Origin of the sequence: Aureimonas endophytica (assembly GCF_014642635.1) — a bacterium.
Taxonomy (GTDB): Bacteria; Pseudomonadota; Alphaproteobacteria; order Rhizobiales; family Rhizobiaceae; genus Plantimonas; species Plantimonas endophytica.
In genome coordinates, this window is the sequence record NZ_BMIQ01000010.1 from 55,540 (window position 1) to 110,942 (window position 55,403).

At 69.0% G+C, this 55,403-nt stretch carries 54 protein-coding genes and 2 pseudogenes (1 of these 56 running past the window's edge); 35 read left to right on the forward strand and 21 right to left on the reverse strand.

The window, feature by feature from the left end; translation table 11 throughout:
- Positions 1–7: 7 nt before the first annotated feature.
- The 19 genes from IEY14_RS23195 to IEY14_RS23285 all read left to right on the forward strand — a co-directional run bounded on the left by IEY14_RS23195 (position 8) and on the right by IEY14_RS23285 (position 21,280).
- The gene (locus IEY14_RS23195) at positions 8–535 is read left to right on the forward strand and encodes a GNAT family N-acetyltransferase (RefSeq protein WP_188912814.1); all 528 of its coding nucleotides are present in this window, start codon (positions 8–10) and stop codon (positions 533–535) included.
- Positions 536–605: 70 nt separating this feature from the next.
- The gene (gene olsA, locus IEY14_RS23200) at positions 606–1,508 is read left to right on the forward strand and encodes a lyso-ornithine lipid O-acyltransferase (protein WP_373289041.1); all 903 of its coding nucleotides are present in this window, start codon (positions 606–608) and stop codon (positions 1,506–1,508) included.
- A 14-nt stretch (positions 1,509–1,522) separates the two neighbouring features.
- On the forward strand, positions 1,523–2,968 hold the full coding sequence (gene miaB / locus IEY14_RS23205) for a tRNA (N6-isopentenyl adenosine(37)-C2)-methylthiotransferase MiaB (protein WP_188912929.1): 1,446 nt from the start codon (positions 1,523–1,525) through the stop codon (positions 2,966–2,968).
- Between the two features lie 44 nt (positions 2,969–3,012).
- Positions 3,013–4,014: a PhoH family protein gene (locus IEY14_RS23210; protein WP_188912931.1), complete on the forward strand. Its 1,002-nt coding sequence runs from the start codon at positions 3,013–3,015 to the stop codon at positions 4,012–4,014.
- Between the two features lie 4 nt (positions 4,015–4,018).
- On the forward strand, positions 4,019–4,561 hold the full coding sequence (gene ybeY / locus IEY14_RS23215; RefSeq protein ID WP_188912816.1) for an rRNA maturation RNase YbeY: 543 nt from the start codon (positions 4,019–4,021) through the stop codon (positions 4,559–4,561).
- A gap of 18 nt (positions 4,562–4,579) precedes the next feature.
- Positions 4,580–5,629 (forward strand): hemolysin family protein, encoded by a 1,050-nt coding sequence (locus IEY14_RS23220; protein ID WP_188912818.1) that lies wholly within the window; start codon positions 4,580–4,582, stop codon positions 5,627–5,629.
- Positions 5,630–5,731: 102 nt separating this feature from the next.
- Entirely contained in the window at positions 5,732–7,348 is a 1,617-nt protein-coding gene (lnt, locus tag IEY14_RS23225; RefSeq protein WP_188912820.1) for an apolipoprotein N-acyltransferase, read from the forward strand.
- Positions 7,349–7,454: 106 nt separating this feature from the next.
- Entirely contained in the window at positions 7,455–7,889 is a 435-nt protein-coding gene (locus IEY14_RS23230) for a helix-turn-helix domain-containing protein (RefSeq protein ID WP_188912822.1), read from the forward strand.
- 123 nt (positions 7,890–8,012) lie between these two features.
- Positions 8,013–9,218, forward strand: a complete 1,206-nt coding sequence (gene metK, locus IEY14_RS23235) for a methionine adenosyltransferase (RefSeq protein WP_210318562.1) — start codon at positions 8,013–8,015, stop codon at positions 9,216–9,218.
- 21 nt (positions 9,219–9,239) lie between these two features.
- Positions 9,240–9,950, forward strand: coding sequence for a tRNA (guanine(46)-N(7))-methyltransferase TrmB (gene trmB, locus IEY14_RS23240; RefSeq protein WP_188912825.1), 711 nt, complete (start codon positions 9,240–9,242; stop codon positions 9,948–9,950).
- A 26-nt stretch (positions 9,951–9,976) separates the two neighbouring features.
- Complete coding sequence (locus IEY14_RS23245; RefSeq protein WP_188912827.1) at positions 9,977–10,276, forward strand: putative quinol monooxygenase; 300 nt, start codon at positions 9,977–9,979, stop codon at positions 10,274–10,276.
- Between the two features lie 227 nt (positions 10,277–10,503).
- Positions 10,504–11,133, forward strand: coding sequence for a ribosome maturation factor RimP (rimP, locus tag IEY14_RS23250; protein ID WP_244639647.1), 630 nt, complete (start codon positions 10,504–10,506; stop codon positions 11,131–11,133).
- A 42-nt stretch (positions 11,134–11,175) separates the two neighbouring features.
- The gene (nusA, locus tag IEY14_RS23255; RefSeq protein WP_188912830.1) at positions 11,176–12,780 is read left to right on the forward strand and encodes a transcription termination factor NusA; all 1,605 of its coding nucleotides are present in this window, start codon (positions 11,176–11,178) and stop codon (positions 12,778–12,780) included.
- A gap of 37 nt (positions 12,781–12,817) precedes the next feature.
- Positions 12,818–13,546: an RNA-binding protein gene (locus tag IEY14_RS23260; protein ID WP_244639652.1), complete on the forward strand. Its 729-nt coding sequence runs from the start codon at positions 12,818–12,820 to the stop codon at positions 13,544–13,546.
- Positions 13,547–16,957, forward strand: coding sequence for a translation initiation factor IF-2 (gene infB / locus IEY14_RS23265; protein ID WP_188912832.1), 3,411 nt, complete (start codon positions 13,547–13,549; stop codon positions 16,955–16,957).
- A 132-nt stretch (positions 16,958–17,089) separates the two neighbouring features.
- Entirely contained in the window at positions 17,090–17,512 is a 423-nt protein-coding gene (rbfA, locus tag IEY14_RS23270; protein ID WP_188912833.1) for a 30S ribosome-binding factor RbfA, read from the forward strand.
- A complete protein-coding gene (truB, locus tag IEY14_RS23275) occupies positions 17,512–18,495 on the forward strand; it encodes a tRNA pseudouridine(55) synthase TruB (protein ID WP_188912834.1) in 984 nt (327 codons plus the stop codon). Before rbfA ends, truB begins: the two co-directional genes overlap by 1 nt.
- A gap of 156 nt (positions 18,496–18,651) precedes the next feature.
- Positions 18,652–19,485, forward strand: a complete 834-nt coding sequence (locus IEY14_RS23280) for a PhzF family phenazine biosynthesis protein (protein WP_188912835.1) — start codon at positions 18,652–18,654, stop codon at positions 19,483–19,485.
- A 391-nt stretch (positions 19,486–19,876) separates the two neighbouring features.
- A complete protein-coding gene (locus IEY14_RS23285) occupies positions 19,877–21,280 on the forward strand; it encodes a protoporphyrinogen/coproporphyrinogen oxidase (protein ID WP_188912836.1) in 1,404 nt (467 codons plus the stop codon).
- Between the two features lie 12 nt (positions 21,281–21,292).
- Here the strand turns inward: IEY14_RS23285 and maiA are convergent, their stop codons facing one another.
- Positions 21,293–21,967: a maleylacetoacetate isomerase gene (maiA, locus tag IEY14_RS23290; protein WP_188912837.1), complete on the reverse strand. Its 675-nt coding sequence runs from the start codon at positions 21,965–21,967 to the stop codon at positions 21,293–21,295.
- A gap of 194 nt (positions 21,968–22,161) precedes the next feature.
- Here maiA and rpsO point away from each other — a divergent pair, with 194 nt between their 5' ends.
- On the forward strand, positions 22,162–22,431 hold the full coding sequence (rpsO, locus tag IEY14_RS23295; protein WP_188912838.1) for a 30S ribosomal protein S15: 270 nt from the start codon (positions 22,162–22,164) through the stop codon (positions 22,429–22,431).
- Between the two features lie 317 nt (positions 22,432–22,748).
- Positions 22,749–24,890 (forward strand): polyribonucleotide nucleotidyltransferase, encoded by a 2,142-nt coding sequence (pnp, locus tag IEY14_RS23300; protein WP_188912839.1) that lies wholly within the window; start codon positions 22,749–22,751, stop codon positions 24,888–24,890.
- A gap of 207 nt (positions 24,891–25,097) precedes the next feature.
- Here pnp and IEY14_RS23305 read toward each other — a convergent pair whose 3' ends face one another.
- A complete protein-coding gene (locus IEY14_RS23305; RefSeq protein ID WP_188912841.1) occupies positions 25,098–26,945 on the reverse strand; it encodes a flavin-containing monooxygenase in 1,848 nt (615 codons plus the stop codon).
- Positions 26,946–27,313: 368 nt separating this feature from the next.
- Here IEY14_RS23305 and IEY14_RS23310 point away from each other — a divergent pair, with 368 nt between their 5' ends.
- Positions 27,314–27,799, forward strand: a complete 486-nt coding sequence (locus IEY14_RS23310; protein ID WP_373289046.1) for an SH3 domain-containing protein — start codon at positions 27,314–27,316, stop codon at positions 27,797–27,799.
- Between the two features lie 98 nt (positions 27,800–27,897).
- Complete coding sequence (locus IEY14_RS23315; RefSeq protein WP_188912845.1) at positions 27,898–28,431, forward strand: AAA family ATPase; 534 nt, start codon at positions 27,898–27,900, stop codon at positions 28,429–28,431.
- Between the two features lie 56 nt (positions 28,432–28,487).
- Here IEY14_RS23315 and irrA read toward each other — a convergent pair whose 3' ends face one another.
- Positions 28,488–28,934, reverse strand: a complete 447-nt coding sequence (irrA, locus tag IEY14_RS23320) for an iron response transcriptional regulator IrrA (protein ID WP_188912937.1) — start codon at positions 28,932–28,934, stop codon at positions 28,488–28,490.
- A gap of 127 nt (positions 28,935–29,061) precedes the next feature.
- Positions 29,062–29,508 (reverse strand): hypothetical protein, encoded by a 447-nt coding sequence (locus tag IEY14_RS23325; RefSeq protein ID WP_188912847.1) that lies wholly within the window; start codon positions 29,506–29,508, stop codon positions 29,062–29,064.
- A 130-nt stretch (positions 29,509–29,638) separates the two neighbouring features.
- Here IEY14_RS23325 and fabA point away from each other — a divergent pair, with 130 nt between their 5' ends.
- The 3 genes from fabA to fabI are packed head-to-tail and all read left to right on the forward strand — an operon-like array spanning position 29,639 to position 32,350.
- Positions 29,639–30,166 (forward strand): 3-hydroxyacyl-[acyl-carrier-protein] dehydratase FabA, encoded by a 528-nt coding sequence (fabA, locus tag IEY14_RS23330; RefSeq protein WP_188912849.1) that lies wholly within the window; start codon positions 29,639–29,641, stop codon positions 30,164–30,166.
- A gap of 48 nt (positions 30,167–30,214) precedes the next feature.
- Entirely contained in the window at positions 30,215–31,438 is a 1,224-nt protein-coding gene (fabB, locus tag IEY14_RS23335) for a beta-ketoacyl-ACP synthase I (RefSeq protein ID WP_188912851.1), read from the forward strand.
- 60 nt (positions 31,439–31,498) lie between these two features.
- Positions 31,499–32,350, forward strand: a complete 852-nt coding sequence (gene fabI / locus IEY14_RS23340; protein WP_188912854.1) for an enoyl-ACP reductase FabI — start codon at positions 31,499–31,501, stop codon at positions 32,348–32,350.
- Here the strand turns inward: fabI and IEY14_RS23345 are convergent.
- The 10 genes from IEY14_RS23345 to mutM form a co-directional block, all read right to left on the reverse strand.
- A complete protein-coding gene (locus tag IEY14_RS23345; RefSeq protein WP_188912856.1) occupies positions 32,343–32,837 on the reverse strand; it encodes a DUF2937 family protein in 495 nt (164 codons plus the stop codon). The genes fabI and IEY14_RS23345 overlap by 8 nt on opposite strands.
- Positions 32,838–32,840: 3 nt before the next feature.
- A complete protein-coding gene (locus tag IEY14_RS23350) occupies positions 32,841–33,527 on the reverse strand; it encodes an alpha/beta fold hydrolase (protein ID WP_188912858.1) in 687 nt (228 codons plus the stop codon).
- A 4-nt stretch (positions 33,528–33,531) separates the two neighbouring features.
- Positions 33,532–33,828 carry a putative quinol monooxygenase gene (locus tag IEY14_RS23355; RefSeq protein WP_188912860.1) on the reverse strand — a complete coding sequence of 99 codons (297 nt, stop codon included), beginning with the start codon at positions 33,826–33,828 and terminating at the stop codon, positions 33,532–33,534.
- A 12-nt stretch (positions 33,829–33,840) separates the two neighbouring features.
- Positions 33,841–34,581 carry a molybdopterin-synthase adenylyltransferase MoeB gene (gene moeB / locus IEY14_RS23360; RefSeq protein WP_188912861.1) on the reverse strand — a complete coding sequence of 247 codons (741 nt, stop codon included), beginning with the start codon at positions 34,579–34,581 and terminating at the stop codon, positions 33,841–33,843.
- Positions 34,578–35,759, reverse strand: coding sequence for a DNA replication/repair protein RecF (gene recF, locus IEY14_RS23365; protein ID WP_188912939.1), 1,182 nt, complete (start codon positions 35,757–35,759; stop codon positions 34,578–34,580). Before recF ends, moeB begins: the two co-directional genes overlap by 4 nt.
- A 25-nt stretch (positions 35,760–35,784) precedes the next feature.
- The gene (gene dnaN / locus IEY14_RS23370) at positions 35,785–36,903 is read right to left on the reverse strand and encodes a DNA polymerase III subunit beta (RefSeq protein ID WP_188912863.1); all 1,119 of its coding nucleotides are present in this window, start codon (positions 36,901–36,903) and stop codon (positions 35,785–35,787) included.
- Between the two features lie 130 nt (positions 36,904–37,033).
- The gene (dnaA, locus tag IEY14_RS23375; RefSeq protein WP_244639648.1) at positions 37,034–38,500 is read right to left on the reverse strand and encodes a chromosomal replication initiator protein DnaA; all 1,467 of its coding nucleotides are present in this window, start codon (positions 38,498–38,500) and stop codon (positions 37,034–37,036) included.
- A gap of 92 nt (positions 38,501–38,592) precedes the next feature.
- Complete coding sequence (locus IEY14_RS23380) at positions 38,593–39,027, reverse strand: rhodanese-like domain-containing protein (protein ID WP_188912865.1); 435 nt, start codon at positions 39,025–39,027, stop codon at positions 38,593–38,595.
- A gap of 643 nt (positions 39,028–39,670) precedes the next feature.
- On the reverse strand, positions 39,671–39,943 hold the full coding sequence (rpsT, locus tag IEY14_RS23385; RefSeq protein ID WP_188912866.1) for a 30S ribosomal protein S20: 273 nt from the start codon (positions 39,941–39,943) through the stop codon (positions 39,671–39,673).
- 177 nt (positions 39,944–40,120) lie between these two features.
- A complete protein-coding gene (mutM, locus tag IEY14_RS23390; RefSeq protein WP_188912867.1) occupies positions 40,121–41,041 on the reverse strand; it encodes a bifunctional DNA-formamidopyrimidine glycosylase/DNA-(apurinic or apyrimidinic site) lyase in 921 nt (306 codons plus the stop codon).
- A gap of 120 nt (positions 41,042–41,161) precedes the next feature.
- Here mutM and ubiE point away from each other — a divergent pair, with 120 nt between their 5' ends.
- The 6 genes from ubiE to dut are packed head-to-tail and all read left to right on the forward strand — an operon-like array spanning position 41,162 to position 45,932.
- Positions 41,162–41,941: a bifunctional demethylmenaquinone methyltransferase/2-methoxy-6-polyprenyl-1,4-benzoquinol methylase UbiE gene (ubiE, locus tag IEY14_RS23395; RefSeq protein ID WP_188912868.1), complete on the forward strand. Its 780-nt coding sequence runs from the start codon at positions 41,162–41,164 to the stop codon at positions 41,939–41,941.
- Between the two features lie 3 nt (positions 41,942–41,944).
- A complete protein-coding gene (ubiB, locus tag IEY14_RS23400; RefSeq protein WP_188912869.1) occupies positions 41,945–43,531 on the forward strand; it encodes a 2-polyprenylphenol 6-hydroxylase in 1,587 nt (528 codons plus the stop codon).
- Between the two features lie 52 nt (positions 43,532–43,583).
- The gene (locus IEY14_RS23405; protein WP_188912870.1) at positions 43,584–43,847 is read left to right on the forward strand and encodes a FitA-like ribbon-helix-helix domain-containing protein; all 264 of its coding nucleotides are present in this window, start codon (positions 43,584–43,586) and stop codon (positions 43,845–43,847) included.
- Positions 43,844–44,266 carry a type II toxin-antitoxin system VapC family toxin gene (locus tag IEY14_RS23410; protein WP_188912871.1) on the forward strand — a complete coding sequence of 141 codons (423 nt, stop codon included), beginning with the start codon at positions 43,844–43,846 and terminating at the stop codon, positions 44,264–44,266. The genes IEY14_RS23405 and IEY14_RS23410 overlap by 4 nt, the downstream gene beginning before the upstream one ends.
- The gene (gene coaBC, locus IEY14_RS23415) at positions 44,263–45,486 is read left to right on the forward strand and encodes a bifunctional phosphopantothenoylcysteine decarboxylase/phosphopantothenate--cysteine ligase CoaBC (RefSeq protein ID WP_188912872.1); all 1,224 of its coding nucleotides are present in this window, start codon (positions 44,263–44,265) and stop codon (positions 45,484–45,486) included. Before IEY14_RS23410 ends, coaBC begins: the two co-directional genes overlap by 4 nt.
- Positions 45,483–45,932: a dUTP diphosphatase gene (dut, locus tag IEY14_RS23420; RefSeq protein ID WP_188912873.1), complete on the forward strand. Its 450-nt coding sequence runs from the start codon at positions 45,483–45,485 to the stop codon at positions 45,930–45,932. Before coaBC ends, dut begins: the two co-directional genes overlap by 4 nt.
- On the opposite strand, the gene IEY14_RS23425 is transcribed toward dut, so the two are convergent.
- Entirely contained in the window at positions 45,848–46,771 is a 924-nt protein-coding gene (locus tag IEY14_RS23425) for a GGDEF domain-containing protein (protein ID WP_188912874.1), read from the reverse strand. The two genes, dut and IEY14_RS23425, sit on opposite strands and share 85 nt — an antisense overlap.
- 236 nt (positions 46,772–47,007) lie before the next feature.
- On the opposite strand from IEY14_RS23425, the gene cysK reads away from it, so the two are divergent.
- Entirely contained in the window at positions 47,008–48,048 is a 1,041-nt protein-coding gene (cysK, locus tag IEY14_RS23430; RefSeq protein ID WP_188912875.1) for a cysteine synthase A, read from the forward strand.
- A gap of 149 nt (positions 48,049–48,197) precedes the next feature.
- Positions 48,198–49,061: a mechanosensitive ion channel family protein gene (locus tag IEY14_RS23435; protein ID WP_188912876.1), complete on the forward strand. Its 864-nt coding sequence runs from the start codon at positions 48,198–48,200 to the stop codon at positions 49,059–49,061.
- Between the two features lie 15 nt (positions 49,062–49,076).
- Here the strand turns inward: IEY14_RS23435 and IEY14_RS23440 are convergent, their stop codons facing one another.
- The gene (locus IEY14_RS23440; RefSeq protein WP_188912877.1) at positions 49,077–49,367 is read right to left on the reverse strand and encodes a hypothetical protein; all 291 of its coding nucleotides are present in this window, start codon (positions 49,365–49,367) and stop codon (positions 49,077–49,079) included.
- Between the two features lie 196 nt (positions 49,368–49,563).
- Here IEY14_RS23440 and gyrB point away from each other — a divergent pair, with 196 nt between their 5' ends.
- Positions 49,564–51,999: a DNA topoisomerase (ATP-hydrolyzing) subunit B gene (gyrB, locus tag IEY14_RS23445; protein ID WP_188912878.1), complete on the forward strand. Its 2,436-nt coding sequence runs from the start codon at positions 49,564–49,566 to the stop codon at positions 51,997–51,999.
- Between the two features lie 13 nt (positions 52,000–52,012).
- Here the strand turns inward: gyrB and IEY14_RS26040 are convergent.
- From IEY14_RS26040 to IEY14_RS23470, 5 genes and pseudogenes are all read right to left on the reverse strand, one after another.
- Positions 52,013–52,663 (reverse strand): annotated as a pseudogene (locus IEY14_RS26040) (oxidoreductase C-terminal domain-containing protein); the annotation flags it as partial.
- A gap of 30 nt (positions 52,664–52,693) precedes the next feature.
- Positions 52,694–53,581: pseudogene (locus tag IEY14_RS23455) on the reverse strand (NAD(P)/FAD-dependent oxidoreductase); the annotation flags it as partial.
- The gene (locus IEY14_RS23460) at positions 53,578–53,892 is read right to left on the reverse strand and encodes a MocE family 2Fe-2S type ferredoxin (RefSeq protein ID WP_188912881.1); all 315 of its coding nucleotides are present in this window, start codon (positions 53,890–53,892) and stop codon (positions 53,578–53,580) included. The gene IEY14_RS23460 and the pseudogene IEY14_RS23455, both read right to left, overlap by 4 nt.
- A 166-nt stretch (positions 53,893–54,058) precedes the next feature.
- Positions 54,059–54,484 (reverse strand): SRPBCC domain-containing protein, encoded by a 426-nt coding sequence (locus tag IEY14_RS23465; RefSeq protein ID WP_188912882.1) that lies wholly within the window; start codon positions 54,482–54,484, stop codon positions 54,059–54,061.
- A gap of 351 nt (positions 54,485–54,835) precedes the next feature.
- Positions 54,836–55,403, reverse strand: partial view of a LysR family transcriptional regulator gene (locus IEY14_RS23470; protein ID WP_188912883.1) — the 3' portion only. The gene runs 329 nt beyond the window's last position; only the last 568 of its 897 coding nucleotides appear in the window; the start codon falls outside the window, past its right edge — the gene reads right to left on this strand; it ends in the stop codon at positions 54,836–54,838.

Sequence of the window (55,403 nt, forward strand, 5' to 3'; positions counted from 1 at the left end):
GCGCGCGATGTACTGGTATCTGCCCTGGGTCTGGACCATGTCGTTCTGGGACAGTCTCGTGGGAGCCGGCGACCCGGCGGTGGCGACCGAGCTGGAAATGGACGACGTGGACTTCGCGGCGGAGCTTCATTCCGAAGCCTTCGACCGGCCGTGGTCGGGCGACGAGTTCGCCTCGCTGCTCGCGACGCCCGGCACCTTCGGCTTTCTCGCCCGGCGCGTCGGCAGTCCCGGCGCGGCGCCGGTCGGGGTCGTGCTGGTCCGGGCCGCCGCCGACGAGGCGGAGATCCTCACCATCGCCGTGTCGAAGCGGGCGCGCGGCCAGGGCATCGGCCGCATGCTGATGGACCAGGTGCTGCAACGCCTGCATGCCGACCGGATCGCCAGCCTGTTCCTCGAAGTGGACGAGGAGAACGCCCCGGCGCTCGCGCTCTATGGCCGGCTGCGCTTTGCGGAGGTCGGGCGCCGTCCGGCCTATTACGCCGATGCCAACGGCCGGCGCACCAGCGCGCTTGTTCTGAAGCGCACCCTTCGCTAGACCCCGCGCCAGATCGGTTCGGATCGGCGGCGCGGAAGGCGGCGGGCATGGCTTGGGAGACGGCAGTCCGGTGATCGCGCGGCTTCGAATCGCCTTCGTGGCCTTCGTGCTGGTCGCGATGACGCTGCTGCTCATGCCGCTGCAATATGTCGCCATGCGGCGCGGCTGGCGCGTGGCGCGCCGCCTGCCGCTGCTCTGGCACCGCGTCGCGGCGCCGGTCGCCGGCATCGACGTCCGCGTCGTCGGCGCGCCGGCGCGCGAGCGCCCGCTGCTCCTCGTCTCGAACCATCAGTCCTGGGCCGACATCATCGTGCTCGGCAGCATCATGGAGCTCTGCTTCATCGCCAAGGCGGAGGTGCGGAGCTGGCCGGGCTTCGGCCTGCTCGCCCGGCTTCAGCGCACCGTCTTCGTCGCCCGCGAGGAGCGGCGCCGCACGGGGGAGCAGGCGGATGCCATCGCCGAACGGCTGGTCTCCGGCGACGCTATGGTGCTCTTCGCCGAAGGCACGACCTCCGACGGCAACGAGGTCCTGCCCTTCCGCACGGCGCTGTTCGGCGCGGCCGAGGCGGCGCTGCGCCGCTCCGGCCGGTCCGACATGCTGGTGCAGCCCGTCGCCGTCGCCTTCGTCGGATCGCATGGCCTGCCGCTCGGCCGGTTCGGCCGGCCGCTCGCCGCCTGGCCGGGCAGCGTGCCGCTCGTGCCGCATCTGCCGCGCTTCCTCGCCGAAGGCTCGGTCCAGGCCGTGGTCGCCTTCGGCGCGCCGATCCGCTTTCCGGCCGGCGGCGACCGCAAGGCGCTGGCGCGGGCCTGCGAGGCCGCCGTCCGCCGCCTGCTGCTCGATGCCCTGCGCCACCACCATCCGGCCGCCTGGACGGGCGCCCGCGCCCCCGCCGGCGAAAGGGAGCTTGCGTCCGGCGGGCGCGAGGCCGATACTGCGACCTTGGCGGACGGAATTGTTCAGAAAGGCGTATGACGCTGCGAGAAGAGATGTCGAGCCCGGTCGAGGCCAGGGACGCGCGGGCATTTCCGCCCGATGACGCGGCGACGAAGAAGGTCTTCATCAAGACCTACGGCTGCCAGATGAACGTCTACGACTCGCAGCGCATGGGCGACGCCCTCGCGAGCGAAGGCTTCGCGCCGACCGAAACCATGGAGGAGGCGGATCTCGTTCTCCTCAACACCTGCCATATCCGCGAGAAGGCGGCGGAGAAGATCTATTCCGAGCTCGGGCGCATCCGGCTCCTGAAGGCCCGGCGCGAAAGCGAGGGCAAGGGGCTGAACGTCGCCGTCGCCGGCTGCGTCGCCCAGGCCGAGGGCGCCGAGATCATCGCCCGCGCCTCCGTGGTCGATCTCGTGATCGGGCCGCAGACCTATCACCGCCTGCCGCAGGCGCTGCGCCGCGTCGCCGCGGGCGAGCGCGTCGTCGACACCGACTATGCGGTGGAGGACAAGTTCGACCATCTGCCGGCGGCCGAGGCCCAGGCCATCCGTCGGCGCGGCGTCGCCGCCTTCCTCACCGTGCAGGAAGGCTGCGACAAGTTCTGCACCTTCTGCGTCGTGCCCTATACGCGGGGCTCGGAAGTCTCGCGGCCGGCCGAGGCCATTCTCGCCGAGGCTCATCGGCTGGCGGCGGCGGGCGTGCGCGAGGTGACGCTGCTCGGCCAGAACGTCAATGCCTGGGAAGGCGAGCACCAGGGCCGCCGGATCGGCCTCGGCGAGCTGCTGCATCGCCTGGCCGAGGTGCCGGGCCTCGCGCGGCTGCGCTACACGACGTCGCATCCCCGCGACATGGACGACGCGCTGATCGCCGCGCATCGCGACCTCGACATCCTGATGCCCTATCTGCATCTGCCGGTGCAGTCGGGATCGGATCGGATTCTCAAGGCCATGAACCGGCGACACAAGGCGGAGGACTATCTGCGGCTGGTCGAGCGCATCCGCGCTGCGCGGCCCGGCATCGCCATGTCCGGCGATTTCATCGTCGGCTTCCCCGGCGAGACGGAGGCGGATTTCGCGGCGACTCTCGACCTTGTCGGCGCGGTCGGCTACGCCTCGGCCTTCTCCTTCAAGTATTCGCCGCGTCCGGGCACGCCTGCCGCCGATCTCGGCGACCAGGTGCCGGAGGCGGTCGCGACCGAGCGGCTCGACCGGCTCCAGGCGCTGATCCGCGCGCAGGCTTCCGCCTTCATGGAAAGCCTCGTCGGCACCGAGATGCCGGTGCTGGTCGAGAAGGCCGGCCGCTATGCCCATCAGCGGATCGGCCGCTCGCCCTATCTCCAGCCGGTCGTCCTTTCCGCCACGGCGGGCGAGATCGGCGATCTCGTCACGTCGCGGATCGTGCGCAGCGGCCCGAACGCGCTGATCGCGGCGGGCGGCGAGCCCGAGGCCGCCGGCGCCGCGCCGCGGCCCGCCGCTTTGAGGAAGATCGCGTGAGGGCCGAACGTCCCGCCGTCCCGCCGCGCCCCGGCGCCTCCGACATGGCGCATATCGCCCTGACCTACGAGGACAACCGCCTCGTCGGGGCGCTGTTCGGCCAGTTCGACCAGCATCTGGCGCTGATCGAGCAGCGGCTGCATATCGATGCGCGGGCGCGCGGCAACCATGTCGAGCTGCGCGGCGATCCGGTCGCCTGCGAACAGGCCCGACGGGCGCTCGACATGCTCTACGAGCGCCTTCAGGGCGGCGCCGAGATCCAGGCCTCGGATGTCGAGGGCGCGATCCGCATGGCCATCGCCCAGGACGACCAGCTGGTTCTGCCGACATTGGAGAAGAAGGGGCGCATGTCGCTCGCCCAGATCTCGACGCGTAAGCGCACCATCCATGCTCGCAATCCGGCGCAGGACGCCTATATGCGCGCGCTGGAGCGCGCCGAGCTCGTCTTCGGCATCGGCCCCGCCGGCACGGGCAAGACCTATCTCGCCGTCGCCCATGCCGCCCAGCTCCTGGAGCGCGGGCAGGTGGACCGCATCGTCCTGTCGCGGCCGGCGGTCGAGGCGGGGGAGCGGCTCGGCTTCCTGCCCGGCGACCTGAAGGAGAAGGTCGATCCCTATCTCCGGCCGCTCTACGACGCGCTCTACGACATGATCCCGGCCGACAAGGTGGAACGCTCGCTGGCGGCGGGCGCGATCGAGGTGGCGCCGCTCGCCTTCATGCGCGGCCGCACGCTCGCCAATTGCTGCGTCATCCTGGACGAGGCGCAGAACACGACCTCGATGCAGATGAAGATGTTCCTGACCCGCCTCGGCGAGAATGCCCGCATGGTGGTGACGGGCGATCCGAGCCAGGTCGATCTGCCGCCCGGCCAGAAGTCGGGCCTCGTGGAGGCGCTGCGTGTCCTCGGCGACGTGCCGAACATCGTGACGGTGCGCTTCGAGGCGAAGGACGTGGTGCGCCATCCGCTCGTCGCCGCGATCGTCGAGGCCTATGATTCCGACGCCGCGCGAAGCCGCGTGCCGGGCCTGCCCGGCGAGCGGGCCTGACGAGATGAGCGCGCCGCGCGCCGCGAACGATCCTGGCGCGGCGGAGCCCGGCTTCGCCGGTCTTGCCTTGCGTCTTTCGGTGGAGGACGCGGGCTGGGACGCGGCGGGGCTCGGCGATCTCGAAACGCTCGTGTGGCGCGCCGTCGCGGCGGCGGCGGCGGGGGCGGGGCTGCCGGCGACCGTCGGGACCGAGCTCGGCGTTACGCTGGCCGACGACGCGGCGGTGCAGGCGCTGAACGCCGAATGGCGCGGCAAGGACAAGCCGACCAACGTCCTTTCCTTTCCGATCGAGGATCTGATGCCGGGCGAAGGGCCGGGGCCGATGCTGGGCGACCTGATCCTCGCCCGCGAAACGGTGTTCCGCGAGGCCGCTCTCGAAAACAAGTCGCCGGCCGACCATTTCTGTCATCTCGTCGTGCATGGCATGTTACATTGTCTCGGCTACGACCATGAGGACGAGGACGAGGCCGAGGCGATGGAAGCGCTGGAAGTGCGCATTCTCGCCGATCTCGGCATCGCCGATCCCTATGCAGCCATCGAAGTCTGAACAGGAGCCCATCGGGGCATGAATATCCGCAGCATGAACGAAGCGCAGGCCGAGGCAGGCGCCGAACGGGAGGGCCCGAGCGAACGGGTCCGCGAGGAGGACCGAAGTCCCGCAGCGGCGGAAGCCGCTGCCGAAACGACTTGGCCGGGCTTTCTCGCCGGCATGGTCCAGTTCCTCCGCCCCAGAGCGTCGAGCTCGCGCCAGGATCTGGCCGAGGCCCTGTTGAAGGGAACCGGCGACGGCACCTTCTCCTCGGAGGAGCGCGCCATGCTCGCCAATATCCTGGCGCTGCGCGAGGTGCGCGCCTCCGACGTCATGGTGCCGCGCGCCGAGATCCGCGCCATCGAAAGCTCGGCGACGCTCGGCGAGGTGATGCTGGAATTCCAGGAAAGCGGCCATTCCCGCATGCCGGTCTATGGCGAGGATCTCGACGATCCGAAGGGCATGGTGCATTTCCGCGACGTGCTGCTGCATGTCGTGGAGACGGCGCGCGTCCCGTCCGATTCGCGCGGCGAGCGGCTGGACCTCGGGCGGATCACGCTCGACACGCCGATGGAAGCGCTCGGCATCCTGCGCAAGGTGCTCTTCGTGCCGCCGTCGATGCTCGCCTCCGATCTCATGGCGCGCATGCGCTCGACCCGCACGCAGATGGCCCTCGTCATCGACGAATATGGCGGGACCGACGGGCTGGTGACGCTCGAGGACATCATCGAGACCGTCGTCGGCGAGATCGAGGACGAGCATGACGACGAGGAGATGCTGGTCGCCGAGCGCGGCGACGGCGTGTTCGACGTCGATGCGCGGGCCGATCTCGCGGATGTCCGGCGCGTCGTCGGCGCCGATTTCGACGTCGCGCCCTACGAGGACGAGGCCGATACGCTGGGCGGCATGGTCTTCGCCGAGCTCGGCCGGGTGCCGCAGGTCGGCGAGACGCTGGAAATGCTGCCGGGCTTCGTCTTCGAGGTGCTGGAGGCCGATCCCCGCCGGCTGCGCCAGATCCGCATCCGGCGCCGGATGGGCGAGGCGCGGGCGCGCGGCGACGGCGGCGACCACCTGCATCTTTCCTGACGCGGGCCGGCGCCGGGGCGAGCTTCGCGAAAGCCCCGGCGGCCAATCCTTTGTCCGGCGGCCGGGTCGCCGGGACCGGGCCGCGAGCGAAAAAGGGCGCCGATGCTGGAACGACTGGTGGCGGGGATCATCCTCGCCGAGGGCTGGCGGCGCGCGCTGATCGCCTGTCTCGCCGGCGCGCTCCTGGTGCTCGGCCTGCCGCCCTTCGGCTTTCCGGCGGTCGGCTTCCTGTCCTTTCCCATCCTCGTCCTTCTCCTCGACGGCGCCGCCGGCGCGCCGGGAGCGGGGGCGATCCGGCGCCTCCTGCCGGCCTTCCGCATCGGCTGGTGCTTCGGCCTCGGCTATTTCGTCGGCGGTCTCTGGTGGCTCGGCACCGCCATGACGGTGGAGGGCGACGCCTTCCTCTGGGCCATTCCCTTCGCCGTTCTCGGCCTGCCGGCCGTTCTCGCCCTCTATTTCGGCGTCGCCGCGATGGCGGCGCGCGCCATCTGGAGCGAGGGCGCGGCGCGCATCCTGGCGCTCGCCGCCTCGCTCGCCGTCTTCGAATATCTGCGCGGCCATCTCTTCACCGGCTTTCCCTGGAACGAGCTCGGCGTCCTCGCGGCGCCGGTGCCGCTCCTGTCGCAATCGGTCGCGCTCGTCGGCCTGCACGGGCTGACACTTCTCGCCGTCGCCGTCTTCGCCGCGCCCGCGGCGCTGGCCGGCGCGGCGCGGGGCGGGCGGGCCTTCGTCGCTTTCGCGCTTCTTCTTCTCGCCGCCCATCTCGGCTTCGGCGCCTGGCGCCTCGCCGAGCGGCAGGATGCGTCCGTGCCGGATGTCGCGCTGCGCATCGTCCAGCCGAATATCGACCAGAGCGAGAAATGGGACGAGGCCGAGGCCGAGCGGATCTTCGCCCGGCTGCTGCAACTGACGCAGGCGCCGGCGACGCCCGCACCCACCGCCGTCCCCACCGCCGAAACCGCGACCCGGCGCCTGATCGTCTGGCCGGAATCGGCCTTTCCCTTCTTCCTGGTCGAGCGGCCGGACGCCGTCGCCCGGCTGGCGGATGCGATCCTTCCCGGCGAGACGCTGGTCGCCGGCGCCGCCCGGCCGGAGATCGTCGCCGGGGCCGAGCCGCGCTTCTTCAATTCCGTCTATGCGATCGACGACAATGGCGAGATCCTCGACGCGCGCGACAAGCTGCATCTCGTGCCCTTCGGCGAGTATTTCCCGATGGAGGAGGTGCTGAAGCGGCGAATCGGCCTGACGCAGCTGGCCGAGATGCCGGGCGGCTTCTCGGCGGGCGTCGATCGACGCCCGCTCGCGCTGCCGGGCCTGCCGCCGCTCCTCTCGCTCATCTGCTACGAGATCATCTTCCAGGACGAGATCGACGGGCTCGCGGATCGGCCGGGCGCGATCCTCAACGTCACCAACGATGCCTGGTTCGGCGACACGCCCGGACCCTATCAGCATCTGCGGCAGGCCGAGCTGACGGCGACGGCGCTCGGCCTGCCGCTGATCCGCGCCGCCAATACCGGCATCTCCGCCGTGGTGGACGCCTATGGCGTTCCGCGCGACGGCCTCGCCCTCGGCTCGGCCGGCACGATCGAGACGGCGCTGCCGGTGGCGCTGCCGCCGACATTCTTCGCCCGCACCGGCAATTTCATCTTCTGGTTGGCCGTTGCCGGAGCGTTGCTATTTTCCGTCTATGCTGCGCTGCGTGATGCTCGTATCGATTGATTGACTTTGAGGACCGCCTTTGCCACGCCATCCGCCCACGGACGATGGTCTTCGGGCATGGGAAGGGCCGGCTCGGTCGGTTGTATGCAGTTCGCAGGTCGGGGCGATGTCGGACAATAAGAAGAAACCCAACCCGGTCGATATCCATGTCGGGTCGCGGGTCCGCCTTCGTCGCACGATGCTCGGAATGAGCCAGGAGCGGCTCGGCGAAAGCCTGGGGATAACCTTCCAGCAGATCCAGAAATACGAGAAGGGCTCCAACCGCATCGGGGCGTCGCGCCTGCAGAAGATGGGCGAGGTGCTGAGCGTGCCGATCGCCTTCTTCTTCGAGGACGCGCCGAACGGTGCCGCCACGCCGGACGGGTTCCAGGAAGGCCAGGGCCCGAACTACGTGGTCGATTTCCTCTCGACCGCCGAGGGCCTGCAGCTCAGCCGTGCCTTCATGAAGATCGCCGACCCGAAAGTCCGGCGCCGGATCATCGATCTCGTGCGCACGCTCGGCGAGGCGTCCGAGGACGAGGGCGGTTCCGGCCGTTCCTGAGCGCGAGTTCAGTATAGCGGACCCGTCGATTTTGCTTGACCAGGGCGGGAATGGCCTGCGATGGCCGGAATCCACGCGGCGCCGGCCACTCCCGTCCGTTGCCGCGCAAGGGGACCGATGATGGTGCAGGGCGACTATCTCTTTACTTCCGAAAGCGTTTCCGAAGGACATCCGGACAAGGTCTGCGATCGCATTTCGGACGAGGTCGTGGATCTCTTCTATCGCGAGGCCAAGAAGTCCGGCATGGACCCGGCGCTGGTCCGCGTCGCCTGCGAGACGCTCGCCACCACCAATCGCATCGTGATCGCCGGGGAGGTGCGCTGCTCGCTCACCGAGAAGGAGATGCGCTCCAAGGTGAAGTCGGCGGCGCGCAAGGCGGTGAAGGCCATCGGCTACGAGCAGGACGGCTTCCACTGGAAGAAGGCCAAGATCGACATCCTCCTGCACAAGCAGTCGGCCGATATCGCGCAGGGCGTCGATGCCTCCGGCAACAAGGACGAGGGCGCCGGCGACCAGGGCATCATGTTCGGCTATGCCTGCCGCGAGACGCCGGACTTGATGCCGGCCCCGATCTACTATGCCCACAAGATTCTCGAACGGCTGGCCAAGGCCCGCAAGACGGGCGAGGGCGAGGCCGGCAAGCTCGGCCCCGACGCCAAGAGCCAGGTGACGGTGCGCTATCGCGGCGGCAAGCCGAGCGAGGTCGTCTCGATCGTGCTCTCGACCCAGCATCTCGACGAGAACCTCACCTCCGAGGACGTGCGCCGCATCGTCGAGCCCTTCGTGCGCGAGGCGCTGGAGGGACTGACCATCGCCGAGACCTGCGTCTGGCACGTCAACCCGACCGGCAAGTTCGTCATCGGCGGCCCGGACGGCGATGCCGGCCTCACCGGCCGCAAGATCATCGTCGACACCTATGGCGGCGCGGCGCCGCATGGCGGCGGCGCGTTCTCCGGCAAGGACCCGACCAAGGTCGACCGCTCGGCCGCCTATGCGGCGCGCTATCTCGCCAAGAACATCGTCGCGGCCAAGCTCGCCGAGCGCTGCACGATCCAGCTCTCCTACGCGATCGGCGTCGCCGAGCCGCTGTCGATCTATGTCGATCTCCACGGCACCGGCACGGTGGGCGAGGCGGAAGTCGAGAAGGCGATTCGCCAGACGATGCAGCTGACGCCCCGCGCCATCCGCGAGCATCTGGAACTGACGCGTCCGATCTATGCCCGCACCAGCGCCTACGGCCATTTCGGCCGCAAGGCCGGGCGCGACGGTTCCTTCTCCTGGGAGAAGACCGATCTCGCGCCCAAGCTGAAGGCCGCCTTGTCCGCCTGACGGCCGAAAGGAACGAGCATCATGTCCGACGGGGAGGGGGCGGCGTATCCGACGCGCCGCCGCGAGGCGTTCTTCGGGCGCGTCATGGGCAAGACGCTGCGGCCGCGCCAGGCGGAGCTGTTCGACACGCTCCTGCCGTCGCTGGCGCTCGATCTGTCGCGGCCGGCGCCGGAGCGGCTGGAGACGCTGTTTCCGCAGCCGGTCGAGGCGGTGCGCCTGGAGATCGGTTTCGGCGGCGGCGAGCATCTCCTGTCGATGGCCGATCGCTTTCCCCGGACCGGCTTCATCGGCGCCGAGGCCTTCCGCAACGGCATCGCCAAGCTCCTCGTCGATCTGGAGGAGGCGCCGCGCCCCAATCTGCGGCTGCATCCGGACGACGCGACGCTGCTTCTCGACTGGCTGCCGCCGGCCTCGCTGGCGGGTGTCGACCTGTTCTATCCCGATCCCTGGCCGAAGCGCCGGCACTGGAAGCGGCGCTTCGTCTCGCCGGTCAATCTCGACCGCCTGGCGCGGGCGATCCGCCCGGGCGGCCTCTTCCGCTTCGCGTCCGATATCGACACCTATGTCGACTGGACGCTGCGCGCCTGCCGCGACCACGCGGCCTTCGCCTGGACGGCGAGGCGCGCCAGCGACTGGCACCGGCCCTTCGAGGGCTGGCCGGGCACGCGCTACGAGGCGAAGGCCTTGCGGGAAGGCCGGCGCCCGGCCTATCTCACCTTCCTGAGGTCATGAGCTTGGCCGCCTAACGGGAAAGTCCCATGCTTCTGATTCTCGGCACCGTGCGCCTGCCGGCGGCGAATCTGGAGGCGGCGCGGCCGGTCATGCTGCGGATGGTCGAGGCGAGTCGCGCCGAAGACGGCTGTCTCGACTATGTCTATGCCGAGGACATCGGCGATCGCGGCCTCATCCATGTGAAGGAGCGCTGGCGCGACCGGGCGGCCCTGGCGCGGCACTTCCAGTCCGCGCATATCGCGGCATGGCGCGCCGCCTGGGCCGGCTTCGGCATCGGGGAACGCGCCCTCTCGCTCTACGAGGTCGGCGCGCCGGAAGCCGTCTGAGCGCCCCCGAAAAGGCGCGAAGCGGCGAGCCCGCGCGAGGCGGCTTGATCCGGCGGGCGGATTGTCATATATCCCGCATCGAATTCTCTGCGACACCGTCGAGAGTGGGTCCCACCGGTCCCGCTCTTTTTTATTATCGGAACCTGTTCCGGGCATGGCGGGCGGTGGCGCAACTCGATCCGAAAGGCCCGGCGGCACGCCGTCTCGGGCAGCTGCGCGGAGTTCTGGTGACCGATACCGTCGCGACGAATCCTTCCTCCTCGGCGTCCGAGCGGCGCCTCGTGACCGAGGCGGGCCTCGAGGGCCGCATCGCCGCGATCGTCGAGCCGGTGGCCGAGCAGATCGGCTTTCGCCTCGTGCGGGTGAAGCTGTCGCAGATGAACGGCATGACCCTCCAGATCATGGCGGAGCGGCCGGACGGCACCATGTCGATCGAGGATTGCGAGATGCTCAGCCGCGCGGTTTCGCCCGTTCTCGACATCGAGGACCCGATCGATCGCGAATATCACCTGGAAGTGTCCTCGCCGGGCATCGACCGGCCGCTAGTGCGGCGCGGCGATTTCGAGGCCTGGGCGGGCCATCTGACGAAGGTCGAGGCGAATCGGCTGGTCGACGGGCGCAAGCGCTGGCGCGGCCGGATCGTCGGCGTCGAGGCGGACCATGTCCGCTTCGAGCGCGACCAGGTGACGGGCGACGAAGCCGCGCTCGTGGACATTCCCTTCGATGCGATCGGCGATGCGCGTCTCGTCCTCACCGACGATCTGATCGATGCCGCGTTGAAGGCCGACAAGGCGGCGCGCCGGGGGCAGTTTTCCGGCGATGCCGACAACGACAACGACGAAAAGGCCGGCGGCTGAGCCCCTGAAGGGCGCGCGTCGCGGGCAAGGAGACCCAGGAAGATGGCAGTCAGTGCGAACCGGCTCGAGCTTCTGCAGATCGCGGACGCCGTCGCGCGCGAGAAGTCGATCGACCGCGAGATCGTGATCGAGGCGATGGCGGACGCCATCCAGAAGGCGGCCCGGTCGCGCTACGGCCAGGAAACCAATATCCGCGTCGACATCAACACGCGCACCGGCGAGATGAAGCTGCAGCGCCTCCTCGAAGTGGTGGAGGATGTCGAGAATCCGGCGACGCAGATCTATCTCGATCTCGCTCGCGATAAGAATCCCGACGCCGAGCCGGGCGACTTCATCGCCGAGCAGCTGCCGCCGATGGATTTCGGCCGCATCGCGGCGCAGTCGGCCAAGCAGGTCATCGTGCAGAAGGTGCGCGAGGCCGAGCGCGACAAGCAGTACGAGGAATATCACGACCGCGTCGGCGAGATCGTCAACGGCACGGTGAAGCGCGTCGAATACGGCAATGTGATCGTCGATCTCGGCAAGGGCGAGGGCATCATCCGCCGCGACGAGCAGATCCCGCGCGAGCTCTTCCGCTACGGCGACCGGGTGCGGGCCTATATCTACGACGTGCGCCGCGAGCCGCGCGGGCCGCAGATCTTCCTGTCGCGCACCCATCCGCAGTTCATGGCGAAGCTCTTCGCGATGGAAGTGCCGGAGATCTACGACGGCATCATCACGATCAAGGCGGTGGCCCGCGATCCGGGCTCGCGCGCCAAGATCGCCGTCGTCTCGCGCGATTCGTCGGTCGATCCGGTCGGCGCCTGCGTCGGCATGCGCGGCAGCCGCGTCCAGGCGGTGGTCGGCGAATTGCAGGGCGAGAAGATCGACATCATTCCCTGGCAGCCGGACGCCGCGTCCTTCCTCGTCAACGCCCTTCAGCCGGCGCAGGTGACGAAGGTCGTGCTCGACGAGGATGCCGAGCGCATTGAAGTCGTGGTGCCGGATGACCAATTGTCTCTGGCGATCGGACGGCGCGGCCAGAACGTGCGCCTCGCCTCGCAGCTCACCGGCTGGGACATTGACATCCTCACCGAGCAGGAGGAGTCGGAGCGGCGGCAGAAGGAATTCGCCGAGCGGTCGGACCTGTTCATGAACGCGCTGAACGTCGACGAGATGGTCGGCCAGCTGCTCGCCTCGGAAGGCTTTTCCTCGGTGGAGGAAGTGGCCTATGTCGATGCCGACGAGGTCGCCTCCATCGACGGCTTCGACGAGGACACGGCGGCGGAGATCCAGAACCGCGCCCGCGACTATCTCGATCGCCGCGAGGCGGAATTCGACGACAAGCGCAAGGCGCTCGGCGTCGCCGACGAGCTGAAGGAGATCGACGGGCTGCGCACCGAGATGCTGGTCGCGCTCGGCGAGGACGGCATCAAGACGATCGAGGACTTTGCCGGCTGCGCCGTCGACGATCTCGTCGGCTGGACGGAGCGCAAGGACGGCGAGGTGAAGAAGTTCGACGGCGCGCTGTCGAAGTTCGAGCTCAGCCGCGCCGAGGCCGAGACCATGATCCTGAAGGCGCGCCTGAAGGCGGGCTGGATCACGGAGGACGAGGCGCCGGCGGAAGGTGAGGAAGGGGAAGAAGGCGTCGAGGCGGCGGCTGAGTAAGCCGTCAAGGGCCTGATGCCGGAACGGTGCGATGCGGATGGCGGACGACGACGAGATGAACCCGCGCATGTGCATCGTCTCGCGGCAGAGCTTCGAGACGGATCGGCTGATCCGCTTCGTCGCCTCGCCCGACGGGCAGGTGGTGCCGGATCTGAAGCGCCGGCTGCCGGGGCGCGGCGTCCATGTCGAGGCGCGGCGCGAGGTGGTGGAACTTGCGGTGCGCCGCAAGCTTTTCGGACGGGCGCTGAAGGCGGAGGCGAGAGCCGGCGAGGATCTGCCGGATGTCGTGGACGCGGTGCTGAAACGCGCCGCGCTCGGGTTTCTGGGGCTGGCCCGCAAGGCCGGCTCGGTCGTGTCCGGCGCCTCGCGCGTCGACGCGGCGGTCCGCGCGGGAGCGGCTCTCGCCGTGATCCATGCCGAGGACGCGGCCGCCGACGGCATTCGCAAGATCGACGCGGCGCGCTTCGCGGCGGCCGCGATCGAGGAGACGGAAGAAATACCCGCCTTTCGGCCGGCCTCGTCGGACGAATTGGGTTTGGCCATCGGCGGGGACAATGTGATACATGCGGCCGTCCTTGCCGGAGAGGCGGGCGCAGCTCTTCTCAAGCGCCTCGAGGCGCTGGCGAACTATCGGGGCGTGTGCCCCGGGAGGAGCCCTCGTTTGGGGCAAGCGGTTCGCGACGATGACGGACGGCGGATCCCCGACGAGGATCCCGGCATGGATGACGGGCTTGGGAGCGATCCTGCCCAGGAAGCGGAACTGTAGATGAACGACACGAAATCCGGCGACGACAAGACGCTGAGCGTGACCACGAAGAAGACTTTGTCCCTGAAGCCCGGTGGCGGCGCGCAGCAGTCGACCGTGCGCCAGAATTTCTCGCACGGCCGTACGAACAACGTCGTGGTCGAGACCAAGAAGCGCCGGGTCGTGCGGCCGGAGGACGGCAAGCCCGAGCCGGCGCCGGTGCCCGCACCCGCGCCCGCCGCGGCGAAGCCCGCCGTGCCCGCTCCGGCGGCCGCCGCCCCGCGCCCCGCGCCGAGCCAGCCCGCTCCGGCGAGCCCGGCTCCGGTCGAGGCTGCCGCGCCGCGTCCGGCCGCCCCGGTGACGCCGGCGCCGCAGCCGGCCCCGGCCCCGGTGGTGGCGAAGGAGCCCGAGCCGCGCCCGGCCGCCCCGACGCCTGCTCCGGTTCCGGCGGCTCCCGCCCCGGCTCCGGCGGCGGCGCAGCCGGCTCCCTCCGCTCCTGTCGCGTCGGCTCCGGCCGCCGCCGCGCCCGAGGCCAAGTCCGTTGCCGCCGCGCCCGAAGCGTCGCGTCCCGCGCCGGCCGCGCCGCAGCCGAGCGCGCCGCGCCCGGCCGAGACGCCGCGCGCCGAGAATCGCCCGGCGCCCGCCCAGGATCAGCGCCGTCCCGGCGCGCCCGGTGCGAGCCAGAATCGTCCGGGTTCCGGCCCGCAGGGTGCCGGCCGTCCCGGCCAGTCCGGCGCGCCGCAGCCGGCGCGCGGTCCCTCGGGGGCTCCCATCAGCCGTCCGGCGTCCGGTGCTCCGGGCGGCCGTCCCGGCGCGCCGCAGGGCGCCCGTCCCGGCCAGTCCGGCGCGCCCGGCGCCCGGCAGCCGCGCGGCGCCGTCCTGAGCGACCTCTCGTCCCGCGAGATGGACGCCCGTCGGCGCGCGCTCGAACTCGCGCGGCAGCGCGAGGCCGAAGACAAGCGCCTCTTCCGCGAGGAGGAGGCCCGTCGCGTCGCCGAGGACGAGCGTCGTCGCCGCGAGCGCGAGGAAAGCGAGCTGCGCCAGCTCGAGGAACAGATCCGGCTCGAGGCCGAGGCCGAGGCCCGCAAGAAGGCGGAGGAGGAGGCCGCGCGTCGCGCCGCGTCCGAGCCGCCGCGTGAGCGGGACCGCGAGCGCGAATCGCGCGACGGCCGGTCGCAGGGCTCCTATGCGCCGTCCTATCGGTCGGGTGCCGGCGAATCGCGCGGCCCGCGTCCGGGTGGCGCGGCGGGCGGTCCCGGCCGCGGTCCCGGCGGTCCGGGTGGTGCCGGCCGCAGCGCCGGTGGCCCCGGCGGTGCCGGTCGCAGCGCGGGTGGACCGGGCGGCGTCGGTCGCCCCGGCGGCGGCGGCGGTTTCACGCCGGCTCCGAGCCCGATCGGCGGCGGTTTCGAAGAGGATGCGAGCAGCCGTGGCGCGCCGCGTGGCATCGGTGCGCGTCGCGCGCCGACGGCCCGGCCGGGCGCGGCGGCGCGTCCCGACGCGGCGGCCAAGCCGACCCGCACGACGCGCGGCGCCGACGATCGGCGCGGCGGCAAGCTGACGCTCGATAAGGCGCTGACCAGCGAGGAGGGCGCGCGCGGCCGCTCGCTGTCGTCGATGCGGCGACGGCAGGAGAAGTTCAAGCGCTCGCAGATGAACCAGCCGCGGGAGAAGATCGTGCGCGAAGTGACGGTCCCGGAGACGATCACGCTCCAGGAGCTCGCCAACCGCATGACCGAGCGCGCGGTGGACGTCGTGAAGTTCCTGATGAGCCAGGGACAGATGATGAAGCCCGGCGACGTGATCGACGGCGATCTCGCCGAGCTGATCGCGACCGAGTTCGGCCATACGGTGAAGCGCGTCGCCGCCTCGGACATCGAGGAGGGCTTCTTCAACGTCGCCGACGATATCGAGAAGATGCAGCCGCGTCCGCCGGTCGTCACCATCATGGGCCATGTCGATCATGGCAAGACCTCGCTGCTCGACGCGATCCGCAAGACCAATGTCGTGTCGGGCGAGGCCGGTGGCATCACCCAGCATATCGGCGCCTATCAGATCGACTACGAGGATCGGAAGATCACCTTCATCGACACGCCCGGCCACGAGGCCTTCACGGCGATGCGCGCCCGCGGCGCGCAGGCGACGGACATCGCCGTGCTCGTGGTGGCGGCCGACGATTCGGTGATGCCGCAGACGGTCGAGTCCATCCGCCACGCCAAGGCGGCGGGCGTGCCGATCATCGTGGCGATCAACAAGATCGACCGCGCCTCGGCCGATCCGGTGCGGGTGCGCACGCAGCTCCTCCAGCACGAGGTCTTCGTGGAATCCCTCGGTGGTGAGGTGCTCGACGTCGAGGTGTCGGCGAAGACCGGCACCGGCATCGACAATCTGATCGAGGCGATCCTGCTCCAGGCCGAGCTTCTGGACCTCAAGGCCGATCCCGACCGCACGGCGGAAGGTGTCGTCATCGAGGCGCAGCTCGATCGCGGTCGCGGCCCGGTGGCGACGGTTCTCGTCCAGGCCGGCACGCTGAAGACCGGCGACATCGTCGTCGCCGGCGACATGTGGGGCCGCGTGCGCGCCATCGTCGACGACATGGGGCGCCAGCTCAAGGAGGCGCCGCCCTCCATGCCGGTCGAGGTCCTCGGCCTTTCCGGCACGCCGGGCGCGGGCGACCGCTTCGCCGTCGTCTCCGACGAGGCGCGGGCGCGCGAGATCTCCGAATACCGTCAGCGTCTCGCCCGCGAGAAGCAGGTGGCCAAGGCCGCCGGCCAGCGCGGTTCGCTCGAGCAGATGATGAGCCAGCTCCAGTCCACCGGGCTGAAGGAGTTCCCGCTCCTCATCAAGGGCGACGTGCAGGGTTCGGTCGAGGCCATCCAGGTGGCGCTCGAGCGGCTCGGCAACGACGAGGTCAAGGCGCGGATCGTCCATTCGGGCGCCGGCGCGATCACCGAGTCGGACGTCCAGCTGGCCTCGACGGTGGATGCCGCGATCATCGGCTTCAACGTCCGCGCCAATGCGCAGGCCCGACAGGCGGCCGAAGCGCAGGGCATCGAGATCCGCTACTACAACATCATCTACGACCTCGTGGATGACGTGAAGTCGGCGATGTCGGGCCTCCTGTCGCCGGAGCGTCGCGAGACCTTCATCGGCAATGCCGAGATCCTGGAGGTCTTCCAGATCACCAAGATCGGCAAGGTCGCGGGCTGCCGCGTCACCGAGGGCAAGGTCGAGCGCGGCGCGGGCGTCCGCCTGATCCGCAACGGCGTGGTGATCCACGAGGGAACGCTGAAGACCCTCAAGCGCTTCAAGGACGAAGTGGCGGAGGTGCCGGGCGGCCAGGAATGCGGCATGGCCTTCCAGAACTACGACAACATCCTGGCGGGCGACGTCATCGAGTGCTTCCGCGTGGAGCACGTCGCCCGCACGCTCTGAGGTTCCGCACCTCGACGGGCGGCATGACGAACCCGGCCCTCGCGCCGGGTTCGCTTTTGCTGAGGGACCGGCGACGGACGCGCTCCTGGCGCGCCCGACACCCTTTCCATTGCTCATTCGAAAACCGAAGCCATGGCTAGACACAAGAACCAGACCAAGGGTCCGTCGCAGCGCCAGCTTTCCGTGGGCGAGGAGGTGCGGCACGGCCTCTCCGCCATTCTCGGGCGCCACGAAATCGACGATCCGGTGATCGAGAAGACGGTGATCTCGGTCTCGGAGGTTCGCATGTCGCCGGACCTGAAGCTCGCCACCGCCTATGTCACCGCCTTCGGGCAGGAAGACATGGCGCCGACGGTCGAGGCGCTGAACCGCCACGCCCGCTTCTTGCGCGGCCGGCTGACCCCGATGCTGCGCCAGATGAAATACATGCCGGAGGTTCGGTTTCGCGCCGACGACTCCTTCGACAACTATGCCCGGATCGACCAGCTGCTCCGCTCGCCGGAAGTGGCCCGCGATCTCGACGGCGAACAGGAAACGGATAGGGACGATAATTGATGTCGCGTCGCGGCAAGAAGCCGAAGGGCCGGGCGATTTCCGGTTGGATCATCCTCGACAAGCCGAAGGGCCTCGGCTCGACGGATGCGGTTTCCAAGATTAAGTGGTTGTATTTCGCGCAGAAGGCCGGCCATGCCGGCACGCTCGACCCGCTCGCCTCCGGCATGCTGCCGATCGCGCTCGGCGATGCGACGAAGACCGTCCCCTTCGTGATGGACGGCGAGAAGACCTATCGCTTCACGGTGCAGTGGGGCGCCGAGACCACGACCGACGACACGGAAGGGCCGGTGGTGCGCGCTTCCGAGGCGCGCCCGTCGCGCGCCGCCATCGAGGCGCTGATTCCCGCCTATAGCGGCGAGATCAGCCAGGTGCCGCCGCAGTTCTCGGCGATCAAGATCGCCGGCGAGCGCGCCTATGATCTCGCCCGCGAGGGCGAGGTGGTGGAGATCGCGGCGCGCACCGTGCTCGTCCACCGCCTGGAGATCATGGAGATGCGCGAGAGCGCGACCGTCTTCGAGGTCGATTGCGGCAAGGGCACCTATGTGCGCTCGATCGCCCGCGACATGGGGCGCGATCTCGGCTGCTTCGGCCATGTCACGGAGCTGCGCCGCCTCGCGGTCGGCGCCTTCGAGGAAGACGACATGGTGACGCTGGACGAGCTCGAGGCCGCCGCCGAGGAGGGTCGCGAAACGCTCGAGCCGGAGGCGCTGGAAGCCGGCGCCAGGCCGCGCGTCGTCGATTTCGCGCCGCTGGACGAATATCTGATCGAGGCGGAGGCCGCCTTGTCCGATCTCTACGAGGTGGCGCTGACGGACGAGCAGGCGGGCCGGGTGCTCGCCGGCAATCCGGTGCTGCTGCGCGGCCGCGATGCGCCCGCCTTCTGCGAGGAGGCCTATGCCACCGGCCATGGCCGCCTCATCGCACTCGGCGCCGTGGAGGAAGGCTCCTTCCGCCCGAAGCGCGTCTTCGGCGGCCGCGGCTGAAATCGCGGCGGGCGACGGCCCTGCCACGACGAAGATAGAGGAGGGCCGCCCCTGGGGCGGCCCTTTTCGTTTGCGATCCGGCCTTGGCTGCGCGACGGATGAGGGGTGGCCCGGCGTGGTTGTCTCCGCCGAGCGTCCGAGAGGGGAGCGACCATCATGAAGCGGCGATTCATCCAGTGCGACGTCTTCTCGGCGGTGCCGACGCGCGGCAACGGGCTCGCGGTCGTCGTCGACGGCGAGGGGCTGTCGGACGCGGAGATGCAGCGCTTCGCCGCCTGGACCAATCTCGCCGAGACGACCTTCCTTCTGCCGCCCGAGACCCCGGAGGCGGATTACCGCGTCCGCATCTTCACGGTGAGCCGCGAGCTGCCCTTCGCGGGCCATCCGACGCTCGGCAGCTGCATGGCCTGGCTCGCCGCCGGCGGGCGGCCGAAGCGGCCGGGCACCGTCCGGCAGGAATGCGCCGTCGGCCTCGTGGAGGTCGAGATCGGCGGAGCCGTGCCGGCCTTCCGCGCGCCTCCGACCACCGTCGCGCCCCTGGAGCCGAGAGACGTGGCAGCGCTCGCCGCCGCGCTGGGTCTCGATGCGGCGGATGTCCGGCGAGCGGCGCGGCTCGTCAACGGGCCGGTCTGGCATGTTCTCGAACTCGCCGACGCCGCCAAGGTGCTGGCGGTCGATCCGTCCCGCGCCCGCTGGCCCGAGGACCTCTTCGTCGGCCTGATCGGCGCGCATCCGCCCGGCGGCGAATGCGACTTCGAGGTGCGGATGTTCGAACTGTCGAACGCCGTGATCGAGGACCCGATCACCGGCTCGCTGAATGCCGCCATCGCGCAATGGATGCGGGCGGAGGGACGGCTCGATACGCCGCTCACCATCGCCCAGGGCACAGCCATCGGCCGGCTCGGCCGCGTCCATATCCGGCCCGACGGCGAGGGCGTCCTGATCGGCGGCGCGGTCAGCCTTCTGATCGAGGGCGCGCTCGATCTCTAAGCATCCCAAGGCCGGACAAAGGCGGCCGCGAGCGATGCGAAGCATTTGACGAAAAGCTTATCGCGTAACCTTAAGAACTTGTAAAAGTAACGGATTCTCAACGCTGTCTTGTTTCGCCGCGCCCCCTCGCCATAACTGACGGTGAAGGAGGCTGCGCTTCGGCTCTTGGCGCCGGCCTTCTTCCGAAGGCGGGCCACGGCGACGAAGCCGCTCCTTTCGAGGTCCTTCGACGGCAAGAGCTCCAAGAAGACGACCGGCATCCGCAAGGTGACCGCTCGGCGACGTGCGCTTCCCTCGCCCCGGCCCTGGCCGAGGCGCGGCGAGGCGCGCGGGGGAAACGTTCGTTCTGCACCCGGCGCGCGGGAGGCGGCCGGTGGGAGGGAGATGCGTCATGGAGCCGATCGCGATCATCGGAGCGGGGCTGGCCGGCCTGACGGCGGCGGCCGAATTGCGACGCCAGGGCCTGCCCGTCGTGGTCTTCGAGGCCGGCAAGGCGATCGGCGGCCTCGCCGCCTCCTTCAAGGATGCCGAGGGCTTCTCGTATGACTACGGCGCGCATTTCGTCAGCAACCGGCTGGCGGCGGCGCTCGGCGCCACCGGGACCTGCCGCACGGTGCGCCATTACGGCGAGGCGGTGCTGCTCGACGGCCGGGCCCGCAACTATCCCCTCGGCCTGATGGTCGATCCCGGCTTCGCGCTCAGCGCCCTCGACGCCAAGCTGCGGCGGCAGAAGACCGTGCGCTCGGCCGAGGACTGGTTCCGCGCCACCTATGGCGCGGCGCTGGCCGAGGAGGTCGCCATTCCTCTGGCGGAGGCCTGGTCGGGCGCGCTGGCGAGCGATCTCGCTTCGTCCGTCGGGCAGAAATTCGGCGCCGGCATCCTGAAGTCGATCTATCTCAACGTCGCGGCGCGGGTGACGCGCCGCGCGGTCTGCAACGGCTATTCGCACGAGAGGCCGGAAGGCGCCGGCCTCTACCATGTCTATCCCGAAGGCGGGCTCGCCACGCTTCTGGAGCCGACGGTCGCCGCCTTGCGCGGCGCCATCCGCCTGGAATCGCCGGTCGAGCGCATCGTCACGCGCAACGAGCGGGTGGTCGCGGTCCGGGTGCGCGGCGCGGAGATCCCGGTCTCGGCGGCGATCAGCACCGCGCCGGTGAATGTCCTGCCGAAGCTCGTCGAGGGCACGGACGCGCTGGCGGCTCTCAGCTCCTTCCGCTACCGGCCGATGGTCTTCGCCAATCTGCGCTTCGCCGGGCGCCATATCCTGCCGGACACGATGCTCTGGGTGCCCGACTACCGCCAGCGCTTCTTCCGCATCACCGAGGCGGCGATCTCGATGCCCTGGCTGGCGCCGGCCGGCAAGACGCTCCTGACCTACGATCTCGGCTGCGAGGTGGGCGACGAGACCTGGACCCTGCCCGAGGCCGAACTCGCCGAACTCTGCCTGGAAGGCAGCTGCCGCATCTTCGGCAACGACCTGCGGCGGCGCTATCTCGGCAGCGGCGGCGTGCTGCGCACGCCGGTCGCCTATCCCGTCTATCTGTCGCGCTACGAGCATGTCCGGAAGCGCTTCGCGGCCTCGACCGGCGTCCAGGGCCTCTACAGCATCGGCCGCCACGGCGAATTCGCCCATATCCTCATGGAGGACATCTACTGGCGCACCCTGCGGCGCATGGGCGATGTCGCGGCCTATGTCCGGGGCTGCGAGGAAGACCGTCTCGCCGATCTCGGCGGCATCGACCCGGCGGAGGATTTCGGCGGCTTCGCCGCGCTGCCCCCCGCCGCCATCGCCTGATCGGGGCTCGCGTCAGGCCGCGCGCTCCGGCGCGCCCGTCTGCAGGAAGGGATCGGCCGCCGCGAAGGCCGGCATCGCCTCGCATTCGGCGAGAATGCGCTCGACGGTCGGAATCCCCGCCACGTTGATGTCGAAGACCTTCATCACCGCCGTGATGCTGGCAAGGCAGATATCGGCGATCGTCACCTGATCGCCATGGCAGAAGCGGCCGGTCTCGCGATCCGCCGCGAGGCGCGCCTCGAAGGCTTGGAGGCCGGTGGTGAACCAATGGCGCTGCCAGCTCTTCCAGGCGTCCGGGGTGAAGCCGCCCTCGGCGGCGAGATATTTCCTCACGCGCGGCGTGATCAGCGGATGCGTGTCGGCGGCGAGCATCTGGGCGAGCGAGCGCACACGGGCGCGGCCGAGCGCGTCGGCGGGCAGCAGCGCCGGCTCGGGATGGGTCTCCTCCAGATAGTCGAGGATCGCCAGCGACTGGGTGAGCACCGCACCGCCGTCCTTGACGACGAAGGCGGGCAGGCCGCCCATCGGATTGATCTTCAGGAATTCGGGCGAGCGGTTCTCGCCCTTGTCGACGTCGACGAAGCGCTCCTCGGCGCCAAGGCCCTTCAGGGCCAGCGCGACGCGCACCCGATAGGTGGCGGAGGTGCGCCAATAGGCGTAGAGTTCGTATGCGGCCGCATCGCTCATGCTGCGTTTCTCCTGGCGGTCCCTGCGGCGAAAGTGCCGCTTCCGCCCGCCTCTGGCGCTTTTGCGCAAGGTCGATTATATGCGGCCCAGCATCGCGAGTTCGACTGCGAACGCGATGCCTTTCGCACGGCCCTCGCTGGACGACATCCCGGCCTTGGGCGACCCGAACCCTCAATTCCAAGAAAGGGATTCCGATGTCGATCACTGCTGAGCGCAAGGCCGCTCTCATCAAGGAATACGCCACCAAGGACGGCGACTCCGGCTCGCCGGAAGTGCAGGTCGCGCTGCTTTCGGAGCGCATCACCAACCTGACCGAGCACTTCAAGGGCCACAAGAAGGACAACCATTCGCGTCGCGGCCTCCTGAAGATGGTTTCGACGCGCCGTCGCCTGCTCGACTATCTGAAGAGCCGCGACGAGCAGCGCTACAACGACCTGATCGGTCGCCTCGGCCTGCGCCGCTAAGAACGAACTCGCGATCGGCGGGCCATGGGCGCCCGCCGATCGTCTTTCGGAGCCGGAAGGCTCCGTCCACGACGACGGGCCCCGCGGCGCTCCCGCGCCGGAGGCCCCCTGAACCCCGAACCGGAACGGTCATGGGGCAGGATTGCCGGAGGCTTCCCGGCAGGACATTCCGGGTTCCGTCCCGGAGCGAATGCATGGGAGCGCCGCTCCCCCGAAGCCTCCCGCTGTCTTGCCCATGGGCGCTTCCCAACGAAAGCGACCGGCGGTCGCCCCGTGCCGCGCCAGCGCGGCGGGCTCCGCCCTTGGAAGGCAAACCGATGTTCAAGACCCACAAGGTGGAAATCGACTGGGGCGGCCGCCGCCTCACGCTGGAAACCGGCAAGATCGCCCGTCAGGCCGACGGCGCGGTGCTCGCGACCTATGGCGAGAGCGCCGTTCTCGCGACCGTCGTCTCCGAGAAGAAGCCGAAGCCGGGCTTCGATTTCTTCCCGCTCACCGTCAACTACCAGGAAAAGGCCTTCGCGGCCGGCAAGATCCCCGGCGGCTACTTCAAGCGCGAGGGCCGTCCGTCCGAGAAGGAGACGCTGGTCTCCCGCCTGATCGACCGTCCGATCCGCCCGCTCTTCGCCGAGGGCTACAAGAACGACACCCAGGTCGTCGTCACCGTCCTCCAGCATGATCTGGAGAACGATCCGGACGTGCTCGCGATGGTCGCGGCCTCCGCCGCGCTGACGCTGTCGGGCGTGCCCTTCATGGGCCCGATCGGCGCGGCGCGCGTCGGCTATATCGGCGGCGAGTACAAGCTGAACCCGCATGTCGACGAGATGCCGGAATCGAAGCTCGACCTCGTCGTCGCCGGCACGCAGGACGCCGTCCTGATGGTGGAGTCCGAGGCGCAGGAACTGGCCGAGGACGTGATGCTCGGCGCCGTGATGTTCGGCCATCGCAGCTTCCAGCCGGTGATCGACGCGATCATCAAGCTCGCCGAGCACGCGGCCAAGGAGCCGCGCGACTTCCAGCCCGCCGATCATTCGGCGCTGGAAGCCGCCATGCTCCAGCTCGTCGAGGGCGAGCTGCGCGAGGCCTACAAGAACACCGACAAGCAGGCCCGCTACGCCGCCGTCGACGCGGTGAAGGCGAAGGTCACCGCCCATTTCCTGCCCGAGGGCGCCGAGAACCCGGCCCATACGAAGGAAGAGGTCGGCACGGTCTTCAAGGAACTCCAGGCCAAGATCGTGCGCTGGAACATCCTCGACACCGGCAGCCGCATCGACGGCCGTGACCTCTCGACGGTCCGCCCGATCGTCGCCGAGGTCGGCATCCTGCCGCGCACCCACGGCTCGGCGCTCTTCACCCGCGGCGAGACGCAGGCGCTGGTCGTCGCGACCCTCGGCACCGGCGAGGACGAGCAGTTCGTCGACAGCCTGACCGGGACCTACAAGGAGACCTTCCTCCTTCACTACAACTTCCCGCCCTATTCGGTCGGCGAGACCGGCCGCATGGGTTCGCCCGGCCGCCGCGAGATCGGCCATGGCAAGCTCGCCTGGCGCGCCATCCACCCGATGCTGCCGGCCAAGGAAGCCTTCCCCTACACGCTGCGCGCCGTGTCCGAGATCACGGAATCGAACGGCTCCTCCTCGATGGCGACCGTCTGCGGCACCTCGCTGGCGCTGATGGATGCCGGCGTGCCGCTGGCGCGCCCGGTGGCGGGCATCGCCATGGGCCTCATTAAGGAGAACGAGCGCTTCGCCGTCCTGTCCGACATCCTCGGCGACGAGGATCACCTCGGCGACATGGACTTCAAGGTGGCGGGCACCGAGTCCGGCATCACCTCGCTTCAGATGGACATCAAGATCCAGGGCATCACCGAGGAGATCATGAAGATCGCCCTCGACCAGGCCAAGGGCGGGCGCATCCACATTCTCGGCGAGATGTCGAACGCTCTGTCGGAGTCGCGCGGCCAGCTCGGCGAGTTCGCGCCGCGCATCGAGGTCATGACCATCCCGACCGAGAAGATCCGCGACGTGATCGGTTCGGGCGGCAAGGTGATCCGCGAGATCGTCGAGAAGACCGGCGCCAAGATCAACATCGAGGACGACGGCACGATCAAGATCGCTTCCGCCTCCGGCAAGGAGATCGAGGCGGCCAAGAAGTGGATCCACTCCATCGTGGCCGAGCCGGAAGTCGGCGCCGTCTACGAGGGCACCGTGGTGAAGACCGTCGAATTCGGCGCCTTCGTCAACTTCTTCGGCTCGCGCGATGGCCTCGTCCATATCTCGCAGCTCGGCGCCGGCCGCGTCGCCAAGACGACCGACGTCGTCACGGAAGGCCAGAAGGTCTGGGTGAAGCTCATGGGCTTCGACGAGCGCGGCAAGGTCCGCCTCTCCATGCGCGCCGTCGATCAGACGACGGGCGAGGAGGTCAAGGAAACCAAGAAGAGCGAGGAGGACGCCGCCTGATCGCGGCTTCCCTCTCTTGAACGACGAAAGGCCCGGCGGTGCGAACCGCCGGGCCTTTTCATTCGGGGATTGGCCGGGATGCCAAGCACTTCCCGGCGGCGAAGAGGGGAGAGACCCGGCGTTCCTGCCGCCGCGCTCCGACCTCCCTCATCCGCCTGCCGCCTCCTTCTCCCGACTCGGGAGAAGGAGGCGGCGTCGAGGCTTCGCCTAAGACTTGTGATGGACGTCCTGCAAGCCGTAGACCGGCGTCGGGATGCCTTCCTTGCGCGCCTTCAGCTGCAAGGCGAGATAGAGCGAATAATGGCGCGACTGGTGCAGGTTGCCGCCATGGAACCAGAGCGCCTCCTGCTGGGTCGGCTTCCACATGTTGCGCTGCTCGCCTTCCCAGGGGCCGGGGTCCTTCGGCGTGTCGGAGCCGAGACCCCAGACCTTGCCCACCTTGTCGGCGACGTCCTGGCTGATGAGATCCGCCGCCCAGCCGTTCATCGAGCCGTAGCCCGTCGCATAGACGATGAGGTCGGCCGGCAGTTCCGTGCCGTCGTCGAGCGTGACGCCACTCTCGGTGATCTCCCGCACCTGGCCCGCCTTCAGCTTGATCTTGCCGTCGATGATCAGCTGCGAGGCGCCGACATCGATGTAGTAGCCCGAGCCGCGCCGCAGATATTTCATGAAGAGGCCGGAGCCGTCCGTGCCCCAGTCCAGCCGGAAGCCGGCCTTTTCGAGGGCCTCGTAGAACCCGGCATCCTTCTCCTTGATCGTCGCGTAGATCGGGATCTGGAACTCGTGCATGATCCGATAGGGCAGGGAGGCGAAGATAAGATCCGCCTTCGCCGTGGTCACGCCCTTCGCCAGCGCCTGTTCCGAATAGAGCGCGCCGAGGCCGTGCTCCATCAGGGAATCGGACTTCACGATATGGGTGGAGGAGCGCTGCACCATGGTGACGTCCGCTCCGCTCTCGTAAAGCGCGGCGCAGATGTCATGGGCGGAATTGTTCGAGCCGATGACCACCACGCGCTTGCCGCGATAGGCGTCCGGCCCCGGATGCTGCGAGGAATGGTGCTGCTCGCCCTTGAAGCGTTCCATGCCCGGAAAGTTCGGCACATTGGCCTTGCCGGACATGCCCGTCGCCAGCACGAGCTGCTTCGGCCGCAGCGTGATCTCCTCGCCGTTCCGCTCGACGACGACCGTCCATTCCTTGGCGGCCTCGTCATAGGCGGCGTGCCTGGCGGTGGTGGAGCCCCAATAGTTCAGCTCCATCACCTTGGCATACATTTCGAGCCAGTCGCCGATCTTGTCCTTCGGCGCGAAGACCGGCCAGTTCTTCGGAAAATCGAGATAGGGCAGGTGATCGTACCAGACCGGATCGTGCAGGCAGAGCGACTTGTAGCGCTTGCGCCACTGGTCGCCCGGCCGCTCGTGCCGGTCGATGACGATGGTCGGCACGTCGAGCTGGCGCAGGCGCGCCGCCAGCGCGATGCCGCCCTGGCCGCCGCCGATGATCAGCACTTCGGGCTGGCGCTCGAAGCCGAGCTCCTTCGCCTCGGCCTCGCGCTTCTCCGCCCAGCTCCGCCGCGTCGAGGACGAGCCGTGCTCGGCGCCCATCGGCCGGCGCTCGTTCATCGGCTCCTCGAACCCCTTCAACTCGTAGAGCGTCGTGAGGAAGGTCCAGGCCTTGCCATCCTTCAGGCGCAGGAGTCCCCGGCCCCGGCCGAAATCCGTCTCGAAGGTGAACCAGGCGGTGACGACGCCGCCGTCCTCCGTCGGCTCCTCCTCCAGCCGGAAGCCGGAGGCCGCGACATGCGGCAATTGCGCCTCCAGAAGGTCGCGCACGCCCTCCGGCCCTTCGACGGTGCGGATGTTCCAGGTGAAGGCGACGAGGTCGCGCCAGAAGCTCGTCGCGGCGAACAGCGCCGCGGCCGCCGCCGCGTCCTTGGCGGCGAGCGCCGCCTCGAAGGCGCCGAGCCAATGTTCGGCGGCAAGGCGCGCGGGCGCCGGAGACGGGGATGCAGCAGGCTTCGCCTCGGCGCCGGCCGGGCGGTCCAGGGTCTCGCTCATGATGGTCTCTCTCCCAGGGATGCCGGCTTCTTGTGTCCGGTCGATGCGCGAGACTGCGCCCGCCGGCCCAGTGACGCAAGGGGATGCGGCTGGGAGGAAACGCCGCGTTAACCCTGTTCTGCGATCCTCGGCGCGCCGGCAGGAGGATGGAAAGGAAGCGGCCTTTCCGCCCGGACGGCATGTCTGAACCCTCGCTCTGGTGGCTGCTCCCCGCGGCTCAAGGCGATGTTCGTTGGAGATTGAGAGCCGTCATGTCCGCCCCGCGCCCCGCCCTTCGCGGCCTTCTCGCCCTCGTCCTCATCGCCAGTTCCATGGCCGTGCTGCCGCCGCGCCTCGCCGGCGCCGCGACCTCCGCCGCGTCCGAGGACATGACGCCCGCGCCGGAAGAGGAGACGGGGGAGAGCGAGGACCCGACGGGCTCGCATTCCAAGCTGCCGCTGCCGCGCTTCGTCTCGCTGAAGTCGCCGCGCGTCAATCTGCGCGTCGGCCCCGGCAAGGACTATGCGGTGACCTGGCTCTACATGAAGCCCGGCCTGCCGGTGGAGATCGTCCAGGAATTCGAGCTCTGGCGCCGCATCCGCGATTCGGAGGGCACGGAGGGCTGGGTCTACCACTCGCTCCTCAGCGGCACGCGCACCGGCATCGCGGCGCCCTGGCTGAAGGGCAAGACGACGACGATCGAGATGCATCGCAGCGCCGCCGAGGATTCCAACATCGTCGCGCGGATGGAGCCGGGCGTCGTCTCTAAGGTCAAGGAATGCGCCTTCTCCTGGTGCCAGGTCGAGATTTCCGGCCGCAAGGGCTATGTCCGCCAGAACGATCTCTGGGGCGTCTATCCCGACGAGAAGTTCTAAGGGCCGTCCGAAATTTCATCACGCCGATCCGGCGCGTCGCCGCCCTTGCCTGACGCGTCGCCTTCCGCTCTCTTCGCATTCTGCCAGAGCAGGGGGCAATGAACCGCTTCGTCATGATCTCCGGCTGTTCCGGCGGCGGCAAGTCGACGCTGTTGGCGGAACTCGCCGGGCGGGGCTTCGCCGTGGTGGAGGAGCCCGGTCGCCGCGTCGTCGCCGAGGAACGGGCGCGGAGCGGCACGGCGCTGCCCTGGATCGACATGGCGGCCTTCGCCCGCCGGGCGCTCGATCTCGCGCGCGGCGACTACGAGGCGGCGCGGCACCGCGAGGGAACGGTCTTCTTCGATCGGGGACTGGTCGATGCGGCGGTCGCCCTCGGCCACGCGACGGGCGAGGCCTGGCCCGCATGGCTGCGCGACAGGTGCCGCTATCACCGGCGCGTCTTCCTGACGCCGCCCTGGCCGGAGATCTATGCGGGCGATGCCGAGCGGCGCCACGATCTGCCCGCCGCGATCGCCGAATACGAGCGGCTGCTCGCGGCCTATCCGGCCCTCGCTTACGAGATCACAATCCTGCCGAAGACGAGCGTCGCGGCGCGCGCCGAGACGATCCTTGCCGCGCTCGATGCGGCTTGAGGCGCTATAGGTTCAAAGGGCCGGCAGCCGACCCTTAAGCATTTCGTCGAGAGCGCTTAGTTCGCCGCCTTGCCGGCGCCCGCCTTGCGGCGCAGGCGCACGACGATGTCGACATTCACGATCTCCATCCCCTCCGGCACGTCGGGGAGCTGGTCGAGGCGCAGGCCGCCATTCGGAATGTCGATCATCCGATTCTCTTCCTCCAGGAAGAAATGGTGGTGATCGGAGGTGTTGGTGTCGAAATAGGTGCGCTGGCCCTCGCCGGTCAGCGGCCGGATGATGCCGGAATCGGTGAACTGGTGCAGCGTGTTGTAGACGGTGGCGAGCGACACGGATTCGCCGGCGCGATGCGCCTCCTCGTAGAGCTCCTCGGCCGAGAGATGGCGGTCGCCCTTCGAGAAGATGAGATTGCAGAGCGCGACGCGCTGGCGCGTCGGGCGCAGGCCGGCGGCACGCAGCCGCTCGAACACGCAGAACCCCTGCTTGCGCCCCCGACCGTCCATTGCCACCGCCATCGCTTCTCTCTGCTTTCGTCCGACCCTTCTTGTACCGGAAAGGGCCGTCCGCAGGCAAGATATGGCTGTCGGCGCGGGACGGACCAAGAGGCCGGGCGGCGGGAGCGCGATTTTCCTATCGGCAGGCGGCGAGAAGGCTCGCCAGCGCCTTGCCGGACCCCTTCAGCGGCAGCGCGAAGCGTCCCGCCGGCATCGCGATCTCCGCTTTGCGCCCCTTGCCCAAAGCGCCGGCGAGGGCTTCGAGTTCGGCCCGCGTGAGCGGGCGGCGCAGCACCGGGCCGCCGTCCACGGTGCCTGAGCGCATTCTCTGGAGAAAGGCCGTGCCGTCGATGTCGAGAACGGCGCGCTGTTCGGCATCGCCGGCGAGCCGGGCGCCGAAGGTCGAGACGGTCAGCACCGCCGCGCCGCCGGAACAGGCGAACCAGAGGCCCGACCAGCCGCTCTCCGCCAGAAAGCCCGCGCTGCCGCCGTTTGCCGCCGGGCGAAAGGTCCAGCTGTCCGCCCGCGCCGGGGCCGGCGACAGGAGGAGCGCCAAAGCGAGGAGGCCCGCTGAAATCTTCATGACGGCGCTTTTGCCGCCCATTTGCCCTTGCCGCAAGCGCACACGAATTCTAACGGACGTTCACCTTATGAAAGTTGCGTGCTACAGGCACGCCCGAGACCGGCTCCGGCCGGGCGGGATCCGGACGACGATGGCACTCGAAAAGACCAGTTTCGACTACGACGACCTCATTGCCTGCGGCCATGGCCGGCTGTTCGGGCCGGGCAACGCGCAATTGCCGCTGCCGCCGATGCTGATGTTCGACCGCATTACCGAGGTGACGACCGATGGCGGCAAGTTCGGCAAGGGCTCGATCCGCGCCGAATTCGACGTGAAGCCGGATCTTTGGTTCTTCGGCTGTCATTTCGAGGGCGACCCGGTCATGCCGGGCTGCCTCGGCCTCGACGCGCTCTGGCAGATGACCGGATTCTATCTCGGCTGGCTCGGCGAGCCGGGCCGCGGCCGGGCGCTCGGCGTCGGCGAGGTGAAGTTCACCGGCCAGGTGACGCCGAAGGTGAAGCTGGTCGAATATGGCGTGGAGTTCAGGCGCGTCATGCGCTCGCGCCTCAAGCTCGGCATCGCCGAGGGCTGGATGAAAGCGGACGGCGAGATCATCTACACGGCGAGCGATCTGCGCGTCGGTCTCTTCGTCGATCAGGACGAGGCGAGCGGCGGCTGACCGGCGCCGGCCTGAACAAGGCCGCCCCGCATTCGGAGAACGGAACTGATGAAGCGTGTCGTCGTGACCGGAATGGGCATCGTGTCGTCGATCGGCAACGATGCCTCGGAGGTGCTGGCCTCGCTGCGCGAAGCGAAATCGGGCATCACCTTCTCGGAGGACTTCGCCGAGCACGGCTTCAAGTGCCGTGTCTGGGGCAAGCCGACGCTGGACCCGACCGAGCAGGTCGACCGGCGCGCCATGCGCTTCCTGTCGCAGGGCGGCGCCTGGAACCATGTCGCCATGAAGCAGGCGATCGCCGATTCCGGCCTCGAGGAGAAGGACATCTCCGGCAACGAGCGCACCGGCATCATCATGGGCTCGGGCGGTCCCTCCACCCGGACCCTGGTCGAGGCGGCGGACATCACCCGCAAGAACAACAGCCCGAAGCGCATCGGCCCCTTCGCCGTGCCGAAGGCGATGTCCTCCACGGCCTCGGCGACGCTCGCGACCTGGTTCAAGATCCACGGCGTCAACTATTCGATCTCCTCGGCCTGCTCGACCTCGGCCCATTGCATCGGCAATGCGGCGGAGATGATCCAGTGGGGCAAGCAGGACGTGATGTTCGCCGGCGGCCACGAGGATATCGACTGGACCATGTCGAACCTCTTCGATGCGATGGGCGCCATGTCCTCCGACTTCAACGAGACGCCCTCGGTCGCCTCGCGCGCCTATGACAAGGACCGCGACGGCTTCGTCATCGCCGGCGGCGCCGGCGTCCTCGTGCTGGAAGAGCTGGAGCGCGCCAAGGCGCGGGGCGCGAAGATCTATGCCGAGGTCGTCGGCTATGGCGCGACCTCGGACGGCTACGACATGGTGGCGCCCTCCGGCGAGGGCGCGGCGCGCTGCATGCGCCAGGCGCTGGCCGGGGTCGAGGGGCAGGTCGACTACATCAACACCCATGGCACCTCGACGCCGGTCGGCGATTCGAAGGAGATCGGCGCGATCCGCGAGGTCTTCGGCGACCGCATGCCGCATATCCAGTCGACCAAGTCGCTGACCGGCCATTCGCTCGGCGCGGCCGGCGTGCAGGAATCGATCTACTCGCTCCTGATGATGCAGGCCGGCTTCATCGGCGAGAGCGCCCATATCCACGAGCTCGATCCCGAATTCGAAGGCGTGCCGATCGTGTGCAAGCGCATCGACGACGCCCGGATCGACCTCGCGCTGTCGAATTCCTTCGGCTTCGGCGGCACCAATGCCACCCTGGTCTTCCGGCGTCATGTCGGCTGACCGCGCCGCGCGCCGCCGCGCGATGCGCCCGAGAACCAAGAAGAATGCTGAGGGGTTGAGATGGCCGGTCTGATGCAGGGCAAACGCGGCCTCGTCATGGGCGTCGCGAATCACAACTCGATCGCCTGGGGCGCCGCCAAGGCGCTCCACGCCCATGGCGCCGAACTGGCGCTGACCTATCAGGGCGAGGCCTTCGGCAAGCGCGTCCGCCCGCTCGCGAACGAGATCGGCGCCAAGCTCCTCATCGATTGCGACGTGGAGGACATCGCCTCCGTCGACGCCGCCTTCGCCAGGATCCGCGAGGAATGGGGCGGTCTCGACTTCCTCGTCCACGCGCTCGCCTTCTCGGACAAGAACGAGCTGAAGGGGCTCTATGCCGATACCTCGCGCGAGAACTTCTCGCGCACCATGCTGATCTCCTGCTTCTCCTTCACCGAGATCACCCGCCGCGCGGCCGAACTGATGACCACCGGCGGCTCGGTGCTGACGCTGACCTATGGCGGCTCGACGCGCGTCATGCCGAACTACAACGTGATGGGCGTCGCCAAGGCGGCGCTGGAGGCCTCGGTGCGCTATCTCGCGGCCGATTACGGGCCGCGCAACATCCGCGTCAACGCCGTCTCGGCCGGGCCGGTGCGCACGCTGGCGGGCGCCGGCGTCTCCGACGCGCGGCTGATGTTCAACTACCAGCGCAAGAACGCGCCGCTGCGCCGCAACGTCACGATCGACGAGGTTGGCGGCGCGGTGCTCTATCTCCTCTCCGATCTCGCCAATGGCGTGACCGGCGAGATCCATTACGTCGATTCCGGCTACAACATCATGTCGATGCCGGCATTGGACGAGTTGAAGGTGCAGGAGCGCCGGGCGGTGATCGTCGACGGACCCGACGCGGTCGCCGACGCGGTCAAGTAGGCCGCCGCCTTCGCGCCATGCGCCAGGCGCCGGACGAGCCGGCGCCGGCGCCCCAGCCGCCGAGAAAGCCGAGAAAGGTCAGCGCGACGCCGTCCGGCGTCGCCGGCAGGGCCGGGCGGAAATCGCCCGAGGCGCGGCTCGCGATACCGGGATCGAGATCGGCCAGCGCCGCGAAGGGTCGCAGCAGCGGCGCTGTCGCGAGAAGCGCGCGATAGCGCCGCTCGGTCGCCTCGAACCGGGCGATCGTGGCTTCCGCATCCGTTCCCTGGCGCGCCACGAAACGGTCCGGCGAGGCCTTCAGCCGGCCGAGCGCCTCGGCGCGCGGCAGGTCGAGCGCCCGCGCGCCCTCGTCGAACCGTTCGACCACCGCGCGAAGCTCGTCCGCCGCGCCGCCGAGCCGTTGCAGATATTGCTGCGTCCATTCCGCCGCCTGGCTGAGGACGAGGACGCCGAGCGTGGCGCCGAGGACCCGCGCGCGCAGCGACACGGATCAGGGCCCGAATCGGGCGCGGATCGCCGCCGCCACGGCATCGGGGGCTTCGAGGCTCGGCAGATGGCCGCAATGCGGGAGAAGCACGAATTCGGCGTCCGGGATCGCCTGTGCCATGTCGGCGCCGGTCGCGGGTGGCGAGAATTCGTCGCTGTCACCCCAGACGAGAAGCGTCGGGCAGCGGAGGCGGCCGAGATCGCTCCGCCGGTCGGGCCGGGTCGCCAATGCCTCGGTCTGCGCCGATAGCAGAGCAGGGGCGGCGCGGCGCGCCATGTCGCGGAAGGTTCCGGCGGCGCTCCGGCCGCGTCCTTCCGGCTCGAAGACGATGGCCTTTGCCATCGCCTCCAGCATGTCCGCCTGACGGCCGCCTTCGATCGCGGCGCGGCGCGCCGCCAGCGGGGCGGGGTCGGCGGGCGCCGCCGCGCCCGCGCCCATGACGAGAAGGCCCGCGACGCGGTCCGGCGCGGCCAGTGCCGTCTCGCGCGCCACATGGCCGCCGAAGGAAGTGCCGCCGACGACGAAGGCGCCGCCGCCCGCCGCCGCCAGCACCTGCCCGACGCATTCGGCGAGGGACGGCCGGTCCGCCACCACGATTCGCGCCTCGAAATCCCCGCCCAGCCGCTCCAGGAGCGGCGCGTAGAGCGCCGCGTCGCAGGCGAAGGCCGGAACGAGGACGAGGCGCGTCATGGGGTCAGAGGCCCTCGATCTTCTCGGGATAGATGACCGCGATATGTTCGGAGACGATGTAGGGCTTGCCGGCTTCGTGCCAGGTCTTCACATGGGCCGAGCGCACATGGCGGTCGAGCAGCTCGCGGCTTTCCCATTCCTCGACGAAGGTGACGTTGGTCTCGTCCATCACGTCGACCATCATGTCGTAGCGGATGCAGCCCTCTTCCTTGCGCGTCGCCTCGATGCAGGGAATCGCCGCCTTCGCGACGTCGTCCTTCGTGCCGGGCTTGATCCGGATCGTGGCGATGAGATGCAGCATGGTCTCGTCCCTCTAGGCTTGGCGCCGACGCCGATAGGTGATCGTCTGGAAGCGCATGTCCAGCGCATCCACCATCAGAAGCCGGCCGACAAGTGGCTTTCCGATGCCCGTGACCAGCTTGATCGCCTCCGTCGCGGCGAGCGTGCCGAGAATGCCGGTGACGACGCCGAGAATCCCGGCCTCGGCGCAGGACGGCACCAGGCCCGGCGGCGGCGGTTCCGGAAAGAGGTCGCGATAGGAGGGATTGTCGTCGCGAAAGGGGAGGAGGGTGGTCAGCGAGCCGGCGAAGCGGTTGACGGCGGCCGAGACGAGCGGCCGCGCCGCCGCCGCGCAGAGATCGGCGAGAAGGAAGCGCGTCGCGAAATTGTCCGAGCCGTCGAGCACCATGTCGTAATCGGCGAGGAGCGGCGCGGCATTCTCCGCCGCCAGCCGCAGGCGATGCGGCACGAGGGCGACATGCGGATTGAGCCGCGCGACGGCGTCCCCGGCGCTGTCGACCTTCGGGCGGCCGAGATCCGCCGTGCCGTGCAGCACCTGCCGCTGGAGATTGGACAGCGACACGGTGTCGTCGTCGGCGACGCCGATCGTGCCGATCCCGGCCGCCGCCAGATAGAGAATCGCCGGCGAGCCGATGCCGCCCGCCCCGACGACGAGCACGCGGGCCCGTTTCAGCGCCTGCTGCCCGGCGCCGCCGATCTCCGGCAGCACGATATGGCGGGCATAGCGCTCGATCTCGTCTCTCTCGAGTGTCATGTCTCGACCCGTCCGTTCGCGACCGTCACATGCTGGGCGCGGGCGCCGAGCGCTTCGAACAAAGCGGCGTCGGTGCCCGTCATGAAGGATTGGACGTCGAGCGCCTCGACGATGTCGAACAGCGCCGCGCGCCGGCCGGGATCGAGATGGGCGGCGATCTCGTCGAGAAGCAGGATCGGCGCGATGCCGCCGACGGCGCGCACCAGCCTTGCATGGGCAAGGACGAGGCCGATGAGGAGCGCCTTCTGCTCGCCGGTGGAGGAAAGGGCGGCGGGCATCGCCTTGGCGCGGTGAAAGACGGCGAGATCGGCCCGGTGCGGGCCTTCGAGCGTCCGGCCCGCCTGCCGGTCGAGGCCCCGCCCGCGCCGCAGCGCCTCGCGCGCCTCGTCCTCCAGGTCGCTCGCCGCCCGGCCCTCGAAGGGAAAGCCGTAGCCGCCATCGAGCGTCAAATCCGCCTTCGGAAAGACCGAATCGTCCGAGGTCTCGGCGATCATGGCGGCAAGGAGGCCGGCGAGCTCGGCCCGGGCGAGCGCCATGGCGATGCCGAGCTCGGCGAGCTGCGTTTCGAGGCCGGCGAGCCAGACCTCGTCGCCGCGCCCCTCCGACAGGAGGCGGTTGCGCTGGCGCATGGCGCGTTCGTAATCGGCGGCGCGCCGCCCATGCGCGGGGTCGATCGCCAGCACCATGCGGTCGAGAAAGCGGCGCCGGTCGCTCGCGGGGCCGGTGAAGAGGCCGTCCATGGCCGGCGTCAGCCAGAGGACGCGCAGATGGTCCAGCAGCTCGTCGGCGCTTCTGGCCTGCGTCTCGTCGATGCGGACGGTGCGCTGCGGCCCCTCGCCATTGTCCGGACGCACCAGCGTCTGGAGCCGGACCGGGCCGAGCGCGCCCAGGGCCTCGGCGCGCACCGCGAAGCCGCCGCTGCCGCCGCCCCGCGTCATCTCGCCATAGCTGGCGCGGCGCAGGCCCCGGCCGGGCGTCAGCAGCGACACGGCCTCCATGAAATTCGTCTTGCCGGCGCCGTTGTCGCCGGTGAGGACGATGAAGCGCCCGGCAAGCGGCAGCCTCACTGCGGCATAGTTGCGGAAATCGACGAGGCTGAGGCTGGAAAGGCCGACGGCGCCCGATGCGCCGCCACTCGCGTCTTCGGCCGGCGGGGGAGGGGCGTCGTCGTCCGACAGGCTTGGCAAGACCGGAACGGGCGCCTCAGACCCGCATCGGCATCAGCACATAGAGCGTGCCGGCATCGCCCTGGTCGCGGATCAGGGTGGGGGAGCCCGGATCGGCGAGCATGAACACCGTTTCCTCGCCGGCCAGCTGGCCGGAAATGTCGAGGAGGTAGCGGGCGTTGAAGCCGATCTCCAGATCGTCCGCGTCGTAGCCGACGGGCAGTTCCTCGGTCGCCGTGCCGGAATCCGGCGAATTGACCGTCAGCGTCAGCTGGCCGTTCGACAGCGCCAGCTTCACCGCGCGGCCGCGCTCGGAGGAAATGGTCGAGACGCGGTCGACGGCGGCCGAGAAGCTCTGCCGGTCGAGCGTCAGCGCCTTGTCGTTGTTCTGCGGGATGACGCGCTGATAGTCGGGGAAGGTGCCGTCGATCAGCTTGGAGGTGAGAAGGATCTCGCCGATGGCGAAGCGGATCTTCGAATCGGAGAGTTCGACGGTGATGTCGCCCTCGGCGTCGCCGAGCAGCTTCTGCAATTCGCCTACCGTCTTTCTCGGCACGATGATGCCCGGCATGCCTTCCGAGCCGGCCGGCGCGGCGATCTCGGCGCGGGCGAGGCGGTGGCCGTCGGTGGCGACGGCGCGCAGCCGCAATTCGCCTTCCGATTCCAGCGCATGGAGGAAGATGCCGTTGAGGTAGTAGCGCGTCTCCTCCGTCGAGATCGCGAATTGCGTCTTCTCGATGAGGCGCAGGAGGTCGGCGCCCGGCATGGTGAAGCGATGCGAGAACTCGCCGGCCGTGATGTCCGGGAAGTCGGCCTCCGGCAGGCATTGCAGGCGGAAGTTCACCCGGCCCGCCGAGACGGTCATCTGCCCGCCGTCGCCGCCGGTCGACAGGCGCACTTCCGAACCCTCGGGCAGCTTGCGCACGATATCGTAGAGAAGATGCGCCGGCACGGTCGTGCCGCCCGGCTGCTCGGCCTCGGCCGGCACGGTCTCGGTGATCTCGAGATCGAGATCGGTCGCCTTCAGCCGCAGCACGCCCTCGTCGGTGCGCAGAAGCACGTTCGACAGGATCGGGATCGTGTTGCGCCGCTCCACCACGCGGTGGACATGGGCAAGGGTCTTCAGAAGGTTCGACCGCTCGATGAGGATACGCATGACTGGAATAACCCGAAGGGATGCGCCTGGAACGGGAAAAGCGTGTCCGGCAGGGCCTTCCCTTCTAGCGTAGACCGTTTTCGTTTGAAAGGAGAAGGGAGGCGGCCCGGATCGACCGCCTCCCCGGCGATCATTCCTCGATCATGCGGCGGATGAGGTCGAGCTCCTCGCCGAGCTTCTCGTCCGCCAGGCGCTCGGCCTCGATCTTGCGCACGGCATGCAGCACCGTCGTATGGTCGCGACCGCCGAAGCGCCGGCCGATCTCGGGTAGCGAGCGCGGGGTCATGGTCTTGGCGAGATACATCGCGATCTGGCGGGGCCGCACGATGGTGCGGGTGCGCCGGGCGGAGAGGATGTCCGTCTTCGACACGTTGTAATGGCGGGAGACGAATTTCAGGATGTCCTCGATCCGCACCCGCTTCTCGCCGCCGGTGCGGGTCAGCGAGTTGAGGAGATCGTCGAGATGGTCCGGCGAAAGCGGCTGGCCGACGGAATGGCGGAAGGCGATCTGGTTGAAGGCGCCCTCGACGTCGCGGCCGGAGCCGGTGACGCGGCGGGCGATCGTCTCCACCACGCGCTCCTCAATGCGGAAGCTCGGGTCCTCGCCGCGCATCGCGGTGATGCGCGCCTCCAGGATGCCCTTGCGCATGTCGAAGTCCGGCGAGGCCATCTCGATGCCGACGCCGCCGGCGAGGCGCGAGCGCACCCGCTGGTCGAGCGATTCCAGCTCGAAGGCCGGCCGGTCGGCGGCCACCACCACCTGACGCGCCGAATCGATCAGGGCGTTGAGGAGATGGCAGAATTCCTGCTGGATCGAGCGGCCCTGCAGGAACTGCATGTCGTCGATGATCAGGATGTCGATGCCGCGCAGGTTCTCCTTGAAGGTCAGGGCCTGGTTGTCGCGGATCGCCGAGGCGAAGCGCCACATGAAATATTCGGCGGTGAGATAGACGACGCGCGGCCGATCGGCCCGCGCCACGCAGGCATTGGCGATGGCCTGGAGAAGATGCGTCTTGCCGAGCCCGACGCTCGCATGGATGAAGAGCGGGTTGAAGCGCACCGATTGCGGCCCGTTCTCGGCCACCGCCTTGGCGGCGGCGAGCGCGACGCGATTGGCGGCGCCCTCCACGAAATTGGAGAAGAGGTAGCGCGGATCGAGCGGCGAGCCGAAATCCGGGCCGTTCGCCTCGCGGGCGGCGGCGGCCTGCGGCGGCGCGTCGCGCTCCGGCGCGGCACCGGCGGGGACCGGCGTGCGGGCGGCCGGAACGGGGCGCGGCTCGGCCGGCTCGGACACGGGGGTCGGCGCCGCGCCGCGCACCGCGCTGCGCACCGTCACCTCGACGCGCAGGGTGCCGGGCGCCTCCTCGGCGAAGATCGCGTCGAGAAGGTCGCTGTAATGCGAACGGATCCAGGTCTTCAGGAAGGCGGTCGGCACCGAAAGGCGCACCGTGCCCTTGCCGATCTCGTCGATCCGCATGCGCTGGAACCAGCTGGCGAAGGCATCCTGGCCGAGCTGCGCCTTAAGGCGGGCATTGACCCTTTCGTGGATCGCGGCCGTCGTGCGAGCGGGCTCCGCGCGGCCTTCCATGTCGTTCATTCCGGAATGCATCCCATGCGTGTCGATCGATCCAGCGCGCGGCGGCGCCGGACGGGTCTGGGGGGAAGCGGCATTCGCCGCGTCGGAGCGGATCAACGCTGCCTCCAGGGCAGGCCGGCGGCCTTCCAGCCGGCCACCGTGCCGCGATGGCCCTGGCCGTCGACCGGTCCCTCGAAGCCGTCGAGCACGTTGTAGCAATGCCGGAAGCCCTCGGCGGTCATCGCCGCCGCGCTCGCCATGGAGCGGGCGCCGGAGCGGCAGAGGAAATAGAGGCGCGACTCGTGCGTGCCGCCATTCTCGAGGACATGCTGGCCGAGCCGGGCGGCGAAGGACAGGTCCACCGCCATGGCCGGATAGGACTGCCATTCGATGAGCACCGGCGGGCGGGCATCCTGCGGCGCCGAGGGGACGCCGACATAGTTCCACTCGGCCGAGGTCCTGACATCGATCAGGAACGCGTCGGGATCGCTCGACAGCACGGACCAGCAATCGCCGGCCGTCACGTCGTCTTCGTAACTTCCACTCATGACAAATCCTCCGGCGCGGCCCCGCATGTGGGCGCGCTGCGAATGGATGGTAAACAAGGGCTTAAGGGAAAAGGCGCCGAGACTTAACGCTTACTCGTCATCTGCCTCGATCGGCGGCGGAAGAGCATGCGCGGTCTCCAACGGTCTGCAAGTTCTTGGAAAAGCCACGCTTCGCCCCCGCAATTCGACTTTCCCCACGTTTGTTGTGTGGAAAACGCTAAGCAAGCGAGAGCCGCCCCGCAACCACGGAAATGCCGGAATCGCGTCGCGAGCATCGAGGGTGTCGCAGACTCGTCATACGGGTGGCTGGGGGCGAAAAAGCCAACGATATGATTCAGTTAGTTGAATCGTCGCGGGGCTCGAACATGGCCGTGCAGCGAATTTATTTTTCAGCGCCTTCGGGCGCTGCCGCTTGACTCAACGCTTTGCGCGAAAGTGCTTAGCCGGCTTTCCTGGGAGATTCGCCGACCTCCCGCAATCCATTGGAATCGCTGTCGAAATTTTGAGGTGGCCTGCGGGTGCGGCGTCCTGAACCGCTTGACCGCATTGGGCGCCGGCCTATGCGCAGATCGCTGGAATTGTCCAGCCGGAATCAAAAAGGGCCCGGCGATGCCGAGCCCTTCTTAACGGTATGGAAACGAATTCAGGAAGCCGCGCCGATGGCCTTCACGCGGCCGGACAGGCGGGAGATCTTGCGGGAGGCGGTGTTCTTGTGAACGACGCCGCGCGACACGGCGCGCATCAGTTCCGGCTCCGCCGCCTTGAAGGCCGTGCGCGCCGCTTCCTGGTCGCCGGAGGCGATCGCCTCCTCGACCTTGCGCAGGAAGGTGCGAACGCGCGAACGACGGTTCTTGTTGATCTCGGTGCGCCGCGCGATCTTGCGCGTGGCCTTCTTGGCCGACGGCGTATTGGCCATTCGTTTCTCTCTCGTCACAGGATCGGGCGCCGAGAAGCCAGGAGGATCGGCGCAAGAATTAAGGCCGGCGCCCGAAGGCACCGCCGAATATCGGCGCCTTATAGGCAGGCCCGGCTCTTCCGTCAATCGCCGAATGACATGGCCGTGACGGTCGCGCCGGGTCGGGCCGCTTCGCCGTCAGGTCTGGCAGGCCGGGCAGAAGAAGCTGGAGCGGCCGGACTGGACGATGCGCTCCACCCGGCCGTGGCAGGCGGGGCGCGGGCAGGGCTCGCCCTCCCGGTCGTAGACGGCGAAACGGTGCTGGAAGAGGCCGAGCGTGCCGTCCGCCTGCCGGTAGTCGCGCAGCGACGAGCCGCCGGCCTCGATCGCGTCGGCGATCGTCTCGCGGATATGGCGCGCCAGATCCTCCAGCGCCTCGGTCGGCGCGCCGTCGGTCCCGACCAGAGTGCCCGCCGCGCGGCGCGGCGACAGGCCGGCGCGCCACAGCGCCTCGCAGACATAGATATTGCCGAGCCCCGCGACGAGCCGCTGGTCGAGCAGCGCCGCCTTGAGGGGCGCGGCCTTGGCGCGGAAGACGCGGGCGAGCGCCGCGCCGTCGAGCCGGTTGCCGGTCGGCTCGATGCCGAGCCCCCTGAAATGCGGATGGGCCTCCAGATCGACGGCCGGCAGAAGGGTCATGAAGCCGAAGCGGCGCGGATCGTTGAACACGATGTCGACCGCCCCCCAGCGCGGCGCGTCGAGATGGAAGACGACGTGGTCGTGCTTCTGCCGGTCCGAGCGCGGATGGGCGAAGACGCCGGGCACGAGCGAGCCGGCCGGCGTCTCGATGCGGAAGGAGCCGGACATGCCGAGATGCATGGCGAGGACCTCGTCGCCTTCCGCTTCCGCCGGCGTCGCCGCGCCCGGCAGATGGGCGAGGAGATATTTCGCCCGCCGCGCCAGCGCCTCGATCCGCCGGCCTTCGAGCCGCGCGGCGAAGTTCTCGGGAAAGGGAAAGCGCAGGTTCGGCCGGTTGAGCGCGACATGGCGGATCGTCGCACCTTCCATGAAGGGCTGGAGGCCGCGACGCACTGTCTCGACCTCGGGCAATTCGGGCATCGCTGTCGAAATCCTGGCTGGCGAGAAGGTTATCCTGCCTAGATGGCATGCCATTCGATCTTCAGGTAGTGGCTGGACGGCCGGGCGGGACCCGGCGGACGAAGAGAGCAAGGGGACGCGATGTCGGCGAGCCGAACCACCGGCGCGGAGGGGATGACGACGAGCTACGGCTTCTCGACCGTCTCGGGCGTCGAGGAGAAGCAGGCGCGGGTCAACGACGTCTTTCATCGCGTCGCCGAGCGCTACGACCTGATGAACGACCTGATGTCGGGCGGCCTGCACCGCGCCTGGAAATCGGCGATGGTCGGCTGGCTCGCGCCCTCGCGCCGGCCGGGCTGGCGCTTCGTCGACGTCGCGGGCGGCACCGGCGACATCGCCTTCCGCATCGTCGAGGCCTCCGGCGGACAGGCGAGCGGCACGGTGCTCGACATCAACGCCTCGATGCTGGCGGTGGGCGCCGAGCGCGCCGTCAAGCGCGGCCTCGCCGAGCGCCTCGCCTTCGTGGAGGGCAATGCCGAGGCTCTCGGCCTGCCGGACGACACGTTCGACGCCTATACGATCGCCTTCGGCATCCGCAACGTGCCGCGCATCGATCTGGCGCTCGCGGAGGCCTATCGCGTGCTGAAGCCGGGCGGGCGCTTTCTCTGCCTCGAATTTTCCGAGGTCGACCTGCCGGGGCTCGACAAGCTCTACGATCTCTGGTCGTTCAAGGCGATTCCGGCGATCGGCGGGGCGATCGCCAAGGATCGCGACTCCTATCAATATCTCGTGGAGTCGATCCGCCGCTTCCCGAACCAGGCCAATTTCGCGGCGATGATCCGCAAGGCCGGCTTCGAGCGCGTGCAGCACCGCAACCTGACGGGCGGCATCGCGGCCATCCATTCCGGCTGGAAGATCTGATCCTTGCCCAATCCGGTCCGCGGCACCATCGCCCTCGTCCGCGCCCTGTTCGTGCTGGCGCGGGAAGGCGTCATCTCCTCGCTTCCCGCCGAAGGGCTGGGGCCGGGGCCGATGCTGGCCTGGCGCCTCGCCGGGCTCCTGGCGAAGCCGTCCTCCGACGACGGCGTCAGCTCGGCCAATCTGTCGCGGGCGCTGAACCGGCTCGGCCCCTCCTATGTGAAGCTCGGCCAGTTCCTGGCGACGCGGCCGGACATCGTCGGCACGCGCATCGCCAACGCGCTGACCGGGTTGCAGGACCGGGTGCCGCCCTTTCCGAGGGCCGAGGCGATCGCCGAGATCGAGCTGACGCTCGGCCGGCGCATCCACGACCTCTTCCTCGAATTCGGCGAGATCGTCGGGGCGGCCTCCATCGCCCAGGTGCATCGCGCCAAGGTCCGGACGCCGGAAGGCGTGCGCGACGTTGCGGTGAAGGTCGTGCGGCCGGGCGTGCGCGTCCAGTTCCGCCGCGAGCTCGACACCTTCGCCTTCATGGCGCGGCAGATGGAGCGCTTCGTGCCGGCCTCGCGGCGGCTGCGGCCCGTCGCCGTGGTCGAGACGCTCGCCCAGTCGACGCGGATCGAGATGGATCTACGCCTCGAGGCGGCGGCCCTGTCCGAGATGGGCGAGAACATCGCCGAGGATAAGGGCTTCCGCGTGCCCTCCGTCGATTGGGAAAGGACGGGCCGCGACGTCCTCACCATGGAATGGATCGACGGCACGAAGATGAACAACATCCCGGCGCTCGCGGCGGAAGGCCACGACCTGCCGGCGCTCGGCGTCGCGGTGGTGCAGAGCTTCCTGCGCCATTCGATGCGCGACGGCTTCTTCCATGCCGACATGCATCCCGGCAATCTCTTCGTCGCGCCGGACGGCACGATCGTCGCCGTCGATCTCGGCATCGTCGGCCGGCTCAGCGCCGATTCGCGGCGCTTCCTGGCCGAGATCCTCTACGGCTTCATCCGGCGCGACTATCGGCGCGTCGCGGAAGTGCATTTCGAGGCGGGCTACGTGCCGCGCGGCCAGGACGTCCTGTCCTTCGCCCAGGCGCTGCGCGCCATCGGCGAGCCGATCCACGGCCAGCCGGCCGAGACCATCTCGATGGGCCATCTCCTCACCCTGCTCTTCGAGGTGACGGAGCTCTTCGACATGAAGACCCGGCCGGAACTCGTGCTCCTCCAGAAGACCATGGTGGTGGTGGAGGGCGTGGCGCGCTCGCTCGACCCGAAGTTCAACATGTGGGTCGCGGCCGAGCCCGTCGTCTCCTCCTATATTCTCGGCGAGCTCGGCCCGGCGGCGAAGCTGCGCGACGCGCGCGCCGGCTTCGAGGCGCTCCTCCGCCTCGCCCATCGCCTGCCCGACGCGGCGGTGGGCCTCGAGATCCTGGCCAAGGAACTGCCCGAACTCATCGAGAACGGCATCCGCATCAACGACGACACGCTGGTGGAACTCGTGAAGGACACCAAGCTCGGCATCATCTCCTCGCATATCGCCCAATGGCTGACGGCGCTGGCCCTCATCGTCATCGCGGGGGCGCTCCTCGCCGGCTACTGATTGCGCGGGGCGGTGCCCGGCGCTATCCTTTAGGGATTCGAGGACCGTTCCCGTGATCGCGCTGACCATCCAGGATATCGACGAGGAATTGGAGGGCCGCCTGCGCCGCCGCGCCGCCCGTCACGGCCGCTCCCTCCAGGAGGAGGCGCGGCTGGCGCTCGTGGAGCATGTGGCGGACGAGACCCCGGCAGCCGCGCCGCGCGACAGCGCCTGGGACGTGATCCGGCGGTTGCGTGACAAGGCCGGAGGCGGCGCCGATTTCGAGCCGTTGGATCGATCGGAATGGCAGGATCGTCCGGTCGATTTCGGATCGTGATCGTCCTCGATACGAACATCGTGTCCGAAACGATGACGCGGCGGCCCAATCCGCTCGTGGTCGACTTTCTACGGCAGAGCGAGCGCGAGGTTTTCGCCATCACGACGCTGACGCTGTTCGAGCTGCGATTGGGGATCGAGATCCTGCCGCAATCGGCCGAGCGATCGCGACTGTGGATCCTGTTCGAGGGCTATGAGGCCGGCGCGCTCGGCTCGCCGCTGCCGCTCGACCCTGAAAGCGCCGGGCTCGCCGCGGTCTTCCGCGCGGAACGGCGCAGGAAGGGCCGCCCGACCAGCGTGCCCGATTCCCTCATCGCCGGCATCGCGCTGCGGCATGGCGCGGCGCTGGCGACCCGCAATATCCGCGATTTCGAAGATTCCGGCCTCGCGCTCATCGATCCCTGGCAAGCCGTTCCATGACCCTCCAGTCGAAGCGCATCCTTCTCGTCGTCGGCGGCGGCATCGCGGCCTATAAGGCGCTCGATCTCATCCGCCGCCTGCGCGAGCGCGGCGCCGAGGTCGTGCCGGTGATGACGAAGGGCGCGCGCGAATTCGTGACGCCGCTCGCCGTCGGGGCGCTGGCCGGCGGCCATGTCTTCACCGAGCTCTTCTCGCGCGAGGACGAGCAGGATGTCGGCCATATCCGCCTCGCGCGCGAGGCGGACGCGATCCTCGTCGCGCCGGCGACGGCCGACCGTCTGGCCAGGCTCGCGGCGGGGCTCGGCGACGATCTGGCCGGGGCGATCCTGCTCGCCGCCCGCGTGCCCGTCCTTCTCGCCCCGGCGATGAATCCGGCGATGTGGGCCCATCCCGCCACGCGCCGCAATGTCGAGCGCCTCGTGGCGGACGGCGTCCATCTCGTCGGACCGAAGAGCGGCGAGATGGCCGAGCGCGGCGAATCGGGCCTCGGCCGCATGGCCGAGCCGGTCGAGATCGCGGACGCGCTGGAGGCGCTTCTCGCCGGGACGCGACGCCTCGCCGGGCGCCGGGCGATCGTCACCTCGGGGCCGACGCACGAGCCGATCGATCCCGTGCGCTATATCGCGAACCGGTCGTCCGGCCGGCAGGGCCATGCCATCGCGGCGGCGCTGGCGGCGGCGGGCGCCGAGGTGGTGCTGGTGTCCGGCCCGGTCGCCATTCCGGCGCCGCCCGGCGTCAGGCTCGTATCCGTCGAGACGGCGCGCGAGATGCTGGCCGCCGTCGAGGCGGCGCTGCCGGCCGATCTCGGCGTTTTCGTCGCCGCCGTCGCCGACTGGCGGCCGGCCGACGCCGCCACCCAGAAGCTGAAGAAGGGGCCGGGCGCCGAGCCGCTGGCGCTGACCTTCGCGGAGAATCCCGATATCCTCGCGACCATCGGCCACCATCGGGAGCGGCCGGCCGTCGTCGTCGGCTTCGCGGCGGAAACGCAGGATCTCTTCGCCAATGCCCTCGCCAAGCTCGACCGCAAGGGCGCCGACCTGATCCTCGCCAATGACGTGGCGGTGGACGACAGCGGCGCGAGCATCATGGGCGGCACCGAGAACGCCGTCCATGTCGTGTCGCGCGACGGCATCGAGACCTGGCCCCGCCTGTCGAAGGAGGAGGTCGGCCGGCGGCTCGTCGATCGTCTCGCGGACCATTTTTCGGGGGAGGGGGCATGAGACCCGTCGTTCGCGTCCAGCGCCTGCCGCATGCCGGCGACCTGCCGCTGCCCGCCTATGCGACGGCGGGAGCCGCCGGCGCCGACCTCTGCGCCGCGCTCGCCGGGCCGCTGACGATCCCGCCCGGCGGACGGGCGGCGGTGCCCTCCGGCTTCGTCTTCGAGATCCCGGACGGTTACGAGATCCAGGTGCGGCCCCGCTCGGGGCTCGCCTTCCGCCACGGGATCACCGTTCTCAACACGCCCGGTACGGTCGACAGCGACTATCGCGGCGAGGTGATGGCGATTCTCGTCAATCTCGGGGCCGAGCCCTTCACGATCCGGCATGGCGACCGGATCGCGCAGCTCGTGCTCGCGCCGGTTCAGCTCGCGAGCTTCACCGAGGCGACCGGAGCCTTGGGCTCCACGGCGCGCGGCACCGGCGGCTTCGGCTCGACCGGCGTCTGACGCAGCGGCCGGCGCGCCAGCACCGAACCGTCGATGCCCGTCGCCATGCCGGCGAGAGCCCGCGTCGCGCCGCGATTGTCGCCGGGGCGGCGCAGCGTGCGCACCGCATTGGTGATCAGGCAGCGGTTCTGGCCGGTCTGCTTGGCGCGGAAGAGATTCACGTCGCTGGCGGCGAAGAGCATCTCGAAGGGCAGCGGCGAGGCGAAGGACACGCCGCCGATGGAGATGGCGAGCGGGCGCGCGGCGCCGTTCGGGCCGACGACGAGCGTGCCGGCCTTGCGGCGCAGCGTCTCGGCGATGCGGCGCGCCTCCTCGAAGCCGGCATCGTGCAGGAAGACGCCGAATTCCTCGCTGCCGAGCCGCCCCACAACGTCTTCCGGCTTCAGCGTCTCGCGCAGCATGTTCGCCACCAGCCGGAGGGCGCGGTCGCCGCTGCCATGGCCGAAGGAATCATGCAGGCGCTTGAAATGGTCGATGCTGACGAGGAGGAAGGTGGCGCTGCGATCCTCGCCCGGCCGGCCGAGGCGCGAGGCCTCGATGCCGAAGGTGGCGCGGAAGGAGGCGGTGTTGAGGAGGCCGGTGATCGAATCCTCCATCGCCGCCCGTTGCAGGCGCGCGTTGCGCTGCATGATCGGCAGGACGCGGAAGGCGAGATAGGCCTGAAGCGGAATGGCCGCGAGGATCAGCGCGACGAGGGCGAAGCCGACCGCCGTCATCGATCCGGGCTGCGTGAAGCCGTTGAAATAGTGCCAGCCGCCGATGATCGTCGCGGCCGCGGCGAGAAAGGTGAGGCCGAGCGATTCGGACATGAAGCGGAGGATGCGGCTGGACGATTCCAAGGGGGCTGTCCGAGATTGGGGAACGTGCCGCCATTACCTGTTATCTTGGTTACCAATCGGTAAACGGGTGCGGGGTGGAATGGACCTCTGCTCCAGCCCGGGGCAGGGGAACGGCATTCCGCCGAGGCGGCTTTCGCTGGCATGCCGAGCTCTCGGCAGAATCGCTCCGGCGCCGTAAGGTCGTCGGGAATCGAAGCGAGCCACCGGCCAGGGCGCCGGTCGGCGAGGAGGCGCCCATGGACAACCCGACAGAGGATTCGATCGGCGGCACGGCGCGGCGCACGCGCGGCCGGGGCCGGATCTACGATTCGATCGTCGACACGATCGGCGACACGCCGCTGGTGCGGCTGGACAAGCTGGCCGCCGAGAAGGGCGTGAAGGCCAGGCTCATCGGCAAGCTCGAATTCTTCAACCCGACCTCCAGCGTGAAGGACCGCATCGGCGTCGCGATGATCGAGGCGCTGGAAGCGGCCGGCAAGATCACGCCGGGCAAGTCGACGCTGATCGAGCCGACCTCCGGCAATACCGGCATCGGCCTCGCCTTCGCCGCCGCCGCCAAGGGCTATCAGCTCATCCTCACCATGCCGGAGACCATGTCGATCGAGCGGCGCAAGATGCTGCGGCTCCTCGGCGCCGATCTCGTGCTCACCGAGGGCGCGAAGGGCATGAAGGGCGCGATCGCGAAGGCCGAGGAGCTCCTGCGCGACATTCCGAACGCCGTGATGCCGCAGCAGTTCGAGAACGCCGCCAATCCGGCGATCCATCGCGCCACCACGGCCGAGGAGATCTGGAACGACACCGACGGCAAGGTCGACATCTTCGTGTCCGGCATCGGCACCGGCGGCACGATCACCGGGGCGGGGCAGGTGCTGAAGAGCCGCAACCCGGCGCTGAAGATCGTCGCCGTCGAGCCGGAGGCCTCGCCGGTCCTGTCCGGCGGCACGCCCGGCCCGCACAAGATCCAGGGCATCGGCGCCGGCTTCGCGCCGCAGGTGCTCGATCGCGAGATCTATGACGAGGTGATCAAGGTCTCGAACGACACCGCCTTCGAGCTGGCGCGGCTGGCGGCGCGGCTGGAGGGCGTGCCGGTCGGCATCTCCTCCGGCGCGGCCCTGGCGGCGGCGATCGAGGTCGGCCGGCGCGAGGAGAATGCCGGCAAGAATCTCGTGGTGATAATTCCCTCCTTCGCCGAGCGCTATCTCTCGACCGCTCTGTTCGAGGGTCTGTTCGACCCGGAGGAGCCGAAGGAAGCCCCGAAGGGCGCGCCGACGATCTGAGGCCTCGCGGCCTCGCGAATGTCCGTGGAAAGGGGCGGCCGGGTTGTCGGTCGCCCCTTTTCGTTGCGGTGCGATGCCCTTTCTTGCGCATCGCGGAACGGCGCCAGCCGGGCCGCGTTCGCCAGGGACCGCCGCATTCGAGGACATTCATGCCGACGCAGACGATCGAGGCCTCGCAGCAATTCTTCCGCACGCTCGCCGCGCAGATCGCGGCCTTCCTTCCCAATCTCCTGGTCGCCATCCTGATTCTGGTCGCCGGCTTCGTCATCGCCGGCTGGCTGGCGCGCCTCGTCGCCGGCGCCTTCCACCGGGCGACCCATGTCGATCCGACGGTGGTCGGCCCGCTCGCCGCGATCGTCCGCTACGTGGTGATCATCCTGGCGCTGCTCGTCGCCCTTGGGCAGGTCGGCGTGCAGATGACCTCGCTCCTCGCGGTGCTCGGCGCCGCTGGCCTCGCCATCGGCCTCGCGCTGCAGGGCACGCTCACCAACATCGCCGCCGGCATCATGCTGCTCTGGCTGCGCCCGTTCCGCATCGGCGACTATGTCGAGGCGCAGAACTTCGCCGGCACGGTGCGCGAGATCGGCCTCTTCGTCTGCCATCTCGAGACCTATGACGGCGTCTTCGTCTTCGCGCCGAACTCGGCGCTCTGGAACGTCTGGCTGCGCAACCATTCGCGCGCCGAGCGCCGGCTCGTCGCCTGGTCGGTCAGCCTGCCGCGCGACCTCGACTACGGCGCGGCGCGCGAGCTTCTGATCGAAACGCTGGCGCCGCCCGACGAGGGGCCGGGCGTCGGCGAGGTCACTGCCTCGCTCGACCAGCTGACCGGTGACGCGCAGGTCGTGGTGGTGCGCAGCCGTGTCGATCCCTCGCGCGTCGCCGAGGCGCAGCATCGCATGCCGGAAATGATCCGCACCGCCTTTCTCCGGCGCTTCGGCCAGGAGGGCGAGCCGAAGGCGATCCAGCGCATCGTGCCGGGCGATGCCGATCCCTCGCGCTATCTGGCGATCTGAAGCGGAACGCCGCCTTCAGCCGGTGCGGCCGGCGAGGCAGCGGCGATAGGCGGCATCGCCCGCCGCCTGCGCCTGGCGATAGACAAAGGCGTTCGGGCCGAAGCCGGAATCGTCGTCGCTGTTGGATTCGTAGTAATTGTCCTGCGTCTGGCGGGCATAGGTCTCGCAGAAGGCGCGCGAGCCGCGCGGCGCGCGGTTGGCGGAGACCGAGGCTTCTGGCGAAAGGAACAGGTTGCCCTGATCGGGATAGGGCGTGTTGCAGCCGGCAAGGGCGAGAAGGGCGGCGAGGGCGGCGAGGCGGATCATCGAACGGCTCCGGGAGAAGAATTCCTCCGCGCAACCGGGCGGAAGGAGGATGGGTTCCGGGCGATCGGGGCCGGCGGCCGGCATGCGGGGCCCTGGCCCGGAAATGCTTGGATTTCCTGCATTCCGCCATTATATTCGGGCGGTCGTCGGGTCTTCGCGACTTGCGTCTTCCGGACCCGGTCAGCCAGGGAATTTCATGTCAGCTGCAGAACAACCGAACCTCGGCGCCGGCGCCGAATACGGCGCCGATTCGATCAAGGTTCTGAAGGGGCTGGACGCCGTCCGCAAGCGTCCCGGCATGTATATCGGCGATACCGACGACGGGTCCGGCCTCCACCACATGGTCTACGAGGTGGTGGACAACGCCATCGACGAGGCGCTGGCCGGCCATGCGACGCGCGTCACCGTCACCTTGAATGCCGACGGCTCCTGCACCGTGACCGACAACGGGCGCGGCATCCCGACCGACATCCATTCCTCCGAAGGCGTCTCGGCGGCCGAGGTCATCATGACCCAGCTCCATGCCGGCGGCAAGTTCGACCAGAATTCCTACAAGGTGTCCGGCGGGTTGCACGGCGTCGGCGTCTCGGTGGTAAACGCCCTGTCGGTCTGGCTGAAGATGAAGATCCGGCGCAAGGGCCGGATCCACGAGATGAGCTTCACCCATGGCGTGCCGGACGCGCCGCTGGCGGAGACGGGCGAGGCCGGCGACGAGACGGGCACGGCCATCACCTTCATGCCCTCGTCCGAGACCTTCACCCGCACGGAGTTCGAGTTCTCCGTGCTGGAGCATCGGCTGCGCGAGCTGGCCTTCCTCAATTCCGGCGTCCTCATCGTCCTCACCGATCGCCGGCCCGCCGACGAGAAGCGGGTCGAGCTGTTCTACGAGGGCGGCCTCGAAGCCTTCGTCCGCTATCTCGACCGGGCGCGCAAACCCCTGATCGGCGCCCCGATCGTCATCCATGGCGAGCGCGACGGCATTACCGTCGAGGCGGCGCTCTGGTGGAACGACGCCTATCAGGACACGGTGCTCTGCTTCACCAACAACATTCCGCAGCGCGACGGCGGCACGCATATGGCGGGCTTTCGCGGCGCGCTGACGCGCCAGGTGATCGGCTATGCCGAGAATTCCGGCATCCTGAAGAAGGAGAAGGTGCAGCCGACGGGCGACGATTGCCGCGAGGGCCTGTCCTGCGTCCTGTCGGTGAAGGTGCCCGATCCGAAATTCTCCTCGCAGACCAAAGACAAGCTCGTCTCTTCCGAGGTGCGCCCGGTGGTGGAAAGCCTCGTCAACGAGAAGCTCGGCCAGTGGTTCGAGGAACATCCGCAGGAGGCGCGGGTCGTCGTCGCCAAGGTGGTGGAGGCCGCCGCCGCTCGCGAGGCGGCGAGGAAGGCGCGCGAGCTGACGCGGCGCAAGGGCGCGCTCGACATCACCTCGCTGCCCGGCAAGCTCGCCGATTGCCAGGAGCGCGATCCGGCGAAGTCCGAGATCTTCCTGGTCGAGGGCGATTCCGCCGGCGGCTCGGCCAAGGGCGCGCGCTCGCGCCAGAACCAGGCGATCCTGCCGTTGCGCGGCAAGATCCTGAATGTCGAGAGGGCCCGCTTCGACCGCATGCTCTCCTCCGACCAGGTCGGCACGCTGATCACCGCGCTCGGCACCTCGATCGGCAAGGACGAGTTCAACCCGGACAAGGTCCGCTATCACAAGATCATCATCATGACGGACGCCGATGTCGACGGCGCCCATATCCGCACGCTGCTGCTCACCTTCTTCTTCCGGCAGATGCCGGAGCTGATCGAACGCGGCTATGTCTATATCGCCCAGCCGCCGCTGTTTAAGGTGACGCGGGGCAAGCAGTCGCAATATCTGAAGAACGAGAAGGCGCTCGACAACTATCTGATCGAGGGCGGCCTCGAGGATCTCGTGCTGACGCTCGCCTCCGGCGAGGTGCGGGTCGGCCGCGACCTTCGCGTCGTCGTCGACGACGCGCTCGCCCTGCGCTCGATCCTTTCCGGTCTCCATTCGCGCTACGACCGGCGGCTGGTCGAGCAGGCGGCGGTGGTCGGCGCGCTGAGCCCGGCCATGGCCGAGGACCCGGTCCGCGCGACGGAGCTCGCGGCGCAGATCGCGACCCGCCTCGACGCCTTCGCCGAGGAGGGCGACGGGCCCTGGCGCGGCGAGGCGACGGAGGAGGGCGGCTATCGCCTCCTGCGCGAGGTGCGCGGCGTCACCGAGGTGCAGGTGCTCGATGCCGGCCTCATCCATTCGGCCGATGCGCTGGCGTTGAACCGCCTCGCCACCCGCCTCGGCGAAGTCTATGCCGGCACGCCCTTGATGCGGCGCAAGGACGAGGAAATGCGGCTCGCCGGGCCGAGCGATCTCCTGAGCGCCGTCTTCGAGGTCGGCCGCAAGGGCCTGTCGCTTCAGCGCTATAAGGGACTCGGCGAGATGGACCCGGAGCAGCTCTGGGAAACGACGCTCGACCCGGAGGTGCGCTCGCTGCTGCAGGTGAAGATCCAGGACGCGACGGATGCCGACCAGCTCTTCTCCCGCCTGATGGGCGACGAGGTGGAACCGCGCCGCGAATTCATCCAGGACAATGCCCTGCAGGTGGCCAATCTCGACATCTGACACAAGCTGTGTCGTTATTGAGGTCGACGCCGACGATCTTATCCGCCCCGACCATCCGGGCGCCCTGGATTACGTATGCCCCCGAGGCCGAAGACGACGACGTTCGAGCCTGGCTCGACCTTGGCGGTCTTGGTGACCCCGCCGACGCCCGTCGTCTCGCCGCAGCCGCAGTAACAGGTGGTGCGGAAGGGTGCGTCCCTGCGGATCTTGGCGACCGCGATCTCGGGCAGGACGGTGAAGTTCGAGAAGGTCGAGCAACCCATGTAGTGGAAGATCGGCTTCCCCTTGTAGGAGAAGCGGGTCGTGCCGTCGGGCATTACGCCCTTGCCCTGTGTCGCCCGGATCGCGGTGCAGAGGTTGGTCTTGCCGGACAGGCAGGATTCGCACTGGCGGCATTCGGGTATGTAGAGCGGGATGACGTGTCGCCCGGCTCGACATAGGTCACGCCGGCCCCGACCTCGCGGACGATGCCGGGGCTGAAGCCGCTGACCGCGACGAGCCGGCCGGACTTGGCCAGGTGGAACAGGAGGAACGCGCCGTCGCCGATCTCGCGCCGGACGGTGCGCGCCGTGCCGGTCGCCATCCCCGCGATCTGGAGCGTGTGGTCGTACTGGTCGGACCAGAACCATGGGACCGCGCTGTGCTCGACGCCGTGACCGAGCATGTTGCGGGCGGCGAGTTCGCCCTGCTCCTGCGCGTTGCGCCAGGACTCGAGCCGGACATGGGTTCCGTCCTGCCCGAGCGGGAACGAGCAGCAGTCGCCCGCGGCGAAGATCGAGGGGTCCGACATGCGCAGGTTCCGGTCGACGCGGATGCCGTTCTCGACGACGAGACCCGCCGCGGATGCCAGCTCGGTCGCCGGCTCCGCCCCGATGCCGACGAGGGCGGCGTCGGCCGAAAGAAACGTTCCGTCGGTGAACCCGATGTGAACCGCGTCCGCATCCTCGGTCATGCCCGAGATCGCTGCGCCGATGCGCAGATCGACGCCGTTCGTCTCGTGGAGGGCCTGCACGGCTTCCGCGACCTCTGCGGGGACGGCGCGCATCAGGAGCCGGGGCGCGGCCTCGAGCAGCGTCACCGCGACGCCGCGTCCGCGTGCCAGGGCCGCGAACTCCAGCCCGATGAACCCGCCCCCGACCACCGTCACGCGGCCGCCTGGCCGAAGGCGTGCGCTCATGGCAAGGGCGTCGTCGTAGGAGCGCAGGGTATGGACGCGGGAGAGGCCCGCCGCCATCGGCAGGCGCCGAGCCCGTGCCCCCGTGGCAAGGAGCAGCGCGTCGTAGCCGAGACGCGTCCCGTCGGCGAACTCGACCTGGCGCGCGTCCCGGTCGATCCGGGCGACGGCCTGGCCGCGCATGTGTCGGATCGCGTGGTCGCGGAAGGCCTGCTCGTCGCGAATGACCTTCAGCGACAGACCGTCGTCGGAAGCCTTCGACAGCGGCGGCCGCTCGTAGGGCAGGTGAAGCTCATCGCCGACCAGATGCACCGGGCCCTCGTAGCCCGCCTCGCGGAGCGCGAAGGCGGCGCGCACGCCGCATTCCCCGGCGCCGACGATGACCATCCCCCGCTCGGACGCGCTCATTCGACCTCGAGGAAGACCTTCCCCGCCTCCACCTTCACCGGGTAGGTCCGCAGGTTGACGCAGACGGGCGCGCCGCGGGCCTCGCCCGTGCGATAGTCGAAGCGCCCGTTGTGCTTCGGGCACTCGATCGTGTGCTCGACGACGAGCCCGTCGGCGAGATGCACCTTCTCGTGGGTGCAGATGCCGTCGGTGGCGAAGTAGCGGTCGTCCGGGCTGCGGTAGATCGCAAAGGTCCGCGCGCCATGGTCGAAGCGGACCACGTCCTCCTCGTCGATGTCGTCGGCGCCGCACGCCTCGATCCACTGGGCCATCGGTCTTCTCCTCCCGCGTCATGGTGTGATGGGAGGATAGAAGGCGCTCGTCGGCCGCGCCCGGCATGCCATGATCAGATATGATCATGGCGTCAGCAAAGGGATCGGAAAACCTTTCCGATTCTGATGGAAAGCAGTCGTTGAAGACAACTGCTCCTGCGGACGGCTATCCGCGCGCCGACGTTGCGCCGACGTGCTTGGCGAAGTTGTCGAGAATGGCCTGCCAGCCGCTACGCTGCTGATCGACCGAATGTTCGGCTTCGGGGTCGAACGCTACCCGGACATGGGTGCGATCACCATGCGGTGTGAAGCTGACAGTCGCCCGCCGACCACCAAATTCGTACTCGATCCGCTCGTTTGGAACGAGTTTCGTATAGGTCCCAGAGAAGTCGAAGCCCGCACTTCCGTCCTTGGCTTCCATGCGGGAGCTGAACCTGCCTCCTTCGCGCAGATCGACGCTCGCGGTCGGGCATTGCCAGTCATCGGAGGCGAAGTTCCACTGCGTGATGCGGTCGGGCGACGTATAGGCATCCCATGATTGTGCCGCCGATGCGGCGACCTCGGCTTCCACGACGACCTGCTTGTCAGTCATCCTGCTCCTCCCCCTTTCCAGTATGCGACGGTTGCACGTCCTGTCGTTCGTCTGGACCCATCCGGTATAGCATGAAACCGGATGCAGGCGGTCAGCGGCACCATGCCCACAGAGAGCCGGAACCGGTCAGACCGCTTCCTCGCCTCCGATGACTCGGGCTTATCGGTTGGGTCGGGTGGTTCTCTCACCGTCCCAGACCGTGCTGAAGATCGCCCGGCAGCCTTCAGCGAGTAGGGAAAGCGAACACCTTCGAGCGTTCGGTTCGATGGGATCGTCTTGAGAGGCACCGGATGGAAAGCGATCGGGCAGTCTTGCGTAAGAGCCTGGGCGAAAATGATCCGACCGAAACCGTCACCCGCGATAGCGCAGCGCCTCCACGAGGATCTGGAAGGCGGGTGAGGACAGCCTTCGGCTCGGATAGTAGAGGTGGTAGCCCGGAAACGGCGCGCACCACTCGTCCAGCACCTGCACCAGTCGTCCCTCGTTCAGGTGGGGACGAACCATAGCCTCGGGCAGATAGGCGATGCCGAGCCCCGCCAGGACGGCGCGAAGCCGGGGCTTGGAGCTGTTGAAGACGAGCTGGCCGTCGACCCGGACCCGCAGCTCGCGGCCGTCCTTCTCGAACTCCCAGGCGTAGAGTCCGCCATGGGTCGGCAGGCGCAGGTTGATGCAGTTGTGCTCCAGAAGATCCTGCGGCCGCTGCGGCTCGGGATGTGCGGCGAAGTACGAGGGCGCGGCCACGACGATCATTCGCATCTCGGGCCCGATCGGCACCGCGATCATGTCCTGGGCCACCTGTTCGCCGATGCGCACGCCCGCGTCGAAGCGCTCGGCGACGATGTCGGTCAGCCCGAAGTCGGTGGTGATCTCGACCTTGATGTCGGGATAGTCCGGCAGGAGCCGCTCCAGGGCCGGCGCG

What these genes read in the sequence shown, in the direction of transcription:
- IEY14_RS23195 (WP_188912814.1), top strand. Translation starts at nt 8, where the DNA reads ATGTACTGGTATCTGCCCTGGGTCTGGACCATGTCGTTCTGGGACAGT.
- miaB (WP_188912929.1), top strand. Translation starts at nt 1,523, where the DNA reads ATGTCGAGCCCGGTCGAGGCCAGGGACGCGCGGGCATTTCCGCCCGAT.
- IEY14_RS23210 (WP_188912931.1), top strand. Translation starts at nt 3,013, where the DNA reads ATGGCGCATATCGCCCTGACCTACGAGGACAACCGCCTCGTCGGGGCG.
- ybeY (WP_188912816.1), top strand. Translation starts at nt 4,019, where the DNA reads ATGAGCGCGCCGCGCGCCGCGAACGATCCTGGCGCGGCGGAGCCCGGC.
- IEY14_RS23220 (WP_188912818.1), top strand. Translation starts at nt 4,580, where the DNA reads ATGAATATCCGCAGCATGAACGAAGCGCAGGCCGAGGCAGGCGCCGAA.
- lnt (WP_188912820.1), top strand. Translation starts at nt 5,732, where the DNA reads ATGCTGGAACGACTGGTGGCGGGGATCATCCTCGCCGAGGGCTGGCGG.
- IEY14_RS23230 (WP_188912822.1), top strand. Translation starts at nt 7,455, where the DNA reads ATGTCGGACAATAAGAAGAAACCCAACCCGGTCGATATCCATGTCGGG.
- trmB (WP_188912825.1), top strand. Translation starts at nt 9,240, where the DNA reads ATGTCCGACGGGGAGGGGGCGGCGTATCCGACGCGCCGCCGCGAGGCG.
- IEY14_RS23245 (WP_188912827.1), top strand. Translation starts at nt 9,977, where the DNA reads ATGCTTCTGATTCTCGGCACCGTGCGCCTGCCGGCGGCGAATCTGGAG.
- nusA (WP_188912830.1), top strand. Translation starts at nt 11,176, where the DNA reads ATGGCAGTCAGTGCGAACCGGCTCGAGCTTCTGCAGATCGCGGACGCC.
- IEY14_RS23260 (WP_244639652.1), top strand. Translation starts at nt 12,818, where the DNA reads ATGGCGGACGACGACGAGATGAACCCGCGCATGTGCATCGTCTCGCGG.
- infB (WP_188912832.1), top strand. Translation starts at nt 13,547, where the DNA reads ATGAACGACACGAAATCCGGCGACGACAAGACGCTGAGCGTGACCACG.
- rbfA (WP_188912833.1), top strand. Translation starts at nt 17,090, where the DNA reads ATGGCTAGACACAAGAACCAGACCAAGGGTCCGTCGCAGCGCCAGCTT.
- truB (WP_188912834.1), top strand. Translation starts at nt 17,512, where the DNA reads ATGTCGCGTCGCGGCAAGAAGCCGAAGGGCCGGGCGATTTCCGGTTGG.
- IEY14_RS23280 (WP_188912835.1), top strand. Translation starts at nt 18,652, where the DNA reads ATGAAGCGGCGATTCATCCAGTGCGACGTCTTCTCGGCGGTGCCGACG.
- IEY14_RS23285 (WP_188912836.1), top strand. Translation starts at nt 19,877, where the DNA reads ATGGAGCCGATCGCGATCATCGGAGCGGGGCTGGCCGGCCTGACGGCG.
- maiA (WP_188912837.1), bottom strand. Translation starts at nt 21,967, where the DNA reads ATGAGCGATGCGGCCGCATACGAACTCTACGCCTATTGGCGCACCTCC.
- rpsO (WP_188912838.1), top strand. Translation starts at nt 22,162, where the DNA reads ATGTCGATCACTGCTGAGCGCAAGGCCGCTCTCATCAAGGAATACGCC.
- pnp (WP_188912839.1), top strand. Translation starts at nt 22,749, where the DNA reads ATGTTCAAGACCCACAAGGTGGAAATCGACTGGGGCGGCCGCCGCCTC.
- IEY14_RS23305 (WP_188912841.1), bottom strand. Translation starts at nt 26,945, where the DNA reads ATGAGCGAGACCCTGGACCGCCCGGCCGGCGCCGAGGCGAAGCCTGCT.
- IEY14_RS23310 (WP_373289046.1), top strand. Translation starts at nt 27,314, where the DNA reads ATGACGCCCGCGCCGGAAGAGGAGACGGGGGAGAGCGAGGACCCGACG.
- IEY14_RS23315 (WP_188912845.1), top strand. Translation starts at nt 27,898, where the DNA reads ATGAACCGCTTCGTCATGATCTCCGGCTGTTCCGGCGGCGGCAAGTCG.
- irrA (WP_188912937.1), bottom strand. Translation starts at nt 28,934, where the DNA reads ATGGACGGTCGGGGGCGCAAGCAGGGGTTCTGCGTGTTCGAGCGGCTG.
- IEY14_RS23325 (WP_188912847.1), bottom strand. Translation starts at nt 29,508, where the DNA reads ATGAAGATTTCAGCGGGCCTCCTCGCTTTGGCGCTCCTCCTGTCGCCG.
- fabA (WP_188912849.1), top strand. Translation starts at nt 29,639, where the DNA reads ATGGCACTCGAAAAGACCAGTTTCGACTACGACGACCTCATTGCCTGC.
- fabB (WP_188912851.1), top strand. Translation starts at nt 30,215, where the DNA reads ATGAAGCGTGTCGTCGTGACCGGAATGGGCATCGTGTCGTCGATCGGC.
- fabI (WP_188912854.1), top strand. Translation starts at nt 31,499, where the DNA reads ATGGCCGGTCTGATGCAGGGCAAACGCGGCCTCGTCATGGGCGTCGCG.
- IEY14_RS23350 (WP_188912858.1), bottom strand. Translation starts at nt 33,527, where the DNA reads ATGACGCGCCTCGTCCTCGTTCCGGCCTTCGCCTGCGACGCGGCGCTC.
- IEY14_RS23355 (WP_188912860.1), bottom strand. Translation starts at nt 33,828, where the DNA reads ATGCTGCATCTCATCGCCACGATCCGGATCAAGCCCGGCACGAAGGAC.
- moeB (WP_188912861.1), bottom strand. Translation starts at nt 34,581, where the DNA reads ATGACACTCGAGAGAGACGAGATCGAGCGCTATGCCCGCCATATCGTG.
- dnaN (WP_188912863.1), bottom strand. Translation starts at nt 36,903, where the DNA reads ATGCGTATCCTCATCGAGCGGTCGAACCTTCTGAAGACCCTTGCCCAT.
- dnaA (WP_244639648.1), bottom strand. Translation starts at nt 38,500, where the DNA reads ATGAACGACATGGAAGGCCGCGCGGAGCCCGCTCGCACGACGGCCGCG.
- IEY14_RS23380 (WP_188912865.1), bottom strand. Translation starts at nt 39,027, where the DNA reads ATGAGTGGAAGTTACGAAGACGACGTGACGGCCGGCGATTGCTGGTCC.
- rpsT (WP_188912866.1), bottom strand. Translation starts at nt 39,943, where the DNA reads ATGGCCAATACGCCGTCGGCCAAGAAGGCCACGCGCAAGATCGCGCGG.
- mutM (WP_188912867.1), bottom strand. Translation starts at nt 41,041, where the DNA reads ATGCCCGAATTGCCCGAGGTCGAGACAGTGCGTCGCGGCCTCCAGCCC.
- ubiE (WP_188912868.1), top strand. Translation starts at nt 41,162, where the DNA reads ATGTCGGCGAGCCGAACCACCGGCGCGGAGGGGATGACGACGAGCTAC.
- coaBC (WP_188912872.1), top strand. Translation starts at nt 44,263, where the DNA reads ATGACCCTCCAGTCGAAGCGCATCCTTCTCGTCGTCGGCGGCGGCATC.
- dut (WP_188912873.1), top strand. Translation starts at nt 45,483, where the DNA reads ATGAGACCCGTCGTTCGCGTCCAGCGCCTGCCGCATGCCGGCGACCTG.
- cysK (WP_188912875.1), top strand. Translation starts at nt 47,008, where the DNA reads ATGGACAACCCGACAGAGGATTCGATCGGCGGCACGGCGCGGCGCACG.
- IEY14_RS23435 (WP_188912876.1), top strand. Translation starts at nt 48,198, where the DNA reads ATGCCGACGCAGACGATCGAGGCCTCGCAGCAATTCTTCCGCACGCTC.
- IEY14_RS23440 (WP_188912877.1), bottom strand. Translation starts at nt 49,367, where the DNA reads ATGATCCGCCTCGCCGCCCTCGCCGCCCTTCTCGCCCTTGCCGGCTGC.
- gyrB (WP_188912878.1), top strand. Translation starts at nt 49,564, where the DNA reads ATGTCAGCTGCAGAACAACCGAACCTCGGCGCCGGCGCCGAATACGGC.
- IEY14_RS23460 (WP_188912881.1), bottom strand. Translation starts at nt 53,892, where the DNA reads ATGGCCCAGTGGATCGAGGCGTGCGGCGCCGACGACATCGACGAGGAG.
- IEY14_RS23465 (WP_188912882.1), bottom strand. Translation starts at nt 54,484, where the DNA reads ATGACTGACAAGCAGGTCGTCGTGGAAGCCGAGGTCGCCGCATCGGCG.